Genomic DNA, 57,671 nt, shown 5'->3' with positions numbered 1-57,671 from the left:
GATGGTAAAATCACGTTATGATCTTGAACGAATAATAGATATGGACAAATGGCATAAACTGCAGGACTCACTCTCCCTCGTCACCAAAATGGCGATCATCACGGTCGATTACAAAGGGGTTCCCGTGACCAAGCACAGCTATTGTCAATCGTTCTGTCAGGGGGTACGACAAGATCCCTTCCTCGCGCAATATTGTCAGAAATGCGATGCACGCGGCGGCTTGGAAGCTGTTCGACTGAACAAACCTTATATTTATCGCTGCCATTTCGATATTCTGGACATTGCGATTCCGATTATTATCGATAACCAATATATTGGTGCAATCATGGCGGGTCAGATCAAGCTTCGTGACGAAGACGCCCCCCTGCTGGAGAGAATTGTATCCCGTCCATCAAATGCGGAGACGAACAACAAATTCCGACACCTGAAGGAAGACTATCTCGCTCTGCCCGTATTGTCTTACGAAGAAGTAACGACAATAGCGGACATGCTGTTACACTTGTGCACGTATATCGTCGAAGAGGCGATACATAAGAATGCAACGATCGATATGTACAAGAAAGCACTATCGCTCGAAGCGGATCCCTCTCTCGATGCGATGAACACGTCGGAACGCACGTATCGAAATATTCAGGCTATTCAGCATGAACTATCCAGCGCACTAATTGAGACTAAAGTCAGACAATCCGTTGCTCAAACCTTCCATGCCTCTAATCCTGCGCTTCAACCAGCATTTGATTACATCTATGCCCATAAGAATGAGAACTTCACGTTGCAATCAATGGCGCAGCAATGTCATATGAGCTCGAGTTATTTTAGCCGCATGTTCACCAAAGAGACAGGAGAGAATTTCTCGGTCTTTACTGCTAGACTCAAGATAGAATGGGCCAAGCAGCTCTTGGAGACATCCGACCTCGCCGTGAATCAAATTAGCGATGAGCTCGGCTTCTGCGATGCGGGTTATTTTATCAAAACCTTCAAGAAGTTCGAGAACTTAACGCCTGCCGTATACCGTACGGTATACACGAACAAGACAACGGAGTGACATACTTCTCGTCTGCAGCACATCCCATAAGCCCAAGCTTGGTCGGACCGTGGTTCACAAAAAGGGCAGCCTGAAAATCAGGCTACCCTTTTTGCTATGTCGCTAGTGTTAATACTGATTTGCCTCAATACGAAGATCCAACGCAGCACCTATTCTACTATACACATAGATTTTCTAATCTCCACGAATTCCAATCGCAATTTATTCTTCAAAATGCTGTACTAACTTCTTGTAATGGTTAACCGCACGAATCACAGCGCGTAATAGTCTGCTAGATGCTGCTCATCGTCTTCTCATGCTGCAGCAGCCAATCCTTGCGCGACAATCCACCACCATAACCGCCCAAATCGCCATTCGAATTAATGACACGGTGGCATGGAATCACGATTGCTAGCTGATTCGCCCCGTTCGCTTGAGCCACAGCACGGAAAGCCGTCGGTCTGCCAAGTGTTACCGCAATATCCGAATAGGAACGTGTCTCCCCGGGCGGAATCTTCACTAATTGATCCCACACACTTTTTTGAAACGGAGATCCGAGTAAATGAAGCGGCGTCTTGAACCCCTTCAGCTTACCGTCAAAGTACTGCGTCAACTCCTGTTCAATCGATTGAATCGGCTTCGTAGTGCCCGGAATAATCGCCGATTTCGTCCGTAGTCGAAGACGCTCCACCTCCCGCTCTAAACCCCGCCGATCTACAAATTCTAATAAATATAGCGCATGCTCATCCGCAATCGCGACCATTGGGCCGAGCTTCGTATCGATCCAAGTAGCTCTAAGCACTTTGCTGTCATCGAGCATCGTAGGCGCTGCACCCATAATGCGTGAGAACGCATCTCTAAACCCACTGCTGGATTCATAACCCGATGCTAATTGGGTATCAATGACCTTATGCCCTGCTTTAATGTTCTTAAATGCAAGTCCCATGCGGCGGGCGCGTGCATATTCGATAAAGGTCATGCCGAAGCGCTTCTTGAATTGTCGACGCGCGGTCGATTCATCCATGGACAGATCTCTAAAGTCTTGGGTCTTCCAACGTTTCTCCGGGTTCTGCTCCACCGCTTCTACGAGCTGACGAACAACATCGGAGACTTGATTCGGATGGGATAAGGGACGACAGCGTTGACAAGGCCGAAACGATGCCAGGAGCGCCTCCTTCGCAGTCTCATAAAACTCGCAATTCTCAAACTTCGGTTTCCGAGCGTGACAAGTCGGACGACAGAATACCCCAGTGGACTTGACACCTACATAAAATACACCTTCGTATTCTGAATTTTTCTCGATTAATGCTTGATAATATTCGCCATACCGTGCAGTAGGAATCATTGCAGCACTCCCTAATATGTGTTGTTGTCCTTATTATAGCCATAACCGGGCCGGGCCGTAACCGAAAATCAGGCATTCATTTTTTTGTCTTGTACGCCTATAACAAGTCGCCAAAAAATCCCCGCCAACCTTCAAAGGTCGACGGGGATTTAGCAATTGTCTTTTCAAATGATGATTTTGCTTATCTTGCTTCATTACTTACAATCTTCTTGCTTACGATCACCATGATAACCGCCAAGACTAGAAAATACACCGGCATCACGATGAGAGAACCATTATGCAAATAGCTCATTCCGGTCGTTATAAGACTGACGATCAGATAATAACCCAATCCAAAAATAGCACCTGCTGTTCCCAGTACGTCACTGTACTGCACCAATGCCAAACTCAAGCAATTCGGAATCGCCATACCAATCCCTAACAGGAGGATAAAGATGCAGGCGGTGATAAGCCACATATGGATAGCAGATGGGCTTATTCCGGACAGCACAAGTCCTGTTAGACAGACGGCTCCTACCGTCGTCACCATGGAACCGATCAGAATGATATGCGTCGCCGAGAAATTGGTTAACATGCTTCGGGACAGCATCGCACCGATGATCGAAGATAACGCTACGAATATACCTAGAAACCCAAACACACCCGGTTTAATATGGAAATATTCAATAAAAATAAACGGTGCTTCGGCGTAATAGCTGAACAGGATCCCATTCGTCGCACCGATGAGGAAACCAAATCCCCATATTCTACGATCCTTCACTAGACGACTAGCTACCGAAAGTATACTGATCTTAGTAACTGTGGTCGATACTCTTGTCTCAGACAGCGAAAAGAACGTATACATCAAGATACCAACACTCATCACCACAAGGGTCAGGAACACCGCCCTAAAACCAAGGGATTGATCGACCCATCCACCAATGAGCGGACCGATCGCCGGCGTGAATGCAAGCGCTGCAGAGATTTGTGCAAATACCGCATGACGCTTCGCTCCATCGATGCTCTCGCGCAGAATAGTCTGTGTCACAACAGAACCCGTACTTGCACCAAAAGCTTGAATAAAGCGGCTGATCAATAACCATTCAACGGAACCGGATAGATAACACCCCAAGCTCCCCACGCCATAGACAACAATGCCCCATAGCATGGCTGGACGTCGTCCGATGGCATCAGATAGCCTTCCCCAGCAAAAAACACCAAAAGCAAAACCTAGAAAATAAATGCTAAGCGTCAGCTGAATCATGTTGCTGCTAGCGTGGAGATGATTCGCGATATCCGGTAATGAAGGTGTATAGATCGTTTCGCTAATTTGCGGGAAACCCACAAGAATAATAAATAAGAACAAAGACCGTGTTGAGATTTTTCTTTCCACTGGCAAATACCCCCTATAATTTTCGAAAATCTCAAAAACGACTAAGGGTTGTTAGGGAATCGGGGGTTTGCATTTCGTCAATCTAGCAAATGAGAGCATCTTATTTTCACCTTTACAATTCTCATATAGGGGGGGATATCTATCAAGCATTATAGCAATAATTTCAAAAGCGCACAAAAAGGCCCGGACCATCAACTCTAAAACAAAAGGGGCTGTCCCTCGGCCATTTCATGGCTTTTGAGACTGCCCCTTACATTAATGATTATTGACTAATCGAACCTGTTGGATATAACGTCGTACCCCCTATTGAAACTTTGATATTGCTGGATAATGGAACGTTCGTTTCATCAATCACGGTTCTCCACCAATCCCACGCAAGACCTGTACATTCTTTGACGTGAATTTTGATGTTCTTGGCATTAGGAGGAAGTGGAATCTCTGTCGAGAAATGTGCTGTTTTATCTCGACCATTTCCTGCCCATGTTTTGTGCGTAATGACTTCTTGTCCATTTGCATCAAATGTAAATTCATCCCAAGATACGTCAAACTGAGCTACATATGCACCGCTGTGATCAAGTGTAATTTTACCTCTAGTATATTCTGTCGTTTTGGTCTCAATATATTCCGTATTGTTGTGAACAGCAGCAAGGGAATTGTCTTTCAAGAATACACTCGTATACGAAATGGGGTAAGCTGGATTCTTACTGCTAAATTGTGCATTGTCCTTAATTACATTTTGGATGACACTAAAGTCTTTCGTGACGATCTGGTTATGTGTTTGTGCATCGCCGCCTAATACAACAGCTGTAAATGAACTTTCATCATAAATATCTTTGTACTGTCCACTACCACTAACTTGAATGTTAGGATTATTGAGCAATGCTTTAAATGCCGTCTGTACATCACTGCTCTTCGAGGTTGTCTCCAATTTCACATAAATGGTTCTTCCATAAGCTACGTTGGATACCATCAGTGGCGGAGACTCATTACTTACCCCTTTACGGGCTAATTCAGCAAACGTCACACTATTATCAAAAAGGTCCGATGGATTGTTAGGAAGCGTTGCACTTACCGTATAAAAGATTTGCTTATAAGCAGCGACCATCACTTTTTTCTCGCCGCTTGCTACTGCGTTAAAGTCGATTCCGAGCGTATTGTTAAGGTATTGCGCGTTCACATTAAGTGCACTGGCAATTTGATTTTTGCTGTACACCATCGATTCTGCATACTGTAATCTTGCAGGCAGTGTATGTGTGTTCGAGTACTTGTCAACCCAAGTCGACACGAGCTGATCAACGGCACCAGAGACACTGCTGAAATTTGGATTTTGAACCGTAATTGTATTTTCACTCTTCAACCCAGGCAGATCAATGCTAATATCTAATGGTTTTCTCGCTGCCATAACCAGACTAGGCTGATTATTCGCAAAATCCTCATTGGCAAGCTGTATTGCACCTGGATATGTGCGATTCGTGATCGAATCAATAATGGAAATATCTACGGGTGAGGTTGCGAGTGATTTTTTATCCCGCTCAACCACGATAAATTTGCCATTGGACTGGGTACCTTCTTTGGGAACAAAACTACTGATTTGATCGCCATTTACGGCCAAAACTTCATTACGATTGTAATTTAGGCCTGCGATCCCAGTATCAATATCATTAGACATGTACGCTTCAGCGAATGAAATACTGGAGAAAGTGAATACGCTTACACTAACTAACAGACTACATAACCATTTCGCTCTATTAACACGTTTTTGAGTTTTCATACCTATTCCCCTCCTATATTTATATTGTATAGCAGTAGGATCCTACACTATATATCGGTTTTTTGGTAGAAAAGTTGATGCATTTGTAGCAAAAATATATCACGAGGGTTACATTTTGTTTCACTCACGCTTCATATTCATGTGAAAAAGCCAGATCCATTAAGGGACCTGGCTTCCATTTGTCGGTACAAGCGATGTCTACCAAATGCTTACGCGGTCCTCAGGGGCCACGTATTGCGCATCCTTAGCCGTTACGCCATACGTTTTGTAGAATTCTTCAAAGTTCGAAATCGTACGGTTAACACGAACCTTATTCGCGGAGTGCGTATCAATCGTTGTCAAATACGCAGCGATTTCCTTGGTCATCGTAGAACGCCAGATCGTTGCATATCCTTCGAAGTAGGCTTTATAATCCGGATTCGTAAGCTGAGAAGTCACTTGAAGGGATGTCGCCATGCCGCCAATATCCGCAATATTCTCACTTACCGTTAATTGACCGTTATTGTAAGCGCCAGGTACAACTTCAATGTGATCGTAGAATTTAATCACTTCTTCACACTTCGCTTGGAACTTCTTATAGTCTTCTTCCGTCCACCAATTCACCGCATTGCCATTCTCATCATAAGCAGCGCCTAAATTGTCGAAGGCATGACTGATTTCATGCGCAATGACCATTCCAATCGCACCCAAATTCGCTTCAGGTTTCGCTTTAATATCATAGAAAGGCGCTTGCAGAATACCTGCCGGGAACACGATTTCGTTATTCATTGGGTTATAGTAGGCATTTACATCATATACAGCCATAATCCATGCGCTCTTATCGACAGCTTTGCCGAGAGATGCTTTCATCATCGTGCTGTATGCTTTGGTAATGGCAACCGTGTTGGAGAACAGGGAACCACCATTGTCAGCCGTCTTAATCGAGACTGGATCTAACGCATTGCTCCATTGATCCGGGTAACCGATCTTAACGGTCATTTTCTTCAGCTTCTGAATCGCTTTGGTCTTCGTCGTCTCCGACATCCAATCTAGCGTTTGAATACGTTTCTCGTACGTCGCGATAAACTGTCCTACCATCTTCTCAACATCTTGCTTCGCTTCCTTCGTGAAATATCGCTTCACGAATTCTTGTCCAAGGTAGTCGCTCATCATAGCTTTTGTTGTACTTACTGCAATTTGCTCGTTGGTTTTCTCACCTACAACACCATATAGATCCGCGCTGAATTGATTGCTCGCTTGGATGAAATCATCCGACAGCATACCGCCTGTCTTCATGAGGAACATGGACTTCGCGTAAGATTTCAACGTGCTAAGATTCGCCTCTGTGAGTACCTCTGCCGACTTGTTCGCAAGTCCGACATCCGTCACAATAATTTTATCGGCTTGATCCATTTGAAGATCCTTCATCATTTGCGCCATATCAACGGTTTTGAATAGGGCCAGGAACTTCTCTTTTGTGTAAGGATTGTAGAATTTGTTCACATTGCCTTGATCTTGTATATCCATCGCTGCTGCGGCCAGATCTTTCTCGAATGCGAATACAGCTTCTGCTTGTGTTTTAGCAGATTGTTCCTTCTCACCGGACAAGACAAGTAACTTCGTTAAATAGTCTATGTATACCTTCTTCGTCTTCTCATCTCCGGAGACATAACTGTTCTTGTCGAGTCCCATGCCAAGGCCGGAGAAATAGAGCGCATTAACGGAGCTGTTCTTCGCATCAGCCATCACAGCAAATGACATAAGGGGGCCCATCTCGGTCGCTTTGTTGATCTCATTATTTGCCTCGAACAATTCCTTGATCGTCGTCGCTTTATCAAGGGCTGCTAGGTAAGGTGCGATCGGCTTGATGCCTTCTTGATTACGGCTCTTCATATCGAGGGCAGATTTGTAGAAATCCGCGATTTTCTGATCTTTGGTGCCAGCTGCATTCTGCTGCTTCACCAGTTCATCGATAATGCCTTTTACTTTCTCTTCATTCGTAGTCATGAGTTCGTTAAATACGCCATTTCCCATTTCGCCCGCAGGAATCTTCGAAGCATTCAACCATTTCTTATTAATAAATTCATAATAATCATCACGCGGATTCGTTCCATTCAACGCAAAGATCCGGTTCGCGAGGATACGCAGTTGTTCCTTCGTCACGCGGTCCGATACGCCGAGACGACCATCCGGATAACCGCTCAGGATCCCTGCTGAAGCCAGCTTAGCAATATCATTTTGTGCCCACTTCGGCACATCCGTAAAGGCTGCGGTCGTGTTCCCTACACGCAAATCATTGCCTTGCGGCGCAGGTAGATTCGAGAACGCGCGGCTAAGCATAATCAATGCCTCAATGCGGGATACCGATTGATCCAGGTTCAAGTTCCCTTTGGCGTCGCCCTTCAAAATATCCTCTTTCTTCACGCCCGGATTGTAGTCATCCGCTGCACCGAGCAGGTAATCCACGACCTCCCCACGTGTTGCATATGGTTCTGCTTCTTGCGCAAATGCCGATACCGGCACCATCAGCAGCATGCATGTGGACAGCAGGATCGCTAATCTCCTTTTCATTCCGTAAAACCTCCTATAATTTGGTATAACTTCAATGCTGTTACCTTCATGATGAATTGCAGGCCTGTCAACATCGTCAATCCTATTTATTCTCCAAGTATACCCAGCAATCCTCTTATAGATTTGGATATTTTGTGAAAAATAGGGCTTAATCGACTTTCATTCCATTCGTCAGGACTTCGAAATACCTGGTTTTGGAAGGCAGCAAAATGCACACGCTGAGTAGAATACCTAACAGAGTCATGATAATAACGCCTGTAATGACAACGAGCTGGATGGGGATCAAATCAGCCGCAACACCTACCGCAAAGGTCGTCATCATAATGAGGATCGCTTCGATAAATCCATTCACGCTGCCTACCCTGCCCATAATTTCGATAGGAATATTGTTCTGATAGAACGTAGAAAAACCGGAATTCACAAATGCAAGGCAGAACGCTAGGACGAAAAATCCAATGGCTGCTACAAGAAATGACGCCGAACTCGCGTAAATGAGATAACCCGCACATACGCCGAGCGTTCCGAATCCAATCATATACGAGGTCGCAATCTTCTTCACGACAAGCGTGTTGACGCTTGCCCCAACGATGATACCCGCTCCCGCGATACTCACCAGAACGCCGTAGTCACTTTCAGACAATTGAAGTACCACTTTGGCAAATGTCGCTTCAAGCGAATCAACAGCTGAAGCCATAACTACCATGACACTGCTGTAGAGCAAACATATAACGACAATATAGACATGACGACGGTAAAATTGAATGACGGTATGCCAGTCTTGTCTGATGATCGCCCAAGTGCCCCAGTTCTCTGAAGGTTCGGTGACGGTATCCTTCTCCAGATTCGGCATGAACATCGTAATCACGCCGGATAAGAATAACGCTGCAGCATTGATATCAATGGCAAACGTCGGCGTCCCGAGCAAAAATAACAATCCTGCAACCGCAGGACCAATCATAAACGCACCCGATCCGATAAGACTGTTCAAGGAATTAAACCGTTGTCTTTGTTCTGGAGGAATCAATTTGGTGATATACGTTGTGGACGTCGGCCCGAACAGCGATCCGGCCATGTTAATGACAAAGACAACCGAATAGATATACCAGAGCGAAGTGGACAATGGCAGCAAAAATATCAGTACAGCTCTGAATACATCCAGGAAAACCATCATTCGACGCTTATTCATTCGGTCAATTACACTGCCAGACCAAAAATTAGTGAACAACGTAGCCAAAGGCCTTAGTATATACAGTGCAGATACCGCAAGCGCGGATTGCGTAATGTCCAGGACGATTAAATTCAGTGCAATAAAATAAATCCAGGCACCTACATTTGAAATTCCGATTCCGAATAACAAGATGATCGGGTACTTCCAAGCTTCAATCCATGTCTTCCGTTTCATTCGAGCAACTCCTATCCTCGATAACAAAAAAACCATTATTACCCTTACCAAGAAAATCATGGTTCCATCTAAATTACTTGTCTATGCATGCTTTGTCAATATAAATAGACCGGAGCCCCTTGCATCGCAAGGAATCCCGGTCTTTCTTCATGATAGATGAATACTCGATTATATCATCCAACGCCCATAGGCGAACAACACACTTGTAATAAGCAAAAAGGCCTCGCCACGAATGGCAGGGCTCTTCTTGTTATCTTATCTTTTGAACATTACCGGGAAGTAATCATTGGCGAACGCTTGCCCGTTCACCGGACGAGGTCCTAGCAATCGGATATTATCGTGACGCTGAATGCCTGCACGGTAACCTGTTCCGCCCTTCATCACATGCGCAACGACGGACAGACGCGGATCATTCGTCGTGTTCGGACCTGAACCGTGGAACGTCAGTCCATGATGGAAGCTTGCTTGACCTGCTTTGAGAATACAAGGCTCTTCGACCCAGTCATGGCCTCCCGCATATTTCTGCTTCAATTGATCCATGTCTTGATTGAAGAAAGAGTTGCTATCCGGGATAAGTCCCCACTTATGGGAACCCAGGATCGTCATCATGCCGCCGTTCGTTAAATCCGTATCCTGAAGCGCGATCCACACTGTAATCATGTCAGGCGTGTCTGAGCACTGCCAATAGGCATAATCTTGGTGCCAGCCTACGTTACCGGACGCCGTAACCTTGTCCCCAATACCCGGCTTGTAAATAACTTGGTCGTGCCATAGACGAATTTCATTCGCTTCAAGCAAGTCAGCGCAAAGCTCTCCAATGAAAGGATCTGTAACGACCTTGTGTACCTCGTCATTAATCCACCAGCCGTTATCAAATTTCCGTAACGCATCAGGATTGTCGCTGAGATAGAGTGGATGCATAGGCTCCCCATCGCCGTCATACTGCCCAGCCCAAATCCGTTCATGCGCCTCGCGCAGACGTTTGATTTGCTCATCGTCGATCAGCTTCGGACTGATCCAGTACCCGTCCCGATTAAACGTTTCCTTATCCTCTGCCGTAATTGTATACTGACGTTCTGCTTGTAAAGTCAATGAATTCTCCTCCTCCAATGTGATTAACATCATATTAACCGCTCATGACATCATTTGACGTTCACAGGATTACAAAGTAGGATGAGAAACAAATGAACATACACAGAAACATCATCGAAGGAGAGGATACGCTTGCCTCGTTGGGCCTACAATATCGAAATCAATCCCCCTATCCCGTTGGTACCTGAATTCGTCATGTTCGGAAGTGATGAAATTCGTAAAGCGCTGCCGCTCTTCGAGCATGAGCACCCAGGATGTTACGAATTCGTCCTCATTGAGCGTGGAAAAGCCAGTTGGGAACTGGGGGACTGCATATATGAGACGCAAGCTGGTGACGTATTCCATACACGCCCGGGAGAGAAGCATCGTGGTGGCTTCGACGTGATCGAGCCTTGCAAATTCTGGTGGTTCATTGTAACCGCCCCCCATCATCAAGGCTGGCTTCGACTCCCACCGGAGGAGAGCCAGATTATTGAACAATCACTCGCGCGATTGCCAAGAGTCGTTCAGGTCGGATTGAACCCTGTTGATTCGTTGAAGAGGTTCAAGAAAGCGCTGATGGATAGCAGTCCAATGCGAAGCATCGCAGTACGCCACGCACTGGTTGACTTGATGCTGACCATAACACAGCCCATTACCGGCATGCGGACCGTCGCAGATGATCTATTGTGTCAATTCGATCGGATTATCGCTAAAATCAACCAAGAACCGGAATGGCGGCCTTCCGTCGAAGAGTTGGCCGCGTCCACAGGCGTCAGCGCTTCCCATTTCTACCGTACCTTTCAGGAATATACCGGTGAGCCGCCTATCACGTTCATCGAACGGCTTCGGGTGAAGGTCGCTTGCCGCCTACTTTCCGAAACCCAAGATTCCGTTACGGAGATTACCTATCGGTTAGGTTATCAATCCAGTCAACATTTTGCTACGGTATTCAAACGTTGGGTCGGCGTGACCCCCACCCAGTGGCGGAAGAACCGCAGCGGCAGCCGGCCGCCACAAACCACCTGATGACGCCCGGCCTGACACAAACTCGCATACTACGTGCCAAAGAATAGAACATGAAAAAGATCGCCCTGCACCTTGCAAAGCAAGGGGCGAGAGCGATCTTTAAATTCACTTTGTACAACTTTTCCTCTATGACAACATCGTAGCTATTAGCAGCGTACTTTCCGGTATTTCTCCGTGCGGGCATCTTCAATGACGCCGCGCCAGTTCAATCCGAAGCCGAAATCATACACATGGCCTTCCGAATCGACATAGCAATCCATATCATGCGGAACGTCCTCGTATTGTTCCTCCACTGTCTTCATGTTCGCCGGCATCTGAAACGGCAGCAAACCGGAAGGTTCGAAAGAGCCTGTTAGGACTTCCATTATTGCCTGAAGATTCACACCAAAGTTCGTGATGATCGCATCGGCCACCGCTTCGAATTCCGCAACGATGGTCGGATTCGACTGCAACATGGACACGATGACCGGCTTGCCTTTCATCTTCTCCTTCGTTTCGAGAATAGCGTACAAATCGTGTGCATTGTGTGTTGTAACCGTTTTGCCTTTATACGTGCGATTCAACACGTCGTTTTCCCTCGGGTCGCCGGCTATGCTGCGTTCGCGGGCAAGGTCGGCGGTATACGGACGGTATTGCAGGCTGATCGGCACATAGCCATTCCCGCCTTGGTCTGCATCTTCCTGGCTGTAGCCGATGCCCGAGTTTGGATTTTTGATGAATACGAGTCCGAAGTCGGCCTCTTCCGGCGTATCGGTCACATCAAAGTAATCGGCTACGACGCTTAGATCGACGGGATACTCTAATTTCTCCGGTGTAGGCATGCCAACCCAGTTTTCCCCGGCAGGTAAATACCGCTTTGGAATGTAGACTTTCTTGCGCTCCTTGATCGGAAGGACCTGTCCCTTGTTTTTCAGGAGAACCACCGATTTCAGCTGCGCTTCATAGCCTGCGTCTACGAACTCGGCGCAGCCAACGATCTTTTGGCTTTCCTCAGGCTGTAGGTAAGGGTTCTCGAAAAGGCCTGGACGGAAAATGTTCAGGAGCAGCCTCACCGCCGATTTCTCGAAACGAGCTCTCATAAACGCCTCTCCGTGGTCTTCTACGCCCATTTGATAAGCCTCCAGCACCGGACCCGCATCGTTGTTGCCGCCGAATTGGTCGACGCCTGCCATGATCAGCTTATAATGCCGTTCCGCGACGGAAAGATGTTCGACACCCCACGACTTGCCGCTAAAAACGCTGTCTTTTCGGTCGCTTTCATCGGCCGTAATTGACCAATCGGTGCACACAACCCCATCGTAACCATATTGTTCCCGGAGCAAATCGGAAATTAAATAGCGGTTGTAAGAGTTGCCAACGTTTTCACCATTTTTCTTGTCCTGAGTGTGCGATATTGTGTAATACGGCATCACTGCAGATGCACGTCCCGTCTTGCCTTCCAGCTGGAAAGCGCCTTCGACGAACGGTATCAAATGCTCCTCGAAGTTGTTGCCAGGATATATGGCATATTTGCCGCAGCCGAAATGCGCATCTCTTCCGCCTTCACCCGAGCCCCCGCCCGGCCAATGCTTCACCATCGCATTTACGCTATCATTCCCCCAACCGTCTGTCGGTTCGTGTTCTCCTTCGGACGTCTGGAAGCCGTCTACATAAGCCCGAGCCATATCGGTGGACAATTTCGGGTCCTCTCCGAACGTGCCATTAAAACGGTGCCAGCGCGGATCGGTGGCGATATCGATTTGCGGCGACAATGCAGTCGCCATGCCGAGGGCGCGGTATTCTTTCGATGCGATTTCTCCGAATTGACGGGTGATCGCCGGATCGAAAGTAGCCGCGAGTCCGAGCGTTTCAGGCCAGAATGACACACGGGACGTCGAACCCGCACCGGCATTGAACTCGGAACTTGCGTCGAAGCCGTGACGCGGGTCGGAGCTGTTGTTCACCGGAATACCGAAGCCGCTCCCCTCTGCGACGGCCTGCAGCCGGTTGTTCCAGCGTGCCGACGATTCAGCGTTTTCTACCATCATGATCAGGAAATGACGAAGATGGGTCTGTACCAGGAATGCAAGCTGCTCGTCCGTCAAGTCCCAGGGCTTGGCGCCGCTCTCTTCATAAGTTTTACCAGCGTACGATCCTCCGAACCACCCGCCACTTCTTGCTGGAATGTTCTGATGGGTACTATACAGCATCAATCCTGCGATTTCTTCGATGGAGAGTCTGGATGCCAAATCCTTGGCACGCTCCTCAGCTGGCAGCCGCCAGTCTTCGTACGGCTTCAAGACACCGTCTTTGCTTGAGTTTTTGAAATATAAGCCGTCCTTCTCGATGATCCGAACTCCAGATGCGGTCGAATACCCCAGCGTGGGTCCATTTTCATTGCGGATATATTGAATGGTCGGCTCGTAGTGTAAAGCAGTTTCGCGGTTTGACATGAATTAATCCTACCCTTCATTTTTCAAATGTTATATCTCTTTCGACTCTAGATCGGCATTTGCATGCTGCTTCCCTGGCCCGAATGGTTCTCCGATTTCAGGGAGCGGCTTGGTCGCCAAAATGCTGGCAAGGAGACAAGTTGCGAGTGCGATGTAGAAAAATGACCATCCGCCTATCGTAAGCAGAAGCGGAGCAATCGCGGGCACAATCGATTGCGGAAGCGCATTCGCGACATTCATCAGTCCGAAGTCTTTGGCTGCGTCTTCTTTCCGCGGCAATATGCGAGCTACTAACGCCATATCCACCGCCGTGAAGCATCCGGCGCCAAGGCCAATGATGACGGTAGCGATGATGAACGCCGAGAAATCCTGCACGAATGCGAATATTAAAGTACCTATCAGCATGATGAAAGCAGAGCCGAAAAGGAAGGGTTTTTGCTTCTTGGCCTTGTCGGACAGCATACCTCCTAGCATGCTTGTCAAAGCCATAGCGACTAGTGAAATCATTTGAAGCGTTGCAACCCCCGACGTCGCCTCGACTTCGGAATAGCCCATGCGGTTCACAAGCATCACCGCTAAATATGCACTGCTACTAAACCCCATCATCAGCAGAAACTTGGACACGATGGCCCAGGTGAATTCCGGATATTTTCTCGGACTTGGATAGATGGTACCGAGCTTCTTGACGAACGGAATATGGGCTGACTTCACCCTTACAACTTTGACTTTCCCGTCCTTGATTATGAACGCACTTATGATCGGTCCAATAATGCCGATGGTCGACAGCAGAACCCATTTCGTAATCGATGAGGCGTCTGTCATGACTGTCATCAGCGCCATTCCGACCACAACCGCAATCGGTGTGACCAGTCCAAGAATGCCTGAGATGGTCCCTTGTTTCTCTACCGGCACTTGGTCGGGAATAAGCGCAGTATATGCTGCCATACCAAAGTTAAAGAAAAACTGCGCGATGGCCCATGCAACAACGACCTGCCAAACTTCTGTCGTCATGCCGATCCACAACAGACACACGCAGCCTATGAGTGGTCCGGCGATAATCCAAGTGCGTCTACGCCCAAAGGCGATATTCGTTCGGTCGCTGATCGCTCCCCCGATCGGATTGCCGATCATCGCAAAAAGTGCACCGATTCCAGCCACGAAACTAAAGGTCAACGTGTAGTTATCTGGACTAATTTCGATCATTTTGAAGGTCAACAGCAGCATTGCCGGCGTTATGAGAGCGATCATCATGCACGCGTATCCAAACATAATGCCGAAAGTCAATCTTCTAAACGGTGTTACTACGGGTCCGGAGTTTATTGTACCGTCCATGCTATAGCCTCCCAGTTCATGAGTAAACGTTTTCATATTCTTTAATCAACTGATGAAGAGTTAAGGCCTCTAACCATTCGATCTGTTAGACATCCCTCCTTAAAAAGATTACCGAGATCATTACGAGGATGGCGACTGCGAGCAGACAAAGATCCGAGCATACGCTTTGCTTTCGCCTAAAAGCCATCGGCGCAATGAGCGACGAATATTCCATTCAGCCATTTCGCTGCCTTCTCAAATCATCGTTTATTGACTATAACGCATATTAGGCGGTTTTTGTGGTACAATCAAAGCAAAACTAGTATAAATTTAATGTGTTAAGGGATTGTAAAAAATGGGAGGAAAGAGGCGAGGAATATCATGGAACGAACGATCGGAGACGATGAATTGCGGATAATAGGTAAACTGCTTCACGACAACCTGCAGCTTCCTGTCCGCCTGCTGAAGACTGATCGCACAGTTGAAGCGGTATTCGATTCGGGGCATGGTGCACCGGCGCATCCACTCGATCCGGTCAGCAATACGGTACTTACAGGCATCTTCGCAGACGATTCGCCGTGCGATATCCCTTGCTACAGCACATGGAACGGTTTCGATCAATATGTATGGCTTCGCTTCGGCGATACGTCCGGGCGAGCGGGAGCGATCGTGATTGGACCGGCTGCAAGCTCGACGGTGACGGACGAGATGCTCGAAGGCTTCCTATACGACTACCGCCTATCGGGAGTCCTCCTCGATGCGTTGCGGGAATACTACCAGCAATTTCCTGTACGCTATCAAAAATCGATGCTGCACGCAGGAACGCTGCTGTACTATTTGATCTACCACCGACCGCTCGATCTAACAGAAGTTATCGACCGCAGTGTTCCGTTCCGCAAGCCTCACGCATTGAACGACGAGTTGGAACGGAGTCTGACGGATAGCCGGTTAAACATGAACTTCCATCATCATCTGAACGGGTCGAAGATGCTGCTGCAATACGTTAAGGAAGGACGCAAAGAGGAATTGGTCCGATATCGCGACCATTTCCCGAGGGAGAATATGGCCATCTTGTCCCGTAAGAGCCGGCTCCGCAATGAGAAAAATTTGGCCATCTGCGTCGTGACGCACGCCATGCAGGCCGCGATCGACGGTGGTTTGTACCATGAGGTGGCCTTCACCGCCAGCGACCTCTGGATTCAGCATATCGAGGAACTCAATGACGTGGAAGAGGTCGCCAAAGCCATCCAAGAGGTGTTGTTTGATTTTGCAGAACGGGTCAGCCGTCAGCGCTTTTCCCGCTGTTCCAAGCCGATCGCGGTCTGCCAGAACTATATTTTTAACCGAATCTATGAGCCGATCAAGCTGACCGAGCTTGCGGAAGCGGCCGGCGTCCATCCGGCGTACCTGTCGAAGCTGTTCAAGCAAGAAACGGGCATGACCGTACTCGAATATGTCCATCGGCAGAAAGTCGAAGAAGCCAAGAAGCTGTTGGCTTTCTCCGACGCGTCACCGCTTCGGACTGCCAGCCTGCTCAACTTCCACGATCAGAGCCATTTCTCGAAAGTATTCAAGAAATATGCCGGCGTGACGCCGAAGCAATACAAGGATCGTGCCGTCTAATCGAAAGAAACGATTGAATGTGAGTGAACTAGTACTCCTGACAGCAGCCGTACAGAACATGAAAAAAGATCGCCCTGCACCTTGCAAAGCAAGGGTGAGAGCGATCTTTAATATTTTATACATCTTGGATAAAGAAACCCTAATAATATTCAGGGTTTCTCAACGGATAAGGAGGGCGCCTACGGCGTCCTCCTCTATTCCTATATCCAACAAATTACTGCTTCACTACCGGATGATTCTCAAGCCCCATCGGCTTCGCAAACGCAACGCCCTTCATGACTCGGTCATTCCGCTTCGCTTGCTCAACACGTGATGGGGACACGGTTGCAGCGATCCGCTTGAGCACTTGGCCCTGCGCATCACTTAAGATCACCGACAGCTCATCATCCACCTGCTTAAGGATCAACTCGGTGTTCGGCTCAACATCAACCACGAGCAGTTCGAAGGAAGGAAGATCGATCTCAACCTTGAGGCCCACATGCTTGAACGCATAACGATACGTCGTCTCCAACCCTCGCGCAAATGTGGCTTCAATTCGTCCTTCCCCAACGTTGATATGATAGTTCAGCGACGTCATTTCCGCAGGAATCCGCGGTGCAAGCGTGAGGGTATTGTTGATCAAATCTGGACGAATCCCTAAGAAGTATTGGTACCACACGCGAAGATGCTCTGCGTTGGACCAGGCTTGCAGGTATGCCCCCGTTAATGTAGCCCAATCCGCGCCTTCATGTGGATAAGCATCCATGTTCTCGCATAATCCGCCCACAACACCTAAATTCAACGCTTGCCAGTTCATATTCTTGAACAGTAGGTAGGCGGTCTCTTCCTGTCCCGCTTCGATCATCCGCTGCATCGCGATTCCGTTCAGACATAACCAGACCGCGCCGTTATGGTAAGCTGCATCCTTATGATAATGAGGCGTAAGATGGAACGGATAGAAAAATGGATGATGGCGATCTAACGATGCCACACCCCATGGATAGACTAACTCTTCATCAGATGCCGAACCTCTTGCTCCAGCCGCTCGTGGAGAATGCCATCCTGCACGGCATCGAGAACCGGGAAGAAGGCGGCGGCAAGCTCGTCCTGTCCGGCTTTATGGAGGACGATTGTATCGTCTTCCATGTCGAGGATAATGGCGTCGGCATTCCGCCTGATCTACTCCCGCACCTGCTCGAGACGCAAGCCAAAGGCTATAGGCTTAAGAACGTGAACGACCGCACCAAGCTGATGTACGGGCAGAAATATGGGTTAACGATTCATAGTGTTGAGGGGGAAGGAACGCGAGTGACACTGCGGTTCTCGTCGCAAGCGGGCAGTGTGTAGCGGGGCGGGGGCACGGCTCTTGTGGCGACGATTGCGACTTGGGTAGCGCGAGGCGAGGTTTGAACGCTATCCCCGCTCCGCCTAACGAATCCTAGCATCCTTATTTCGCTCAAATCGCCCCATTGCGGCAGGTTAACGAATCCTATACACGCTATTCCCCGTTTTGACGGGATATTTCACCGAAAAAAGGGGTAATAGCGATATTAGGATTCGTTAGCATAAAAAGTTGGCTCATTTCACGCCAATAAGGCTCGTACGATTCGTTAGCCGCCAAGGCGATGCAACAACAAGAGCCTCCAATTCCACTTATTATCGTGGGATTGGAGGCTCTTGTCGTTTGGCTATGACCAGCTCAACGTCCTATCGATTCTCGTCCGGCTTCAGCCAGAACTCGAACTGCAGATGCTGGTTCGAAGGAATCCGGTATTCTTCATGGACCGGCGCTCCCCAGCTGTCATCGCCGCCCACGCCCATTTGCCTGCCGGCTACGGTGATGACGGTGTAATGCACCGGCGGCAGCTCATAACGATGCTGGGCATGCTCAAGTTCAAAAGCTGTATAAGGCGAGATGGCGCATTCTACCGGATGCTGTGGATCCGCTTGGATGGCGATTCCCGTACCTTCGGCATCCAGCACCCGTACGCGTCGAACGCCCATCCGATTGCCAGACTCTTGCGGGACGAGATAGGCGGAGACATTATCCTCTGCGCGATTCTCGAAACAGCCAAGTCGTGCTCCGTGGCAGCGATCCGCGTAGTTCTCTTCAGGCCCCATCGCATACCATTGCAGTTGGTTGTACTCGGCTGGCACTTTGAAGCTGAGTGCGAAGATCGGAAGATCGGGCAGTCCCTCGATTCCTCGATAAGCCGAACGAACACGAAGGCTTCCATCCCGATATACCGAATAAGCAACGGTTGACCTTAGCTCCGTGCTGATGCTCAGTGCATAAGTGAAGGTGACGGTTACCCCGTCCTCCTGTTCCGTGAACTGCACATCCATGCATTTCGGCGCGAGGCTGGCTGCATACCATGCCGCCGCATGGAAGCCCATCTCCGTCCCGCGGTCATTATCCGTTGCTGCCCGCCAGAATAGCGGCTTAGGCGGCGCTGCGATCATTTCGCGGCCTGCATAGTTCACGGAGACAAGGCTTCCCAGCTGCTTGGAGAAGATGATCGAGAAGTCTCTGCCGTGAACACCGATGTTGACATCCCCATGGACGATGTTCATCCCAGTCGAGATGGCATTTGCTCCAGCTGTAATCGTGCCATCCGCTGCAACCTCTTCAACCTGGAACACATATTGCCCGAACGCCGCTTCATGTCCTGCTTCTGCCCATAATGCGCTTTCTTTCAGCTTAAGGGATGCATCGATCCAGTATTCACCCGGTGTAAGCCTACTCGATTGATTAAATTCTAGCGGGAGTCTCTGTTCAGTCAATGGCGCAACGCTCGGATGCAGAACGAGACGCTCCAGCACGCTGCCTTCTTTATACAGTGTACACTCCAGCACATAAGAGTCTGTGCTAATAAACAGGTTCTCATTGGTTACCGTCACGCCATCCCGATCCGGCACCAGCTTTACGTTCTGGTACAGGTATTTGACCTCCTGCATCTTTGGCGACAGGGTCCGATCCGCATAGACGATCCCGTTGCCGCAGAAGTTATAATCCGTTGGTCGGTCGCCATAATCGCCACCGTAGGAGAGGTACTCGTTGCCGAAGCGATCAACTTGGATTAAAGATTGATCCATGAAGTCCCAAATGAATCCCCCCTGGTACATCGGATATTTGTTCTCAAGCTCGGTATACTTGTGCATGCCCCCAAGCGAATTCCCCATTGCATGCATGTATTCGCATGTGATGTAAGGTTTCGTCGGGTTATCGTTCAGATACGTCTCCACATCGGCTACCTTCGCGTACATCCGGCTCTCCATGTCACTCGTCTCATTAAACCGCCGATCATGGAACACCCCTTCGTAATGCACAAGTCTCCCCGGATCAGACACCCGGAAGTATTGAGACACCTGATAGATCACTTCCCCACCATACGACTCATTGCCGCAGGACCAAATCAAGATCGAAGGATGGTTCTTGTCCCGCTCGTACATGGATACCGCTCGATCCATCACGATGTCCTTCCATTCCGGACGATCACCCGGAACAACCCATGATGGTTCGACAGCCCCCAACTTCTGCCACGAACCATGGCTCTCCAGATTCATCTCATCGATGACATAGATACCGTATTGGTCACACAGCTCGTACCAGAGACTTTGATTCGGATAGTGGGATGTACGAACCGCATTCAGATTATTCTGCTTCAGGGTACGGATATCGAACAGCATGTCCTCCTTCGTGATCGCACGGCCGCGACGGCAGTTGAACTCGTGGCGGTTCACCCCTTTGAAGACGATCCGTTTCCCATTGAGATGCATGACCTTATCGATCATCTCAAATTTGCGGAAGCCTACCTGCTGCGGTACAACCTCGACAAGATCACCTTGGCTGTCATAGAGAGAAATCAGCATGAGGTACAGCTGCGGATGCTCGGCGCTCCATAACATCGGCTGCGGCACATGGATCGTGACAGCAGCCCCGTTAGCTGCGTCTGCCCGTTCCCTCCCAACGACTTTCTTGTTCGGGTCCAACAATTCAACCTCAATATGTCCCTCCGTATCGCCTTGCAAGTGAAACTGCGCATGAAGCTGACCCGATTCGTACAGCGCATCCAAGTCTGTCTTCACCGCTAAATCGTGAATATGTATTGAAGGCACCGTGTACAAATAGACATCCCGGAAAATGCCGGAGAACCGCCAGAAATCCTGATCTTCCAACCAGCTGCCCGTGCTGCGCTGATAGACCTCAACAGCCAGCTTATTGACACCATCTTGCACGAATGAGGATAGATCAAACGCCGCAGGCGTAAAGCTATCCTCGCTGTAACCGACAAATTGTCCATTCAGCCAGACGTAGAACGCCGACTCGACACCTTGAAAGGAAATATACACCGGTTGCCCAGCAAAATGCGGTGGCAGCTCAAACTCCTTCACATAGCTGCCAACCGGGTTTCGCTGCTGTGGCAACTGCGGAGGTCGAAGCGCCTCTATGCCATCCCATGGATACTGAGTATTCACGTACTGCGGATGGTCATAGCCTTGAAGCTGGATATGCCCCGGCACCTCAATAAAGGACCAGCCACTGCAGTTATGCTCCATCTGATAGAAATCTCCAGGGCGGCTATCCGGATGAACCGAATAAGCGAACCGCCAGCGCCCGTTCAGATCATGTCGCATGGACATTCCTGAATCTCGGAGCGCTTCCTCCTTCGTGTGATAATAGCGGTGATCCGAATGGGCTGGCAGCCGATTCACTGCAAATACTTGAACATCGCTTAGCCAATCTAACGTAGGTGTAGTGCTCTTCATGAATATCTCTCCCGTTCTCTCGAAATAGTAAGCGCCTTCATTTCGATACACGAACATCGCAGACACGAAATCAGACATGTATGCAGATCGCTTTTCACGATTCTCGTCCATTGCAATCGAAGCAATCGCCCGGATATAACTGGTGTTCTCCCCGAATCGCGCGAAATGACCTGACGTCGCTTAAATATCCCCTATTATAAACACCAAGAAACGGCTTGTATATAATGGAAATCAAATCCCTAGAAAAATAGCCACCTGCAAGGGTGGCTATTCTCTATCTATCCTTAATTTATTGCGTTGTATCCTGCTTCGCAAATTACTCGTGTCCATCATCTACGGTCTAAGATATCGAGCTGCAATGCCTTCCACACCAATTGGGCGAACTGGCTGTTCGACCATGCGAACCAATCACGGGTAAAGATCGATGGATCGTCTTTATGGAACCCTTCATGCATGAAGCCTGTGTCTGCATCGGTTGATTCCAGAATCTCGATCATCTGCAATATTTCATCCGGGTTCACGGCGGTTAATCCTTGCATCGAATAAGCAAGATGCCAGACGTAATCCGGTGGCGTATGCGGACTGCCGATGCCGCTCAGCTTGTCACCCTGATAATAGTAAGGGTTGTCCTCGCTTAAGATAAAAGCGCGTGTATTCAAATACGCAGGATCATCTGCAGCGCAATAGCCGATGTAAGGCGCTGACATCAAATTCGGCGTACCCGCGTCATCCATCAGGATGTGATTGCCGTATCCGTCTGTCTCAAAGACATACATGCGTCCATACTTCGGATGATTGACCATGCCGTAGAGCTCAATCGCATGCTGGATCTCTTCCTCCATCTGCGCCATTCGTGCGACGAGATGCTCATCGCGATAGACATAACGTGCAATTTCCTGCATGTGGCGAAGTGTGACGACCGCGAACATATTCGATGGAATGTTGAAATGGAAATCGCAGGCATCGTCGCTTGGACGGAAGCCCGACCAGATCAGCCCGACGTTGTTGACTGGCATGCCAAGACCTTGCTTACGCAGCGTATCGATCATGATGCCGTTATGCCGCTGGAACCGATAAGCGGACAGCTCGGCATGCTGCTGCTCAATGCGCCATACGTCGAGCATCGAGATCAGAGCACCCTTGAATGTCTCATCGAATATTCTGGTGCGGCCCGTCTCCTTCCAATAATGATAGGCAAGTCGGAACGAGAAGCACATGGAATCCAGCTCGAACTTCCGCTCCCATACCCATGGCGAGCTTGTTGTCTCATCCGTTGCATTCCAGTGCCAGTCATTCGCTGTCTCATTAAATGCATTCGCATAGGGATCAATCTGAATATAGAACATGTGGCGTCTGATCACGCCTTCGAGAATACGCTGCAGCTCTACATCGCCCTTCGCGAAAGGAACATAATGGATGACCTGCTCAACGGAATCGCGAAGCCACATCGCAGGGATGTCCCCTGTCAGCACGAAAGTCGTCCCGTCATCCAGCAGTTTGGTCGTCGTCTCAAGCGTGTTCGGGAAACAGTTCCGAAACAGCTTGCTTAACTTCGGACGATGCGTAAGACGCTGCTCGGCCTCTGCAAGGGCGCCTTGTATCGCCTGCGGCAGCGGAAATTTCGGCACATCAATGGTCGGTAATCGATGATCTTTCAAGTTGTCTCTCTCCCTCTCCTACCTGGTCATTTGTTAACAACGTACAGGCTTGTCTCGTGCAAATCTTCTACGTTGCCGCCTACCATAATCCGGAATTCTCCTTGTTCGACGATCCACTCCAAGTTCGGACCGACGAACTGTAATTCTTTAGCGCTGATCGTAAATTGCACGGTCTTCGTTTCACCCGGCTCCAAGTGGATTTTGCGGAAGCCTTTTAACTCCTTCGCAGGTCTTGTTACCGAACTTACCACGTCGCTCACGTACATTTGAACAACTTCTTGGCCAGTCATGCTGCCCGTATTCGTCACGTCAACCGAGACGATACATGGTTCATTCCATGCGATATGCGACTGATCAAGCTGTAGATTATCGTATTGGAAGCTCGTGTAGCTTAATCCGAAGCCGAATGGGTATTGTGGATTTAAATCTGTCTCCACATAACGTTTCCCTTTGGTTCGCTTCGTGTTATAGGAAATCGGCAGTTGTCCCACATGCTTAGGAATAGACAAGGTTAGTCTGCCTGAAGGGTTATAATCGCCGAATAGGACATCTGCAATGGCGTTCCCGCCTTCTTGGCCCGGATACCAGGCTTCGAGAATCGCATCGGCGTGCTCGTCGACCCACGGCTCTATAATCGGCCGTCCGTTCAGGTAGACGACAACGAGCGGCTTGCCTAAGGCACGAAGCTCCTTGAGCAGATCCAGCTGAACACCTGACAAACCTAGTTCCGCGCGGTCAAATCCTTCGCCGCAATCCATGTCGCTTAAGACCGACTGATCAGTGATGATCGCGGCACCCGTCTTCAAATCGATGGTTCCTTCCCCGAAGTCCCTTGCGCTGGAACCGCCCACGACAGCGATAATCGTGTCAGCTTCCGCTGCACATTGCATTGCGGTCTGGAATCCTTCCTTCGATGGATCCTTAATGCGGCATCCAGGCGCATATTTCACTTCTACTCGCCCGGCGCATTTCTGCGAAACGCCATCTAACACGGTAACGATTTGCTGCCGCTGCTGCGGCGATGTATAATCTCCCAATTGGTTATAGATGTTGTTCGCATTCGGACCGACGACCGCGATCTTCCCAAGCGATGGAGACAGTGGGAGCGTGTTCGCGTTATTCTTCAACAAAACGATGCCTTCACGGGCTGTTGTTCGAGCGAGCTCGATATGCTCAGCCTTGCCGATGGTATTGGCTGCATGGGTCGGATCGACATAAGGGCGTTCGAATAATCCGAGCTCGAACTTCATTCGAAGTACTCTCCGCACAGCCTCATCGATTTCCGATACGCTTAGCTTGTGGCTCTCTACGGCACTCTGCAAATATTTGCCGAAGTTGTCCCCTGACATCTCCATATCTACACCGGCACGAATAGCAAGACATGCCGCATCTTCTTCGCTCTCCGCGACCTGGTGACCGTGATACAGCATGTTGATCGCGCCGCAATCCGTGATAACGAAGCCATCGAATCCCCATTGTTCACGAAGAACATTGGTTAGTAGCTCCTGGTTAGAGGTACACGGAACACCATCAACTTCATTGTAGGCCGTCATGATGGACCGAGCGCCTGCTTCAACCGCGCGCTGGAATGGCAGCAGATCCTTCTCCTTCAACTCTCGTGGACCCAAATGTGCAGGGGCTGCATTGCGCCCCCCTTCCGAAGCGCCATAACCGACGAAATGCTTCAGCGTTGCAATAATGGATTGATCCGAATTCAAGTCATCCCCTTGCAATCCATGAACAGCGGCAACAGCCATTTCACTAATTAGAAAAGGATCCTCGCCGAAGGTCTCCTCCGTGCGTCCCCATCTAGGGTCTCGTACAACATCAAGCACCGGCGAATAGGTTGCCGTGCCGCCTTGCGCACGCGTCTCAACTGCAACGACGCGACACATTCGCTCGAATAATTCCACATTCCAGGTGCTGCCCATCCCGATCGGAACCGGAAAGACGGTCGATCCAATTGCCATATGTCCATGCGAACATTCTTCACCGAACAGAATCGGAATGCCGAGCCGTGTATTCTCGATCGCATATTTTTGAATTTGATTCGTCACTTCTGCGCCCTCGCGAGGAGACAAGCCTGTCTCTAATGTGACGCCCGTCCACGGGTCGGCCCGCAATACACCGTATAACGAGCCGACACCGCCTTTCGCAATGGCTTCCTTGAAGGATTCCGTCAATTGAATTTTATCGCCTGCACGCTCATAGGTTTGCCAGCCAAACGGCTGCACGAGCTGACCTATTTTTTCTTCGAGGGTCATTCGTTCGATCAAATCCGCTGCACGCTCGTCGATGGAACAAGAAGCATCTAAATATTTCATCGTTCACCTCTCCTTACGATCATCTCTCCATTACCAAGTCCGCCAAGCTAGAATACCGGCGTTCATGCTGCGGCATGCATTCATGGCTGCTTCCGGCGTACTAAGCTGTTCGCCCCAAGCGACGAGATAACGGAATTCATAGAATCCGCCCAATGTTGCCGTAAAGTTCGTCTCCCAATAGTTGTTCATCGCCCAGGAATATAAATGTCCCGGATCTTGCGCCAATTTGGCATCTCCATTCAACAGGCGGAATTGATGATCAAGCGAGCCGAGCTGAATCAGCGGCGTATCCGGCATCGCGATCGCAACGCCAGCTTGTTCCGTCACATAAGCCGCACCTTCGCCTAAGCAATAGTAATCTGCTAAGCTGCCCGGCAATTGATCCTTCCGCGGACGCGTCAACGCGTCCATCTTATCAATCCATAATTCTTCTGTCTCGCTGGTAATTAGACTTCCGAATGGAAGCGATATATATAGATTCTCCGGATCCCATACACTATCCTTGTGCATTCGAACAGCTACATCCACGCGAGGATGATTCGCATATGCCGTGACGAATAGGGAATAATGCGAGCAGCCTGCAACCTCGAATGTAAGCTGTACTGTGCCGTATACATCACCTTGCGTCACGATTTCCACGTTCGTCAAGACACCTACCGAAATTTCCGCATCCGGCCCTTTGCGGTTGCGGCCCATCTTCCGGCGAACTTCGTACATATCGCTCACCTTCGGCGCACGGGTAATATCATACACCGGCGTAAAGGCGTTATGGTTGCGATCGCTGCGCAGCATATCTTTGGATGTCCGTTTATCGATCCAAGACGTAATCCCTGCACCCTTCGTCCACGCGATGCGGACAAATGGCGTATCGATATACGTTGACGTGACCTGGAATGGTCTCGGGTCGCTCGAGATATCCAGATCCATCATGCGGTCCGAACCGACGACATCGTTCTGGTAGGCGGTTCCTGGCTTGCCCGGTGCAAGAGCTTGAATATGGATCGTCTTCTCCTCGCCAGGCTGAAGTGTAACCGGAATGCTGACGATAACGCCGCGCGGTGCCACGCGAAGCTGAGATGTGTATACCTCGCCCGTGTTCACGTCCCGAACTTCGAACCCATTCTTGATCACATCGTGATGCCAGCCCTCCATAATGAAATGCGCGAAATCCTCTTGAACGTACTCGAACGGATTGTGCATCTTGAACTTCATCGGCCGATCCGGTGCGAGCAGCGCGTCCCCCTTATGCTCGAGGATGTCATACAATGCGCGATGCGCCGCCGTGCTGGCATTAGCTGCAAAAGCCTCCTTGCGCAGTCCCAATTCCTGAACGAACGGATTCCACGGCTCCGTTACGGAAGAGTGGTAGCCCCAAGTATGCTCTGCGAATAACGTCAATTGGTATTCCATGTCCTTCATCGCATCCGCGGATACAATCTCACCGTTCGGATCCAGGCGTCTCACCTTCTGGTAGACACGCTGTGCCTCGCGATAGACCTGCACATGCTTCGGTGTCGAGCCTACGCCGTCCGTCCACCAATCCGGCCAATCGCCACGATGTACTGGAATATCCTCAGGATGGTTCTCGGCATGCTCCCGTACTTCCGCGAAGAAATCGTCCAAAGTTGCAAGTTCAATGGTTATCCGATCGCCGTGTTTCTCGTTCCACTGCCGAATGAAGTCCATCACCACCGCATTCGGCGAGCTGTTATCCGTTGGCAGTCCCGAGAACATCACCGGCGCGAAGCGGAACGCATATCCATCCTGTTCCAAACGCTCGACGTAGCGCTGAATCCGAATCTCTGCCATCTCGAATGTCATGCCTTTGCTTAAGTCGAGTTCGTCTTTGATGGTATACTTGCCGCCAAGCCCTGGAACCAAGCCTAAGTCATTGCCGAACACGTAATGCTCACCATTCCATGTTAGCAGGCGTTCGCCATTCGGCATTTCCCACCAGAACGGCTGCTGTTTTTTCCAGAGCGGGAACATCGAATGATGCGTATGAATGCAGGTGATCATGTTCTGAATGCCAGCATCCAGCAGCACTTGACCATATCCCCAACTAAATCCAGTGATGTCGGCCGTCATCGCCGAAGTGACAGGAACTTGGATCGACTCGCCGTACTCGCGAATGCGCCCGATCATGGATTCGAGCAGTTCTTTCCCGATCAATTCGCTCATGTTCAGGTAGGTGCCGGATAACCCGATATCTCCGCGGCGCACGGCTTCCTCAAATTCCTTCTTCTCCTGTTCGGATGCCTTCTTCAGGAAGGATTCGATCGGCCAGAAGGTCTCACAGACCCATTTGAAGCCCTTCCACTCGGGGCGTCTTCCCGACTCTATTTCCCGGAAAATATGAAGCGCCTGACGAATAAAATCGACGTGATACTGCTGGATTTTCTCCTGCCGTTCTGTGTACCCGACATCGGTATGCGAATGATGAATCGCGTAGATTTTCCATGGTTTGTTTGCTGTCATTATCATAAGTTATAGGCCTCCTAAGCTTGCCGTTTTTAACGGCTGATTACACTTTTCATTATAGAAAGAAGGGGGATCTTATTCTTTGGAGGAGACGGACCTTTTTTTGTCTAATTCGGACACAATGTTCAGGATTCCTAGAATTCCTTCCCCTCAATGACGTTATTCTTTTACGCCGCCAAGGACCATGCCTTTGACGAAATATTTCTGCAGGAATGGATAGAAAGCTAGAATCGGCAATGCGCCGACAAAAATTTGCGCCGATTTAACCGTACGATCGGACACGGTAGCCAAATTCGCAAGCTGCTCCGCGGACATATTGGTCAGGCTCGCTTGTACAATGACCGTCTGCAAATAACTGGATAACGGATAATTGTCCTGCGAATTCATCAGGATGAGTCCGTCGAACCAAGCATTCCAATGGCCTACGACGGTAAACAGACCGATCGTTGCAATCGACGGCATGGATAGTGGCACATAGATGCGCCATAGCGTCTTCCAATGACCTGCCCCGTCCACAAACGATGCTTCCTCCAATTCTTTAGGCAAGCCCCGATAGAAGTTGAGTAATAGAATTACATTAAATACAGGAACGGCGCCTGGAATGATGAGAGCCCAGATGGAATCCAGCAATCCCGTAGAACGAATCGTCATATACCAAGGAATTAAGCCGCCGCTGAATAGAATCGTAAATACGAAATACCACGCATATCCCGTTCTAAATTTAAGTTCCCGCCCGCTCTTGGACAGCGGATAAGCGATTAAGATCGACAGGAACATACTGAGCGCAGTACCTAGAACGACCCGCTTCACCGTCACCCACAAGGAGAGGAGGAACTCACTCTTAGACAACACGAATTCATATGATTTGAAAGTAAATTCCTTCGGCCACAGCTTGACGATCCCTGCGCTTGCTGCGACATTCGAACTTAAGGATACGGCCAATATATGAATCAGCGGAATCAGACACGCCACTGCAAGCACAATGAGGAACGTATAGTTAAACACACGGAACAATTTACTGCCAAGAGATTTTCCTTCTACCATGTTGATACACCTCTTATGCTAAAAAATTCGATAGTCTGCAATCTTGTATGCGAGCCAATAGGATATAGAGACAAGCGCAAATGAAATGAGCGATTTGAACAGGCCAAGCGCGGTTGCGACGCCATATTGCGCATCGATCAATCCGATTCGATAGATCAACGTATCCAGAATATCCCCACTCTCATAGACAAGCGGACTATACAAGTTAAAGATTTGGTCGAACCCGGCGTTAAGCACATTCCCCAAACTTAATGTTGCCATTAGGATAATGACGGGCAGGATCCCTGGAAGCGTGATGCTCCATGTCTGCTTCCACCGGTTCGCTCCATCAATGACTGCAGCCTCGTACAAGCTTGGATTGATTGTCGTCAGTGCAGCTAGATAGACAATGGTGCTAAAACCAAATTCCTTCCAAATGTCGGACAGGATTATCGTGAATGGGAACCAATCATTATCCCCGAGGAAGAAGATCGGCTTTATCGAGAAGAAGCCAAGGAATTGGTTCACAAGCCCGTTCGAAGGCGATAAAATATCGATCATTACGCCGCCAAGGATGACCCATGACAAGAAGTGCGGCAAATATATTAAAGTCTGAACCCACCGTTTCACGATGCTTTTGCCAATCTCATTCAAGAGAATGGCAATCGTAATCGGAACGATTAATCCGAATATTATTTTCAACACGGCGATAAAGACGGTATTCCACAAGACTTGATAAAAGTCTGGCATATTGAATAAATAATGAAAGTTTTTCAATCCCACCCATTTGGAACCGAATAACCCTTTCGACGGAATATACTTCTCAAAGGCCATGATGGATCCGACCATCGGAATATAGCTGTAGATAAACACCAGAATGATGCCAGGGACTAACATCAAATGCAGTGGAAGTTGCTTTTTAACGTTCTTATTTAGCAAGATGTTCACTTCCTTTTATTCGAATCACGCACTGTAAAAATACGGAAGGGGTAAGTTGATCGACTCTTCCTACCCCTCTCCTGCGATATGATTATTTTTGCGAAGCGTTCCACTCGTTCACTTCTTGAGTGATTTGTTCGCCGCCAAGTTTCTTCCAGTCTTCCACAAATTTATCGAATTGATCGATCGAAGCCGCGCCATAGACGATTTTCGTGAAAATTTCGTTCTCCATCTTGTCTAAGGTTGCTTTCTTCTCACCCATGGTATCGGTAGGTGCGCCGCCGTAGCCTTCAGATACGACTTTGCCTGCATCCCACAACTTCTGAAGGACCATCATCGCGCCTTCAGGACCGCTCTGCAAGTTCTCACCGAAGAAGTTCAAATCTCCGCCTTGTCTGAACGAGAGAATCTTATCGTAAGTAGATTTTTCTTCCGGATTCAGAGCCGATGGATCGTTATTGCTCAAAGCTTTTGCAACATTTTGCGCTCGTTTCAAATCTTTATCCGGCGAATACATGTCGATTAGCGCAAATTTAGCCGTCGTAATTCCTTTGTCATCCACGCCGTATTTCAGGTAATCGGCTGTTGGCCCATATAGCTTCTCATTGAACCAGTTCGCCATTTTCACAACGACCTCAGGATGCTCGTAGCCTTTCTTCACGACGAAGTAGAAGTTCGCGCCGAACGGCATTTGTACCGTTGCTTCGCCGCCGTTCACGGATGGAATCGGATACACGCCCCATTCCGCTTTGCTGTTCTTTTTCTTGTTGTCCTGCAGAGGCCATTGGGAAGCCCAGCTTGGTCCAAAGAGCATACCAACGCGATCGCTCACGAGGGACTCCGCTACCTTGGATCCGTCTTTTACGCCGAATTCTTGATCGAGCTCGCCGGATTTGTACATTTCCGCCAGCTTCGCAAGCGCTGCCTTCATTTCAGGCTGAATGCTGCCGTACACGAGATTTCCCGCATCATCCTTCTTCCAGATTCTTGGGTACGCGCCGTACGCGTTGAACAAGCCGTTCATGGCTGGATAACCGTTAATGATTTCTTTGCTCAGCGCCACGCCGAACGTATCCTGCTTGCCGTTACCGTCAGGATCCTGCGTCGTAAACGCTTTCGATATCTTCAGAACATCATCCCATGTCTTCGGTTCCGTGAGATTCACTGCCTTGAGCCAATCCGTACGTAACCATAGAACAGGCGTCTGTGCGCCAATCATCGGCTCCGTCTTCGGCATCGCATATAATTTGCCGTCGAAAGTCGCCGATTGAAGCGCCATCGGATCTTTCTCGAATATGCCCTTCACCGCTGGTGTCGCATATTGCGCGTATACATCTGTCAAATCTTCGAGCATATCCGCTTCAACCAACTGCTTCAATTGAGATGAGTTGACCATCATGACGTCAGGGATTTCACCGGATGCAATCGATACATTGAGCTTCTGGAAGTACTGCGCGTCCGTTCCTTTTACGATCCAATCATATTTCAGGTTAATCCCCATCTCCTTGTATAGAGATTCCCAAGCATTGTTCGATTCCGATTGACCTTCCGGATAGACGACATCCTGCGTAATGAATTTCGCAGCACTTAGATCGATTGGCGGATCAAACTTCCCTAACGGATCAATCGTTACATCCTGCTTGGTCTCGTTCGGAGTGGACTCTGTTGCCGCGTCCTTCTTCGTATCTTGACCACAAGCAGATAATAAAACAGAGATAAGTAATAGACTTGCAAGCATGAAACTAATAGATTTAACCCTTTTCATATCTTGTCCCCCGTTTTGTGTTAAGTATCGTAGCTACACTGTTATTATAAAATCCGCATGGGACAGCCAACTAGTTTCCGTTCATTACATTTGTGTCTTTTATTTACTCCTTTTGATCTCTTTTGAGTTCCCGATACTCTTGAGGTGTGAGATTTGTCGCTTTTTTGAAGAAACGATGAAAATATTGCGATGACAAAAAGCCCAGCTCCGTCGCGATTTCGTGCACCTTGAGACAATCCTGCTCAAGCATCGTTTTCGATTTTTCCAGTCTCACGTCATTGATATATGTCAATAGCCCTTGCCCCGTCAGCTTCTTATACAGCCTCGACAGATACGAAGGATTGTGCCCGACAACTTCACCAATTTTCGTTAGCGAGACGTCACCGGATATATGGGTCGTGATATAATTCTGAATCTTGCGGATCAACTCATACTCCTGCACATTCATACCAACCTGCTTCTGCTCGAAAATTCTTCTTGCCGTTAGAATGAATTCTTCACAGATCTGGTGCCATGTTTCAAAGCGTTCCATCTGCGTAAATTTGCCCAAATCCTTCGCATCGCTATCCGAATCAATCAGGCTGTGAGGCAGCAGAACCGACACCAGCAAGAAATACAATTCCAGCTGAACGCCGCTTGGAAAAGGTCCCGCCATTGAAGCAACGGACAACAATTCATCGAGCGTATCGAAAAAGGGCTCTTCGTGTCCGTTCTCCATGCAAGCTTTCAAATACTCGATTTTGTGTAAGTGAACCGAGGAGAGTCTCGCCCCCTCGGATCGATCTTCGTCTTTAGCGTTTCTGTTCGGCTCGAGCAGAATAAGCTCTTTGCCAATTCCAAGTCCGCTATGGAACAGAAGGTTGAGCAGATCGAATTTCTGAGGCAGCGACGTCCATTCGACGGCGTCCGTCGCGAGCGCAAGTGAAATAGGACGCTTCAGCAGATTCAAGCATGTCTGTTGTATTTCTTCCAGCATCCCTCTTACGAATAGAATTGTTCTCGTCCATCCTTCCGTTGTCAGCTCAGCTTCAGCAGGTTGAAGGAACCAGGCCATTTTATTCTTCTCATACTTCATCGACAGAGATCTCGCCATCGGCATTAGCAATTCGTTCGCGATATTATCGAGCGCAAAATAGATTAAAGCGCGATCCGTCGCACTATGAATCTCGCCCCAGTCGTCAATGCGCACGATCAGGAGGAGACAAGGCGTATCAGCGGACAGCTTGATGTGCAGCTCTTCGAATTTGTCGTGGATCGATGCGATCGTTGCAGGGTCCCCCTGTAAGATTTCACTCATGTATTGCTGCTGAAGATAAGGAAGCGCCAGCATCTTCTGCTGCTTGGCTTGAACGAAAAGCGAATCCATGAACCGCTCTTCCTCTAAGGAAGTGGCCGCGCGAAGGATGGATTCCTTAATTTTGGCATTCCCCTCCGTCTTCAGAATATAATCGACGCTGCCTTGGCGAATGGCTTGCTGAACATACGCAAAATCGCTATAACCCGTCAAGAAGATGACCTTGCATTTCGGCCATTGCTTCATAATTTCTTGGTGCAGCTCCAGTCCGCTCATCCCGGGCATGCGAATGTCGGATAGCACAATATCGACCTTCGTGCGTCCTAACCAATCCAGCGCTTCTTGCGAGGTGGCCGCCGCAAAGATCTCTAATTCTATCTCTGTCACGCGATTGCATAATTCAACCAGTCCATTCAGAATCAACGGTTCGTCATCCACGATTAATATGCGATACATCCTTACTCAACCTCTTTCGATAATGGAATTTGCATGAATACGCCTAGTCCGCCCATATCATTGCGATAGACGGTGAGTCCGGAACCTGCGCCGAACTTAATCTGCAGCCGTCGATGCACGTTAATGATTCCGGTCGTCTCGATGCCGAACGAATTGTCCATGGCAAGTTTATCCGTTAGCTGCCCCAGCTCTTCATCCGTTAATAGGCTGCCGTTGTCTTCGAAGCGAAGCTGCAGCATCTGACCCTCTACTTGGTTCGATATGCGCAGGATGGCTCCCGATGGCTTCGATTCCAACCCATGCGTGTAGGCATTCTCGATGATCGGCTGCAAAATTAAGCGCGGTACAAATAGGAAATCCGTTGGAACTTGGATCGGCTCGAACGCAACTTGGATTCGGTCGCCGAATCGCATCGATTGGATATTGATATAAGCTTCCGCATGCTTGATTTCTTGACTTAACGGTAATTCCGATTTGGCATCCCGAGTAATGAATTGAAAATAATGACCCAAATAACTGACGAACTCCTTCGCTTTGTCGATATCCTCGAATTCGATTAATTGATGCAGAATAAAAAAACTATTGTATAAAAAATGAGGATTGATCTGGGACTGCAGCTGCTTCAGCTCGGATTGTTGGCTGCGAATTTGCTGTTCATAGACTTCTTGAATTAATGATTGCAGCTGCTTGACCATCTTATTGAATTGATCGGATAAATCTCTGAATTCATCGTTGCTTCCCTGCGAGGTGCGAATGGTCAAATCCCCTTGCTCCACCCGCCGGAAGGCGGTGACCATCTTGCGCAGCGGATTGCGAATCGTTTTGAGTATCCAATACGAGAAGAGAACAATCACGATGACGGATACGATAAATAAAATCCAGAACAGCGCATTAAACTTGTCAAAATCGCTCATGATAAACGCTTCAGGTGTATAGATCGCAAGCGTCATCTCATAGTCTTGAGACTTCTGCAGAGATACCAAATACCGCTGTCCATCATATTTCAAAATGTCGTTGCGACTGCTGTTCTCGATCTCACGCGACACTAACAACTGCAGCTCTTGGGTAAGCGACTGAATTTGATTATTCAAGATAACTTTGTTGCTGTCATGCAAATAGAGCAATGCGCCGCCCTGATCTACGACATTGGCCAAATCCTTGCGAATCATACTTTGATCGAGCTCAATTTCGATCATGAACACAGGAGGACGATCCGATAAGGGCGACTCAGGAAAATAAGAATTCAATAAAATTTTGCCGTTCCACCATATTAACGGCGACAATTGATGGCGCATCTGAGACCGAATTTGGAGGAGTTGATCCATGGGGACCCCTTCCGTATAATTACCAGGCTTGATTCGTTTGTCGATGGAAGGGATATAGAAGGTAACATCCGCAATATAAGAGCTGGAATCCTTGAACAAGTTTAACTTTCGCTCCAAGCGCAAGATGGATTCCCGAAGCTCATTCTCCGACAAGGCTGGCGCCACCGTTCCCAGCGTCATGACATCCTCATCGACGATCAGGGACTGCTTATACTTATCTATTTTCCGAATCTCATTGGTCAAAGAAGTCAAATAGAAATTGACATTCGTCTGCATCGACTGCAATATATGCTCCCTCAGACTATTGGCAACCTGATGGTTCAGAAAGATGCCTAACATATACACGGGTAAGATCGCGATGAGAAACCCGATCAACAGCTTGGGATAAATGGTGAACCGTTTCCTCTGCACCTGCATGATGATTGCCTCCTTTTGTTACATGAAAAATACAATAAATATTATACCTAAGTGTACCCAAAAGTCTCTGTCCAATTTTCCGCCATGACCAAAGAAAGCAGGCACTCTCCAACCAGAGTACCCGCTTTTTATGGCTTACGTATGATTTTTTTTTGACGATTTACATATACTAGTCACTTAGTTCTGATAGTTCATGAGCATAGGGAATGGATTGAAACGCGCCTTTGCGCTGAACCACGATCGACGAGAATCTACTCGCGAACCGAACCGCTTCGACGACATGCTCGATCTGCTTCGGATCGTTCCCTTGCAGTTTAGTGCAGAAGGAACCGATAAAGCTGTCACCTGCGGCCGTCGTATCAATCGCCTGAACTTTCTCGGCAGGAATAGATACGTTGCCGTCCGGATGACAGATCATGCTGCCCCGTTCACCGAGTGTGACAATGACGCATCCCACGCCTTGCTGCATTAATGTCGCTGCACCTTGCACCATCGCTTCGTCGCGACTTGTATCGCAGCCAGTAATCACATGCATCTCGCTTTCATTCGGGATGAGAAAATCCGTCACTTGAAGCAGTTCCGCCGGAATCTCCTTCGCTGGCGCAGGGTTAAGCACCGTCACTTTCCCTTCCGCCTTTGCAATGGCAAACGCGTGCTGTATCACTTCCATCGGCACTTCGAATTGCGCCACAATAACATCGGATGACGTGATGACCTCTCTGGATTGCTCCACGTCCTGCGTGGTTAAACCCATATTCGAGCCGGCGCTGACGACAATCATGTTGCTGCCGCGGTTACTGAACAAAATCAGGGCTTCGCCTGTCGGCAAATTCGGATCCACAAGAACATGCTCGGTATGAATGCCTTCTTGCTGCAAGGTGGATACGAGTTGTCGGCCATTCTCATCCGACCCGATTTTCCCGATAAATTGTACAGCGGCTCCTAATCGTGCTGCAGATACCGCTTGATTGAACCCTTTTCCCCCGGGGCCAACCAGTTTACCAGAAGCAAATACAGTCTCTCCTTCTGTCGGGAGAGCTTCCAGCAGCAAGCTGGAATCCATATTCATACTGCCAAGTATGCATATCTTTTGCATCTCTCTATCACCCTCTTCGCTATGATGCTTATCGAGCCTTTGCTAGGCACTCAATCGCCCATGCCCGGAATGCCTCCACATCAATATCAAGACAAACCGTTGCATTCGGTTCTCTCTGATAACGATTCATCAAGTCTACGATCGTCGTACCTGCCGTGTAAGCACCAGCGGTTTCAACGTCAACGAAGCATTTCTGCGTTTTGAACAACTCCGGCTTCACAATATAAGCGATGGCGCATAGATCATGCATTTTGAGTCCTGTTTTCAAGCTGCCGCCGCGGTAATGCTGGAACATCGAATACAGCATCTTACCCGTCTCATTCAGATCTCGAATCTCCACGACATTATCCGGTGTTAAGGTTGCTCGGTTGGTCACATCCAATCCGACCATCGTAATATCCAGACCCGATGCGAAGACCATCTTCGCTGCTTCCGGATCTGCCAAAATGTTATATTCTGCCGTCGGACTATGGTTCCCTGCGGATGCGGATCCCCCCATTAATACGATTCTCTCAATCCGGGATTTGCATTCTGGATACAAGGCCAGGAACAAGGCGATGTTCGTCAAAGGCCCAATCGGCACGAGCGTAACCTTCTCTTCGCTGGTCAGAATCGTCTCTCGAATCGCATTCACCGCATGCTCTGGATGAATGTTCTTCTTCGGCGCCGGAAATTCATAACCGTCCATACCAGACTCTCCATGAATTTCGCTTGCATCCTCGTAAGGAATGCACAATGGCTGTCCTGCCCCTTTCGCTACCGGTGTATCTGGACCGAAGAATTCAACGAGCTTCAGCGCATTGTTCGTTGTCTTATCCACGGAGACATTCCCCGCGACCGTTGTCAGAAGCTTAACATCGAGTGCCTCATGGTATACGGCCACGCCAATGGCTACCGCATCATCAATTCCAGGGTCCGTGTCAATAATAATAGGGATTCTCTTCACGTTCATGCTGCTCAGCATCCTCTCCATTTGATGTCATAGAACCTATTCAACATATCTTTCCCAAAAGATCTGTAAAAATATCAATTAATGTGTAACCGGTTACCTATTTCGATTTCATGTTAATTCAATAGGAAAGCAATGTCAACATGTGATCTTTGTTGTATAATAGCTGCATTGACAATAATTTTATGTAACCAGTACCATAGATGCACTTATCATGCGTAATCGATTACATATTACAAAAGGAGTTGAGGAATAATCGCAACGATTCGAGATGTCTCTAAACTCGCTGGAGTTTCCGTGGCGACGGTTTCTCGCGTCCTGAATCAGAAAGGTTACGTCCACGAAGATACCGTTCAGAAAGTCCATAAAGCGATTGAAATGTTAAAATATGTCCCCAATGACGTCGCGCGCAGCTTATCCAAAAAATCAACCAAAACCATCGCGCTGTTCGTCCCGGATATCACGAACCCCTTCTTCAATGAACTAGCGCTTGCCGTGGAGAAGGTCACGCAAATGTATGGATATACGACGATTCTGTGTAATACCAACGAATCATCCAAGATCGAACGCCAATACATCCAGACACTGAAGCAAAAATATATCGACGGGTTTCTTATGGCCTCCAATACGCTGTCTGAGGACGAAATCGAACAATTGCAGGTCCCTATGGTCGCGGTGGACCGGGTTAGTTCGCCTTCTGTTCCTACCGTCTCTTCGAAAAATCGGGAAGGGGCTCACTTAGCTGTGCAGGCCCTATTGCAGCAGGGATGTACCAAAATTGCGCATATACGTGGCCCTAAAGGGATCTGGATTGCGGAGGAACGCTGCCAAGGCTATCTGGATCTGGTGGAAGATCTGCCATGGTTCACGCCGAAGCTGGTCGTGAATGGGAACTTCCAGCTGAAGGCAGCCATCGAAGCTGTGAATAAACTGTTCGATGCGCATCCAGACATTGACGGAATATTCGCGGGCAATGACATGATGGCAATTGGCGCGCTGCGTGCGCTGCAGGAGCGCGGTATCCGCGTGCCGGACCAAGTGCAGATCATCGGCTATGACGGCATTCCGTTGGCCGAAATGGTCTATCCGGAGCTGTCGACTGTATCGCAGCCGATCTATGAGATGGGAATGCTCGCCGCTCGTATTCTGATCAAGAAAATCGAGCAGCAGCCTTTGGACGAGGTGAATCACAAGTTAGAGGTTGAGCTGATTCAGCGGGGAACCACGCGTCAGCAAAAGCAGCCTTGGCTCGATTAACAAATATTGTTCAAGCGGAAAAACGCAGAACACAAACAGGCGCCGAATCGCTTCGGCGCCTTAATCGTTAAGGAGTTCTATTGTTCATTAACTCGAAGATTTATTCGATGATCTTACTTGCCAGCGCTGCCGAAGTGAAGCTGGCTTCTTGCTTATCAGGGTCTACTCAGATTTTCTTGATTGATCATGAGTTACCGTTACGGTTGCAGTTGCAACCGCTTTGTTTCCTGCTTTGTCAGTTACTGTGTAAGTTATGGTATAGATCCGTCCTGAGCCTTGGCCTAATCTTTCGGCACGTAATTGGAATGAAGTATCCTCAGTGCCTATTCGAGCCTGAACATCACCTTCTCCGCTATCCGGTTCGTTGCTTGTAATAGAGGTTAACATGACGGATACAACACCTGATTCAGCGTCAATCGAATCCAACGTGGCATGGACAGTCGCCATTTTATGATTCGCCGGCCAAAGTGACGTTTGATCAAGTTGAATGGTTAGCGTTGGTGCGGTCTTGTCGATATTACTTACCTCATAGCTGGTTATGTTGGATACATTGCCTGCGGCATCCTTTCCTCTTGCATATACGATGTTATTGTCGGAAAGGACAATAGGATTTGTATAAGGTGTCCATTCGCCGTTATCGCCCACTTTATACTCTTTCATTGCTACGTCATCCGGATAGTTGATCGTAACAACAACATCGGTGTTGGTTGGTCCTGTAACATCTGCAGCAAATGTCGCATCTGCTGGAGGTGTCTGATCGATATCCTCTATGTCTGCGTATTCCAAATAATCCACTTCAACGTAGTTGTTACTTGCTAACGGATTACGGTCATTTCGAACAATAATCTTGATTGTATGAACCCCACTTGGTAATCCTGTCTTCGAATAAATCAATGACTGTACGCTTCGTGTCTCTTGGTATAAATCGACCGTGCTATCCAGTATACCGTCAATATAAACATCCGCTTTTCCATGATCACTACCTTTCACGCCATACCAAACGATGTTTGTTCCGTTAAACGTATATTCCGTTGTGCTGCCCGCCGTAGTTGTAAAATGATCTGTATCATTGTAATACCCCGATGAGAATCCGCTTGTCGACCATTTACCGGTATACAAAAGGTACGAATCATCCACTTTGGTTGGAGTCGCAGAGGCCTTGTACACTTCAACCTCTATATAGTGATTCGATCCATTGGCTGTGCTTCCGTTAGACCATAGTCTGACATATCTGGCACTGACGTTAGGGAACGTAATATCTTTTCCCGTGCTGGTTTCCACATATTCGGCATCCGTACCCGCACCTTGACCCGAACTGTTGTCAGCATCGTTATTAAATACAGTGGTTACGCCGCTCGAAAAATCTTCCGTATTCGATAGCTGTACAATCACGTCATGATATCTTCGCCCATCCTCAAAATAATGCCACAGCTTGATCTTGTTAACGTTATAAGATTGTCCCAGATCAAACTTTATCCACTGCAATCCGTTGTTAGGGTAACTATCGGCAAAGTTATTACTGCTGATCTTCTCACCGTCCGTAATCAGTGACAAATTTTTGAAATTGGCGGATGTCGAAGGAAGGAGTCCAAAGGCAACATTGTTTGAATCTGGCGGCAACGGATCGATCCCATCCCTTATACTCGCCTTAATAGCTTTCATTTGATTGAACTGAGCAGGGCTTAGCGAGCCATTTCTATAAATGGCAGCATCCATTGTAACGACACCTTGGCTTTGATTCACAGATTTGATATATTTCGTAATTGCCCAATCAGTATATTTAACTTCTGGTTTGGACCAGGTGCTCCCTAAATAAGAAAGAATATGCCACTGTAACCCGTCCAGCCATCTGCCGGATGGAACTGCACTGAATGATCCTAGTTCTCCTGCAGTATAATCCTCATAATCACCTGCCTGAGGATTTTTCTGAATTGAAATGCCTGGATTAAAGGTAACAATCGCATTGGGATTTCCATGCTTCGCAGCTTGGGTATATTTCTCGGCAAAGGTTGAATCAAAACCGTTCCAGCTATAAAATCCATCAAACCACCATCCGGATATTTTAGAACCGTATCGATCCGACCATGTCTGAATGACCTGCGCCCATTTATCACCGAACTCATGGTTAACATTCCAGTCATATCCGTTCTTTATATACAGACCCATATGATTTGCTGCAAATGAATCACCCGCCGGCGCGTTCGAAGGCAGGTAAAGCATAAGCTTTATCCCTTTTGGGCTTAACGCATTGTAGAGATCCAGCGGGAGATCACGGGCTGAAGTTTTTGCCCCCACGGAGTACCCCGCTAATGTTTCATATGTCGAATTCGGAGAATTATAATAACCGCTATTTTGACCCAAGGTTAGTATGACATATCCAGCGCCCGCCTCCGCCATTTGATCTGCAAAAGTATTGACATCAAACGAATCGACAGTGCTATTCCACTCCACGATATTAGAGCCTTTAATGTCGTTATAGCCTGCGAGATAATGAAATAAGTATCCGTACTTAGCATTCATAAACCAATCTGTATTAGAATTGTAAGGGATAGCGCTCGAAGTGCCATATGAAATCATCGTTGAAAATAGTAACACCATTACGATAAGAATGTTTCTTATGGTACTAAACATAAAAATCATATCCTTTCGATTAGATATTCAGCTAGTTATCAGCAAGCCCATCGATGTAAAGGCCGGTTTCAGCATTCCATACGGTATAAAGAAAGGGAGTTCAAGTTGCTTGAATCTCGCCAGAACTCCCATAACAGATACAGTTATTCGATTATTCGATTAGCCAGCGCTGCCAGATCACTAATATCGATCTTGCCGTCGCGGTTGAAGTCGGCCGCTTTGACTTTATTCCAATCTGGACTTTGCGCCGTTATGCCATAATGTGCTGCCAGAATTGCCAAATCCCCGATGCTGACTTTGCCGTCACCATTCAGGTCTCCAGACGTGCCGGTCTGCTGTACAAGCACCTGGATTGGCAGCGAAGCTGCGCCCGTATCCATCTCTTTCCCTTCCGCATCTCCGAGCACGGCATGTGCAATCGCGATCGTTCCGGCTGCATCCTGCTCTACCTGCTTTGCTTTGAAGCTGATTTCTGCCACTTGCGCTTCACCAGTAATCGCATGTTCCGCCCCGACGTTTGCTGCAATAATGCGCAGTTGATTGCCTGTCACCTTGTAATCGACGATTTTTACGCCGTCGGTCAATGCCTTCACCAAGGCTACCTCCATCAAATTCGGGTCAAATGTCAGCTCCAAGTCCTCGGCGTACACCTGCTCGGTAACCCCTTTGAACCCGGCACGAACGGTGAACGTCTCACCCGCATTCACCTTGTCTGGTCCTGCTAATACCGATTGCTTCTGTACCGCTGGCGGCGTCGGATCTTTAAAGACATTGATCTCGGCAGCCGACGCCCAACCGTTGAAGGCCTCCGTTGCTTCCAACTTGATATACTTGGCAGGTACGGCAGCAAATGTCGCCGTCTTCAAGGCATTATTGCTCGCCCACGTTCCGCTTAAAATCTTAGTGAAGTTTGTTCCATCGGTACTAACATAGATGTTATATGCGGTAATGATCCCGTTCTTATCCACTTGTCTTGGCAAGTAAGTCAGCTTGTTAATGTTGAAAGTACCGCCTAGATTCAAGGTAATCGATTGCGGCAGCTTATCGGATTTATCCCACTTCGTGTGCCACATGGTTGAAGGATCGCCATCGATCGCTTTGGAAGCGGAAGAATTCTCTTCCACCGTTTCCTCGCTTGTCGCTGTTGCCGTCATCTGCGACTGCGGGATCAAGTTCGGGTCTGGCAGCTCCAATGGTCTGACTTTTCGCAGACCGATATCATCACCATACACAACGCCTGAGCCGGTTGAATTTTTCAACATATACATCGTTACGCTCGTCGCGTTCGCGCCTGTCGTAAATTGAATCATCACATGCTTCCAGCCGTTGCTTGTATTGGTGACGACCGTATGCCGATCCGCTCCGCCATAATCTTTAACGCCCAGCCACGCTTCTTCGCCAGATGCCACCTTTGCCCATCCCGAATACTCATAGGTCGTATTTGGCTGCAAGCCAGTGATCGCCTGTTCGATGCCGTTCTGTCCCGTTCCAAATAGCGCAGAACCATCCGCTGTTCTCGTCGTAGCAAATTGGTCGTTCAGATTAAGCATCGGTGCAAAGTGATATGTAACATTCTTGTTGCCTGTAAGAACCCATCCGTCAAGGTCCGCTTCGAAGCCATAGTTCAAGGCTCGATTGCTGTATTCAGGCAACGCATGCGCAAATACGGGGTCCGGCGGGTTCGTAAAATTATGACCGGCTGATCCGTATTGCGTCTGATTATAACCTGTAGCAATATTATCAGCTACAAACGCGCTGATTCCTGCCGAAGCACCGTTTTGGAAGGAGACTCCGCCTTCAACGATATTGCTGCTAACTTCGTTGTTGTACTTGTAATCGCCTGTGTTCACTATAATCTTTGGTTTCGTTTGGTTTAGGTAGATGAAATTGTTGTCAGCACGCCCACCAATATAAAGGCCGGTCTCCGCATTCCACACGGTATTATGATGGATTAAGAAACCATGTGTATTCGAATCCACATATACGCCTAGTTCGCAGCTTGTGCACGACTGACTGTCCATGTCATGGATCCAATTGTTTCTTAATTCTGTATTTGCTCCATCGACACGGGCAAAATAGATGCCCCCAAGATCATAGCTTAATTTCCCCGTACGTGAGATATCGTTGTATTCAATAATAGATTCCGTAAATTTCTCCCCGCCGATAATGCTCCTACCGGTGTTATAGAGCGTATTGTAGGACACCAAGTGCTTTTTGCCACCGGCTAGAGCAACACTCGCATTATAAGTTCCCATATAATCCGTATCATGAATGAGGTTATTAATAACGTTATTGTTCGTCCCTCTGATCACGACGCCGTTCCCTGAGCTATATTTAATTTCGCTGTCTCGGATCGTGTTATAGCTTCCCGACAAGTCGATCCCTGTATCATCATAGGAATACGCCTTTTGTAGACCAATGGTATGCGACAGATATTCCGCCTTGATGCCTTTGATCATGATGTGATCTGCATCCTTCGTCGTCATACTTGCGCCTATTAACTGAACGCCCTCAATCGTGATATAGGAACGTCCCGTCAGATCAAAAGCGTATTTTCTCTTCTTGGCCTCCACGTTTAGTGTATTGGGATCCACGCCGCCTGGTGCATAGAGATATAATGTTGACGCAGCACTGTCGTAATACCATTCCTTCTGCCGATCAAGCTGTCCTTTGATGCCGGCGATCATATATTTCACGCCACCACCTGGATTCGTGTACACGTCGGACCATGGAAGCTTATCAAATTTGATGGTCGAACCGCTAGAGCTTGTTATTTTCGCCGATTGCGTTGACCACCAGCCCTTAACGATCACCGTTGCTCCGACCCAATAATTATCAGGCTTATTTAGCGCCGTATCGGTAATAGACGTTGCCGTACCACTCTGCATGGAGGCCCATCCCACATTGAACACATCCGCATCATTCGTCCAGTTGGGATACTGCGCCAAACGCATCATTTCTCCGTTGACAAATACTTGGTTCTCATCCCCTAGGTTCCAATTCATGGATGCCTTGTAGACGCTGCCCGTATCCTTCGTCCAACCCGTTACCGTATCGCTGCCGCTTATCGTGACCTCCTCACCCGAGTAGGCCTTATACGTGATCGGCAACGTCGCAGTACCGTTATTCATCGGAATGATGGATTCATGATAGGTACCGCTTCGGATGAAACAGGTATCACCTGCTACCATGACACTCGATGCCTTTTGAATCGATCGGAATGGACTTTCCTGGGTCCCGGAATTGGAATCGCTGCCCGTTGTTGATACATAATACGTGTTCCCCGCAGCTTGAGCCGTAGGCGATTTCACAAGAAGAAAGCCAACACATAAACTGACAGCCAACATGATGGATAGCGCTTTTCTGAACATAAATACCTCCCGCGATAAATTCATGTTTCATGCTTGTATACCTTGCTTCTGCAGTAATGCTCTCGAATGTAAAATACGAATCAGACCAGACGGCTGCTGATGTCCACCCTCCTCCCTTCTCTATCTACCATATCTCCCTCCCAAAATTGAATTCAACTCCAAAAATTGCATCATTCAACGTTTTCTATTCAGTTGCCACTTGTAACTTACATCTGTGACCGAATAGCTATAAACCTGCGGATAGAAGGTTCTCCAAAATTTGAAATATCTCTAATAATTGTTCACATTTTGAAATTTTGTTGAGATTCTGTGACGAGTATAATACGATAGACTTCACTAAGACTTAAAGGATGGTCATTATGAAATTCATAATTTCCAAGAATAAATTAAGCATCTACAAAAAATTGCTAATTTCTTTCATCGGTAGCATCATCACCTTAATTCTTGTTCTCTCTTCCCTACTCTTCTACAATTACACTTCATCAACGACGAACATGGTGAAAGATATGAACGTGAATATTTTGTCCAAAATTAGCTACAGCACCGTGCACATGGATAATTTAGCCAAAAACTTCATCCAATCCTTATCGCTGAACAACCAGATCATTTCTTTCGCCAACAATAATCATGAAGATATTCTTACGATCAGCAGCGCGATCCGAACGCTCGGTGCGCTAACCATTCCGAATACATACATTCATTCCGCTTATGTCTACAACCGCACAATCGATACATTCATCGCTACGCCTAACGACACGTTTTACAATAGCTCGGAATTCTTCGACCAAGATCTTATTACGCTCTTAAATCGTGCAGCCGAAGGTCAAAAAGTGCAAAATCTCTACCCCATCCCAAGACAAATTGCAAATGCGGATGGCAGTCACACCAGCTATACGAATGTTTATACCTATATTTTGTTCGATGCCATTGGTGAAGATAACTTTACGAATGCCATCATTCTTAATGTAGATGCCGACTGGTTAAGGCTTACGATTTCGGCACTCGATAAGAAGATGAGCAGCAAAGACAGCAATATTATGATTCTGGATGACAACGGCAATGTGGTAAGCGATCCGTCGCCGAACAAGTTTATGGACAACATGTTAGATCAGAGCTTCATACACAAGATCCTTGATTCCACAGAATCTTCAGGCAGCCTAATTGATCAAGTTCAGAATAATAAGGTGCTGGTTTCCTATGTATCTTCGGATACTTTAAAATGGAAATTTCTTAGCATAACGCCGTATGATACCGTTTTTTCGAGCGTGAATCGAAACACGTTTATTACCATCATTTTCTGCCTGATCGTCATGCTGCTCGGGGTCATTTTTGCCATTCTGGCCTCAAGGAAGCTGTATCAGCCGATCGGAAGGTTGACGTATCGGATCAAGCAGAAATGGAATCCGCAGGACAATCCCGACAAAATATCGGATGAGTTCAGTTTCCTTAGCAACGCTTTTGAAGGAATGATGGATCACGCGAAATTACTCGAGACGCTGAAGCGAGAAAGCACGCCGCTCTTAAAAACGAATTATTTAAAAAACGTGATTACCGGGCACATTACCCCATCGCTTGAAGCCTTTAACGCCAAAGAACCCGAGTTTCACATCGATGTGAACTTTGATCATAAGCTGTTTTTGTTCCTATTAAAAATCGATCATTTTCAAGCGTTTACGTCCAAATTCAATGAAAAAGACCGTGCATTGTATATGTACGGGATCGCGAATATCGCGAGGGAAGCCACTTCCAAGCATTATCACGTCGAAGTCATTGAGACAGGAGCCGATCAAATCACCGTCTTGGCTGACCTGACATCGACGCCGGAAGGGCATGATGTATATGAACAATTTCAGCGTATCGCTGCCGATATACAGCGACATACCGAGCATTTCTTCAAGATTAACTTATCTATTACCTTGGGCTATGTAATCGAATCTGCGGATCAGATCAAACATATCTATGACGATACCGTGATGCTATCCATGTACCGCATGACATTGGGGCATGGCAGCATCATCACGCCGGATGTTCTGCAAGAGATCCACCAAAGTGCGCTAGTCCTGCCAGCCGCCAAGAGCAAACAGCTCATCGACGCGCTCAAATTAGGAAACGGAGACGCCGCGAAAGAAGCCTATCGCGACATCATTAGAGCTGCAGAGCACGCTTCCTACGATCATATGATTTCAACGATTATTTACTTAAGCTTCACCATCTATCAATCACTACACCACATTGTCGACGGCGCTCAATCGAAGCTCAACTCTATTTCGCTCGGGTTCCTCAATCATGTCACGGCGCTAGAGACGCTGGCGGAGATCGAGACGACATTCTTCGAATTGTTCGATGAAATTATCGTGCTGAAGAATGGGGCGAAGGACAAGAAAAAGAACGAAATCGTCAATACCGCGATTCAGATCATTCACGAGTCTTACCGGGATAAGAACCTGTCGCTGACGAGCTGCGCAGAATCACTAAACCTTTCATCCGTCTATCTTGGCAAACTGTTTCGTAGCACGACCGGCAAATCGGTAGCTGAATATATTGTGAACGTACGCATGGAACAAATGAAATATTACTTGGAAGAGACGAACTTGCAGATCAATGAAATCCTCGATAATTGCGGGATCGAGAAATCGAACTACTTCTATACAACCTTCAAAAAATACTTCGGCGTGTCTCTAACGGAATACAGGTTGAAAATCGTAAAAACAAACCAGAATCACCACTCGATGTAACAAAACAAAGGCGTTCACTCTTAGAAGTGAACGCCTTACTCGTGTAGCTTACTTGTTCGCGGCTCTCCATTCGTCCAGCTGTTTTTGTTTCTCCGCGATGATCTTATCTGCGCCAGCGTCTTTGAGTCTATTCAGAAACACCGGCAAATTCTTTACTGGATCAATGGATCCGGTCGCGATTGCATAATATAATTCGTCGATTGCCGCATCGACATTCGCTTTCTCTGACTTTACTGGCGTAAAGTCGAAGACAAAGCCCATTGCATTGGACGCTGGTGCATTTTTATTCAAATCGATCCATAGCTTGTTCCCTTTGTCATCGACTTCGGCACCTTGCGCATCCGCCTCGGTATAATACGTCTGACTCATGTTGCCGAATTCCCAAGGCGAAGATATTTTGAACCCGCTGTCCGAAATCGTTTCGATACGGTTGTCAGCGACTTTTTTGTAATGTTTGCCTTCAACGCCCCAGTTGATCAGGTTATAGATTTGTTTGTCCGTGTTCAGCAAATTGATGAACATCATGGCTCTCTCTTTATTCGGCGAAGATGCCGAGATGGCCGTGATCGAAGCGGCTGCTTTATCCGTTGTCAAGAGCGGTTTGATGAACATATGATCATAGGATTGCACATCTTTGTTAGAGTTCGAAAATCTGCCTGGCGCGCTCATACCAGCTTGCTCGAATGCCGTTGTATCAATGTCGATCTGACCGATTTGTGCCGCAACCTTGCCTGCTTTCAGATCGGCCTGGTCATCTTTTAACGTTGGAGCCTCTTTTCTGACATAACCTTTCATGTACCAATCTCTCATCATGGTTACGTATTCTTTGAATTCCGGCGTTTCGTACTGGTTAACGACCTTCATCTCGGTATCGTTCAAATAGATCGAGCCTGGCGTCTTCGAATCGCCAAGCGCTTCCAGATTGAACATCGGCGTCGCCGTCAGGAATGGATCAATCGCCTTGCTATATCCCCATGGGATAAGTGTCGGCTCGCCTTTCTTGATCGTTTCCAGCATCGGCGTCAGGTCGGACAGCTTCGTGACGGACTTCCAATCGAATTTATACTTGTCGGCAACCGATTTCTGAATCAGATAGCCGTACCCAGCCGTTGACTGCTGGAAGTTAGGCACACCGTAAGTGGCCCCCTTGACCTTCACGGCCTTCCAGAACGTTTCCGGAACGCTGCTCTTCGTGTCAGGCGCATATTTCTCGATTAATTCATCGAGTGGAGCAAACGCGCCTTTCGCAACGCCTTGATAAAAGTTGTTGGTCCATGTTGAAGTGAAAGCAATGTCGTATGGTTCGCCGGAAGATATAATGACGTTCATTTTCTCGTCATAGCTTCCCCAGTCGATCAGCTTCAGCTTGATCGTCGCGTTAATTTTGGGCTGAACCAGTTTGTTGAGTTCATCTTCCACGGACTGCAAATCCTTTTGAGGCGTGTTCGGGAAATAATACGTGAGCTCAACGGGCTCCAAGGCCGACTCCTTTGGCTGATCCGTCGTCTTATCTTCGTTCTTCGTCGGTGTTGGCTCTGGTGTGGTGGTCGCATCTTTCCCGCAGCCTGCGAGCACGATCGTGAATGCAAAACATAACAATACCAATTTACTTGCCCATGTCTTCGTTTTGTTTACCATTGTTTGACCTCCATTTGTTATATATCGCAATACGGGCAGTAGCCCGGTAAAGCCTCAAATTATGCTTTCACTGCCCCTAAAGTCAATCCTTTCACGAAATACTTCTGCAAGAAAGGATAGGTTAGCGCGATCGGCGCGACAGCCAGAACACAGGTGGCCATCCTTGCCGTCTCATCAGGGAGCGAAGTGGCAAGTTTCTGCGTAAGCGCATTGGCCTGCAAATAAGCGATGTTGTTCATGATCGATTGCAGAAGGAACTGAAGCGGATACAGCTTGCCGTCTTCGATCAGCAGCGAAGCCGTAAACCAATCGTTCCAGTAAAATACGGCAACGAACAGTCCGATGGTAGCGAGCACCGGCGTCGATAACGGAACGACCAGCCGGAGAAATGTATTAAACTCGCCGGAACCGTCAATCCTTGCAGACTCGACAATCGAATCCGGTATCGTTCTGAAAAAGTTCCTCATAATCAATACATTGACCGAGGATACAAGGTAAGGAACGATAAGAACAAGAAGCGTATCCTTTAAATGGAGATATTTCGAAAATAACATGTACCACGGCACTAATCCGCCATTAAATAACAAGCAGAACACGACGATGAAAGAAATGATATTTTTGTACTTCACTTCATTTCTGGACAACCCGTAAGCCAGCATGGACGATATCACCAAATGCAGCAGGGTTCCAAGCAGCGTTACGATGATGGTAACGCCATAGGCTTGAATGATCGGCGAGTTCCCCGAGAAGATGAACGCATACGCGTCCAGACTGAATTTTTCGGGAATCAAGTGATACCCAGACTGAAAAATACTTTGCTCATCAGATAGTGATATGGTTAGCACGACGAACAACGGAAGCAAGCAAAGGATCGAATACACTAAAAAACCTGTATGAATTACAGCACGAGATATGAAGCCCTGATTCATCTCATCATCCTCCTAGAACAAAGCACTATCGCGATCGTATTTTCGAATGAGCCAATTGGAAACGAGGACCAGTATGAACCCTACGACGGATTGATAAAGGCCTATAGCAGAAGACATGCCGAAATCGTTCATTTGCTTGAGCGCCCGGAAGACATAGGTGTCGATGACATTGGTCGCGCTGAACAGAACGCCTGACTCCCTCGGCAGATTATAGAACATGCCCCAATCGCCGAATGCGGCATAGAAAATTTTGCCTGCTTGCAGGAGCACTAAGGTGATCGTAATCGGCATCAGCATCGGAACGGTGATCTTAAGGGCCTGCTGAAACTTATTCGCCCCATCCATCTTGGCCGCTTCATAATACTCCGGGGAAATGCTTGTAATCCCGGCCGCAAATATGACCGCATAGTAACCGACATTCTTCCAAATATAAGCGGCAGGCATTATAAACCGCCAGTAAAATGGTTCTGAATACCACTGCACGGGCTCGACCCCTAAGGCCTGAAGCAGCTGATTGATGATGCCTTTATCGATGCTTAAGAACGAATACAGCAAATATTCGGCGACGACCCAGGACAACAAATAGGGAAGCAGGATAACGCTCTTGTAAAATCCGGCAAAAAACCGATTGCTGATCTCATTAATCAAGATGGCCATCGCCATCGCTAGTCCAAGACCGGTTATCATGAAGATTACGTTATAGACGATCGTATTGAGTGTAATTTGCCACACCGCATCCGACCGGAACAGAAATTCGAAATTCGAAAATCCGACCCATTTGCTGCCCCAGATGCCTTTGAACGGGTTAAATTCCTGAAATGCGATCACGACGCCAATCATCGGCAAATAATAGACGATCAATATAAATAGCAGCCCGGGAAGCATCATCAAATAGATTGTCTTGTTCTTCACCAGTTCCTTGATGAAGGGTGGAATACGAATCTTCTTTTTGGTTTTCTGTTTCGATTGTAGAATCAAATCTTGCATCGGCCTTCTCCTCGTTTCTTCAGCATGTTAAATTTTGGTACCCCCATCATAAGTCGGATCTAACACACCCGAAACAACAAAAAATGAAAAAACAACAATCATTGAGAAAATTACCTCTTCAAATATTGATAAATCTCTAAAAATTGATGTTTTTTGTAAAGAGAAATAGAAAAACCAGCCTAAATTAGGCTGGTTAGAGTGTTGAGAGAGTGGGTAAATAGGACTATAGATTTTCGTTATTCCAAGATTGCTCTGGCGATAATGGCTAGGTCTTCAATACCAACGATACCGTCTTTATTGACATCCGCTCTCGGATTCCATCCTGGCTGACCTTCGCTTGCTGTCAAATAGTTGAACAGCACTTCTTACTCGAACACAAAATACGGCGGCAGCGGCAGCGGCCGCTCACAACTGCTCTTCATCTCGTAGTGCGTTCCTTGTGCCGATGCATCATGGAAGCCGTGCATCGCCTCAAGGATATGATAGGCCAGCTCGCCATTGGCGCGATGCAGGTCTAACTGGCCTGTCTGTATCGCGTGCGCCATCGCTGCTACGCCTAACCCGCGGCTGTTCCCCGTATATTCGTGGGTTGGCGGAATCTGCTCCCAATCCGTTCCCGCTCTGCGGATCTGGATTGGCCCGCCGAACGAATTCGGATCAGGCACCCGCAGCGAGCCTTGGCTTCCGTAGATTTCGATATGCGGCAGGTTCGTGCCGCCCTGAATGTCAAAGCTCGTAACAAGCGTCGCTATGGCGCCGCTGTGGAAATCCAGCACGCCAGCGATATGCGTTGGCGTCTCGACCTGGATTTTCTGGCCGTATTTTTTCGCGCTTGTAATCGTACGTTCCGGATGACTAATCCCAGCTGAGCCAGTCACTCTGCGAATCGGCCCGAGCAATGCGACGAGCGCCGTCAAATAATACGGCCCCATATCGAACATCGGCCCCCCGCCCTGCTGATAGTAAAACTCCGGATCGGGATGCCAATTTTCATGGCCGCGGCTCATCATGAACGCCGTTGCCGCAACCGGCGTGCCGATCCAGCCATCATGGATCAGCTTCAAGCAGGTCTGGATGCCTCCCCCAAGGAACGTATCCGGCGCACTGCCGACCAGCAGCCCTTTGCTGCGTGCGACGTCCAGCATGCGTTGTCCTTCTTCACGCGTAACTGCAAGCGGCTTCTCCACATACACATGCTTGCCCGCCTCAAGCGCCTGCAGGCAGACTGCGGCATGCGCAGCCGGAATCGTTAGGTTAATGACGAGATCGATGTCCTCATCCTGTAACAGCTGTTCGACTGTACAGGCTTTGGCGATGTTATACTGCTCCGCTCTGGCCTGCGCGCGGCTCAGATCGAGATCCGAGCAAGCAACAAGTTCCATGTGTTTGAATTTCGGGATATTTTCCATATAAATCGAACTAATATTGCCACAGCCAATGATGCCAACTTTAATTGTTTTCATCTCGCTCCTCCTCATATTCTGCCGCTACCTTGCGGCCCACAATAAGCCACGACGCATTAACTCGAGCGTTTGCGGCATTCGGACAATATTTGCTTGATGACCAAGTGAATTGTAATAGACTTTCCCCGCACCGTATGTTTTCGTCCAGACGACCGGCATTTCCACGTCCCCGAAGTCCGTTACGGCATGCACTTGGATGGCCGGGTCGACGTGCATGTAATACTTCTCGGATACGACGGTGAAATCCTCGATGCCTTGCGTAAGCGGGGAGCTCTGATCCTTCATGCGCACCGTGTATGTTACCCCGTCATTGCCTGGATGCGCGACCCACTGGCCGCCGACCATATACTGATACTCGACCTCGTTGCGGAAGGAGTCCCCCATCCCGCCATGACAGCCGGCGATCCCAGTGCCGCCTTCCTTTACCGCGGCCAGCAGCGGATCGAGCTGCTCCTTCTCAATCGCACCCATCGTCCAGACCGGTACGATCAGATCGACGCTTGCTAACCGCTCCGCGTCTCTAAAAGCATCCAATGTGTTCGAGATTTCAACCTGGAAACCTTCTTCACGAAGCAAGCCACCGAATATCCCTGCAACTTCCTCCGGCTGGTGGCCGTCCCAACCGCCCCATAAGATTAACGCTTGTTTGTTCATAACAATCGATTGCTCCTCTCTCATCTGTACGTTTTGATCGATACCGTATTGCAATCCGCACTATACTTCGTTAATACTCACCCATCGCCGCTGCGCGATCGACTGCTCGACCGCTTCAAGCACCTGCTGACATTTGACGCCATCCACGAAGTTCGGGATCGGCTGGCGATCTTCCTCGAGCGCGCGCATCAGCTCCACAACCTCGTGGATAAACGTATGTTCATAACCGATCGTATGACCGGCAGGCCACCATGCATCCATATAGGCATGAGACGGATCGGTCGCAAGCACGCGGCGGAAGCCCTGCACATCCTCATCGTCGCTCGTAAAATAGACCTGCAATTCATTCATCCGTTCAAAGTCGAACTTCACGCTGCCCTTGCTGCCGTTGATCTCAAAAGAATTCGTGCAGCGGTGTCCCGGCGCGAAGCGTGTCGCTTCGAAGCTGCCAAGCGCCCCGCAGGCGAATCTCGCCATGAACAGCGTCGCATCATCGACGGTGACAGGACCGCGCGGAGCGTCTGCGCTGCCTTTAGCGCTGAGACCGGTCATCGAAGTCGGCAGCGGACGTTCCTTCACGAACGTCTCGCTCATGCCGATCACTTCCTGCATGTCGCCGATCAGGAAGTGCGCGAGATCGATGAGATGCGCGCCGAGGTCCCCGTGCGATCCGGAGCCCGCGATCTCCTTCTGCAAGCGCCAGACGAGCGGAAAGTTCGGATCGACGATCCAATCCTGCAGGAACCAGGCACGGAAGTGATAGATCTCGCCGAGACGGCCTTCGTCAACGAGCTTCTTCGCCAGCTGCACCGCGGGCGCAAACCGATAGTTAAAGCCGACCATGTGCTTCACTCCAGCCGCCTCAGCTGCTTCAAGCATTTCCCTCGTATCAGCAAGGTTGAGCGCGAGCGGCTTCTCGCAGAACAAATGCTTGCCGGCCGCAGCCGCAGCCAGCGCAATTTCCTTATGCGCATCGCTCGGGGCATTGATATCGACGATGTCGATCTCCGGATGCGAGACCAGCTCACGCCAGTCGGTGACGTATCCTTCCCAGCCGAACTGCGAGGCTGCGGCGCTGACACCGCTTTCATCTCGGCCGCAAATGAGCTTCATTTGCGGTGCAGCAACCTGCGGGAAGAACATCGGCAAATCCCGGTAAGCATGACTGTGCGCCTTTCCCATAAATTTATAGCCGACCATCCCTACACGATAAGATTTCATCATCATGACCTCCTTGGTGGGCCCTGCCCTGCCATTCGATTATTTTTGATGTATGATTTTGGTAACATTATATTTCACTAGACTCACTTTGTCTATCGAATAAACAAAGTTAATATGATAATATTTTTTTGTCATAAATTCAGACACAAAACAAAACAGACTATCCGATCGGAAGCCTGTTTTGTTCTATCGATGATATTGGTTCAACCCTGATCCTCATATGTAAACCTTTGAAAAATCGCATGGCCTTCCTGCTCCCCATAGACACCCTTTGCATAAATGCCGATTCTAGGAGCCGTAAAACACAAGAATCTCGTGTGATTTTCGGGATAAAGAAATGCTACTGAAAGTGCAATTCCCAAATCCTCGTACCTGATGCCGTCTATAGAATAGAAAAAGGATGCCTGCTCTGTTTCGGCGATCAACACGATCTTAAGCCAGATAGGTTGACCCGGTTCTATCGGCAGCTTTATTCTTGCAAGCGATTTTCGATGAATAGCGACATATTGCTCAAGTTCCAGGTATAGCCCTTCTTGTTCTTGGTTTTCGTGAAGACGGCTTACATCAAAGGCTTGACCCGCTGTTTGACCAATGCCATTACGAATTGCGAAGAAGAGAAATGCATCCGAGTCCCGGTAAAGCGTCATCCCCGCTTCCTCACCTCTGCTTCTCGGCGAAAGCGATAGCTTGGTTTCAGCAGAAAACCCGAAATGACGCCAGCGTCGTGTTAATATAAGCGTTAATCCAAGTGCGAAGGGAATATACGGTTTACAATTTATCTTCAGTCCAGCCTCTGTCAATTCATATCCGTCATCTACCGGATGCCGCACCCATTCCCAGTCGGGTGATAACGCTTTTCCCGTCGAAAAATCATCAATCGCTGAATAAGTTGTTGTTGCGTTCTCTTCCACAGACGGCACCACGACTTGATCCATCGGCGCGCCGTCTTCGCCGACGATAAACCAATCTTCGTCTGTCCATCGCACGGGCTGGACGAATGTTTCTCGCCCAAGCGGGCACGAACCATTCGGCGTTAGAGGACGACCGCCAAGATGGAACATCCACCACGCGCCGTTCGGATCTTGAACCAGCTTTCCGTGGCCTGCTTTTTGAATCCGGCGTTCGGGATCACGCTGCGTCAAAACCGGATTATGCGGACACGGTTCGTAAGGCCCCCATACGGAGCGGCTTCGCGCTACCGTAACCATATGCTCGAAGAAAGTGCCTCCTTCCGCCAGCATCAAATAGTACCAACCATTGCGCTTCAAGATGTGCGGCGCTTCAGGGGCGGATCCGCCGGTTCCCGGCCATACCTGCTTTGCTTCACCAAGCAATCCGGTGCCGTCCGACGCCAGCTCGTGGATCCATCCGCCTCCGAATGCCAAATAACGTTTGCCATTGTCGTCGTTGAAAATAGAAGGATCGATAAAGTGATGATTGAGCATGATCGCTTCGCTATAAGGTCCTTCCGGACGATCTGCCACGAACAACAGATTCGTACAGCGCGGCTGACCATGATAATACGGAACGACAACCCAAAACTTATTGTCATAGTACGAGATATCTGGAGCAAATACACCGAAGGAGTCCGGCATGCCCGTCAAATCTAGCTGACTCTTGCGGGTGATCACATGACCGATCGGACGCCAGTGAACCAAATCGCAGGAATGCAGAACTTGAACCCCGGGAAAATACTGAAACGTCGAGGTAACCATATAATAATCCGTTCCAACGCGGACGATCGAAGGATCTGGGTGGTCTCCCGGTAATATGGGATTATCAACTGCTTGCCGTTCACTCATGCCCTCGAACCCTCCTTAGGCAACTGATAGATCTCGCTCGCATCCTGCCATGTTTTCGAGAAGCATTCGCCTGTCAGCCGATGCCATTCCTCTTCCAGCTGGTGGTCGATGACCCGATCCGGAAGCGCCAAAGATGAATCCGACTCGACAATCATAAACAGGGTCAGTCCCTCGCGAAAAATCCGTAAGGATACAATGCCCGCTTCCCGCATATGCTGTTCGTTCCCAGCAGGAATATCGCGGTGAAGCTGTTCATACCGCTCGACTTGATCCGGATGAAGATGAGCCACTTTGATTTCTGATACCCTGTTTGCTGCCATATCCCCACTCCTCTAGAATTGTTCGCTCACCATGCGGTTTGTCAGAGCGCCGAGCTTTTCAATCTCGATCGTCACGACATCTCCCGGCTTCAAATAGACTTGCTTCTCCTTCGGATAACCAAACACGACACCGGCCGGCGTTCCGGTCAGGATGATATCGCCCGGAAGCAGCGTCATATGCTGAGAAATATAACTAACGATTTCATCGCAATGGAATATCATATCCGACGTATTCGAATGCTGCCGAACTTCACCGTTCACGATACAGCGAATGTCCAGATTGTTCGGATCGCCGACTTCGTCCGCCGTAACCAGATAAGGCCCTAAAGGGCTAAATCCGTCACAAGATTTGCCGAGCAGCCATTGATGCGTTCGCATTTGTAGGTCACGCGCAGACAGATCATTCACGTTGCAATAACCGAACACATGATCAAGCGCATGCTCCTTATCTACGTATTTGGCTTTTTTGCCGATGACGATCACAAGCTCTGCCTCATAGTCGACCTGCGACGATACCTTCTCCGGCAGGGGAACCTCGCATCCATGTCCCGTTAGTGTATTTGCAAATTTATTAAAAAGGATCGGGTATTCTGGGATCGGCGCGTTCGTCTCTTCCGCATGTTTGCGGTAGTTGAGACCTACGCAAATGATCTTGCTCGGATGCGTTACGCAAGGTGCGAATTGGATCGTGGATTCATCTAGCAAATAAGCTTTGCCCTCGGTACCGCCCGCCAACACTTGGTCTGCAAAGCGCTGCAGTGCAGCAACAGCTTCCATTCCGCCTTCGATGATTTCATGTATGGTTACTGGCAGCATGCCTTCGGGCATGGATGTTTTGCTTTCCAGCGCTCCAGCGACATCCAGAATGCCTTGTTCCGTTTTCATCGCCAGCTTTAATTTTCCGTTCTCTTCAAAAGTCAACAGTTTCATTCGTTCCTGCACTCCCATCTGTCCATTTGTTATGCGTTCTTGCCGAATACGACGCCGCCGTCGATGTACAGTGGTGAACCCATCATGAACTTGGATTCATCCGAAGCGAGGAACAAGGCCGCACTGGCAACATCTTCTGGCTTACCAAGTTCTCCACTAAGCTGGCGCTGCTTCAATGATTCGATCGCAGCTGTCGGGTCATCATACGACGTTTTCAAATAGTTCTCCATGAACGGTGTATAAATTGTCCCCGGAAGCAGTGCATTAACCCGGATGTTAAAGGCCGCATAATCGACCTGCATGGATTTGGTTAAGGCGAGTACCGCT

The 57,671-nt window shown here is 48.4% G+C and carries 39 protein-coding genes (1 of these 39 running past the window's edge); 6 read left to right on the top strand and 33 right to left on the bottom strand.

The window, feature by feature from the left end; all coding sequences use genetic code 11:
- Positions 1-1,045 carry the 3' portion of a PocR ligand-binding domain-containing protein gene (locus ACFQZR_RS02175; protein ID WP_379342457.1) on the top strand. The gene continues 2 nt to the left of window position 1, outside the view, so 1,045 of the gene's 1,047 nt are visible here — the last part of the coding sequence; its start codon straddles the left edge of the window (only 1 of its three bases is visible, at position 1); the stop codon is at positions 1,043-1,045.
- Positions 1,046-1,316: 271 nt separating this feature from the next.
- Here ACFQZR_RS02175 and ACFQZR_RS02170 read toward each other — a convergent pair whose 3' ends face one another.
- The 6 genes from ACFQZR_RS02170 to ACFQZR_RS02145 form a co-directional block, all read right to left on the bottom strand.
- Positions 1,317-2,369 carry a bifunctional transcriptional activator/DNA repair enzyme AdaA gene (locus tag ACFQZR_RS02170; protein ID WP_379342455.1) on the bottom strand — a complete coding sequence of 351 codons (1,053 nt, stop codon included), beginning with the start codon at positions 2,367-2,369 and terminating at the stop codon, positions 1,317-1,319.
- Between the two features lie 181 nt (positions 2,370-2,550).
- Positions 2,551-3,741: a multidrug effflux MFS transporter gene (locus ACFQZR_RS02165; RefSeq protein ID WP_379342453.1), complete on the bottom strand. Its 1,191-nt coding sequence runs from the start codon at positions 3,739-3,741 to the stop codon at positions 2,551-2,553.
- Positions 3,742-4,003: 262 nt separating this feature from the next.
- On the bottom strand, positions 4,004-5,512 hold the full coding sequence (locus tag ACFQZR_RS02160; RefSeq protein WP_379342451.1) for a thiol-activated cytolysin family protein: 1,509 nt from the start codon (positions 5,510-5,512) through the stop codon (positions 4,004-4,006).
- A gap of 198 nt (positions 5,513-5,710) precedes the next feature.
- Positions 5,711-8,062, bottom strand: coding sequence for a M13-type metalloendopeptidase (locus tag ACFQZR_RS02155; RefSeq protein WP_379342449.1), 2,352 nt, complete (start codon positions 8,060-8,062; stop codon positions 5,711-5,713).
- Between the two features lie 148 nt (positions 8,063-8,210).
- Positions 8,211-9,464 (bottom strand): MFS transporter, encoded by a 1,254-nt coding sequence (locus tag ACFQZR_RS02150; RefSeq protein ID WP_379342447.1) that lies wholly within the window; start codon positions 9,462-9,464, stop codon positions 8,211-8,213.
- Positions 9,465-9,719: 255 nt separating this feature from the next.
- Entirely contained in the window at positions 9,720-10,556 is an 837-nt protein-coding gene (locus ACFQZR_RS02145) for a phytanoyl-CoA dioxygenase family protein (RefSeq protein WP_379342445.1), read from the bottom strand.
- Between the two features lie 132 nt (positions 10,557-10,688).
- Between ACFQZR_RS02145 and ACFQZR_RS02140 the strand changes: the two genes are divergently transcribed.
- Positions 10,689-11,564: a helix-turn-helix domain-containing protein gene (locus tag ACFQZR_RS02140; protein ID WP_379342443.1), complete on the top strand. Its 876-nt coding sequence runs from the start codon at positions 10,689-10,691 to the stop codon at positions 11,562-11,564.
- A gap of 146 nt (positions 11,565-11,710) precedes the next feature.
- Here the strand turns inward: ACFQZR_RS02140 and ACFQZR_RS02135 are convergent, their stop codons facing one another.
- Together ACFQZR_RS02135 and ACFQZR_RS02130 are read right to left on the bottom strand one after the other, a co-directional pair.
- On the bottom strand, positions 11,711-13,996 hold the full coding sequence (locus ACFQZR_RS02135; RefSeq protein WP_379342441.1) for a glycoside hydrolase family 3 protein: 2,286 nt from the start codon (positions 13,994-13,996) through the stop codon (positions 11,711-11,713).
- A 30-nt stretch (positions 13,997-14,026) separates the two neighbouring features.
- A complete protein-coding gene (locus ACFQZR_RS02130; RefSeq protein WP_379342439.1) occupies positions 14,027-15,328 on the bottom strand; it encodes an MFS transporter in 1,302 nt (433 codons plus the stop codon).
- Between the two features lie 360 nt (positions 15,329-15,688).
- On the opposite strand from ACFQZR_RS02130, the gene ACFQZR_RS02125 reads away from it, so the two are divergent.
- Positions 15,689-16,930, top strand: a complete 1,242-nt coding sequence (locus ACFQZR_RS02125; protein ID WP_379342437.1) for a helix-turn-helix domain-containing protein — start codon at positions 15,689-15,691, stop codon at positions 16,928-16,930.
- 214 nt (positions 16,931-17,144) lie between these two features.
- On the opposite strand, the gene ACFQZR_RS02120 is transcribed toward ACFQZR_RS02125, so the two are convergent.
- Entirely contained in the window at positions 17,145-17,900 is a 756-nt protein-coding gene (locus ACFQZR_RS02120) for an amylo-alpha-1,6-glucosidase (RefSeq protein ID WP_379342435.1), read from the bottom strand.
- A 5-nt stretch (positions 17,901-17,905) separates the two neighbouring features.
- Here ACFQZR_RS02120 and ACFQZR_RS02115 point away from each other — a divergent pair, with 5 nt between their 5' ends.
- Positions 17,906-18,256 (top strand): sensor histidine kinase, encoded by a 351-nt coding sequence (locus tag ACFQZR_RS02115; RefSeq protein WP_379342433.1) that lies wholly within the window; start codon positions 17,906-17,908, stop codon positions 18,254-18,256.
- A gap of 360 nt (positions 18,257-18,616) precedes the next feature.
- Here the strand turns inward: ACFQZR_RS02115 and lacZ are convergent, their stop codons facing one another.
- The 11 genes from lacZ to rihC all read right to left on the bottom strand — a co-directional run bounded on the left by lacZ (position 18,617) and on the right by rihC (position 37,409).
- Entirely contained in the window at positions 18,617-21,679 is a 3,063-nt protein-coding gene (gene lacZ / locus ACFQZR_RS02110) for a beta-galactosidase, LacZ type (protein WP_379343755.1), read from the bottom strand.
- Between the two features lie 329 nt (positions 21,680-22,008).
- A complete protein-coding gene (locus ACFQZR_RS02105; protein ID WP_379342431.1) occupies positions 22,009-23,337 on the bottom strand; it encodes a glycoside hydrolase family 125 protein in 1,329 nt (442 codons plus the stop codon).
- 26 nt (positions 23,338-23,363) lie between these two features.
- Positions 23,364-25,661 carry a glycoside hydrolase family 3 N-terminal domain-containing protein gene (locus tag ACFQZR_RS02100; protein WP_379342429.1) on the bottom strand — a complete coding sequence of 766 codons (2,298 nt, stop codon included), beginning with the start codon at positions 25,659-25,661 and terminating at the stop codon, positions 23,364-23,366.
- 30 nt (positions 25,662-25,691) lie between these two features.
- Positions 25,692-28,145 carry a glycoside hydrolase family 38 N-terminal domain-containing protein gene (locus tag ACFQZR_RS02095; protein ID WP_379342427.1) on the bottom strand — a complete coding sequence of 818 codons (2,454 nt, stop codon included), beginning with the start codon at positions 28,143-28,145 and terminating at the stop codon, positions 25,692-25,694.
- 156 nt (positions 28,146-28,301) lie between these two features.
- Positions 28,302-29,186, bottom strand: coding sequence for a carbohydrate ABC transporter permease (locus tag ACFQZR_RS02090; RefSeq protein ID WP_379342425.1), 885 nt, complete (start codon positions 29,184-29,186; stop codon positions 28,302-28,304).
- An 18-nt stretch (positions 29,187-29,204) separates the two neighbouring features.
- Positions 29,205-30,062, bottom strand: a complete 858-nt coding sequence (locus ACFQZR_RS02085; RefSeq protein WP_379343752.1) for an ABC transporter permease — start codon at positions 30,060-30,062, stop codon at positions 29,205-29,207.
- Between the two features lie 133 nt (positions 30,063-30,195).
- Complete coding sequence (locus tag ACFQZR_RS02080) at positions 30,196-31,869, bottom strand: extracellular solute-binding protein (protein ID WP_379342423.1); 1,674 nt, start codon at positions 31,867-31,869, stop codon at positions 30,196-30,198.
- Between the two features lie 103 nt (positions 31,870-31,972).
- Positions 31,973-33,619: a response regulator transcription factor gene (locus ACFQZR_RS02075; protein ID WP_379342421.1), complete on the bottom strand. Its 1,647-nt coding sequence runs from the start codon at positions 33,617-33,619 to the stop codon at positions 31,973-31,975.
- Between the two features lie 2 nt (positions 33,620-33,621).
- Complete coding sequence (locus tag ACFQZR_RS02070) at positions 33,622-35,361, bottom strand: sensor histidine kinase (protein WP_379342419.1); 1,740 nt, start codon at positions 35,359-35,361, stop codon at positions 33,622-33,624.
- 169 nt (positions 35,362-35,530) lie between these two features.
- Positions 35,531-36,457, bottom strand: a complete 927-nt coding sequence (gene rbsK / locus ACFQZR_RS02065) for a ribokinase (protein ID WP_379342417.1) — start codon at positions 36,455-36,457, stop codon at positions 35,531-35,533.
- A gap of 28 nt (positions 36,458-36,485) precedes the next feature.
- Complete coding sequence (gene rihC, locus ACFQZR_RS02060) at positions 36,486-37,409, bottom strand: ribonucleoside hydrolase RihC (RefSeq protein ID WP_379342415.1); 924 nt, start codon at positions 37,407-37,409, stop codon at positions 36,486-36,488.
- A gap of 252 nt (positions 37,410-37,661) precedes the next feature.
- Between rihC and ACFQZR_RS02055 the strand changes: the two genes are divergently transcribed.
- Positions 37,662-38,663, top strand: a complete 1,002-nt coding sequence (locus ACFQZR_RS02055; protein WP_379343750.1) for a LacI family DNA-binding transcriptional regulator — start codon at positions 37,662-37,664, stop codon at positions 38,661-38,663.
- Between the two features lie 162 nt (positions 38,664-38,825).
- On the opposite strand, the gene ACFQZR_RS02050 is transcribed toward ACFQZR_RS02055, so the two are convergent.
- Both ACFQZR_RS02050 and ACFQZR_RS02045 read right to left on the bottom strand, forming a co-directional pair.
- Positions 38,826-41,183 (bottom strand): galactose-binding domain-containing protein, encoded by a 2,358-nt coding sequence (locus tag ACFQZR_RS02050; protein WP_379342413.1) that lies wholly within the window; start codon positions 41,181-41,183, stop codon positions 38,826-38,828.
- A 254-nt stretch (positions 41,184-41,437) separates the two neighbouring features.
- The gene (locus ACFQZR_RS02045; RefSeq protein ID WP_379342411.1) at positions 41,438-44,665 is read right to left on the bottom strand and encodes a discoidin domain-containing protein; all 3,228 of its coding nucleotides are present in this window, start codon (positions 44,663-44,665) and stop codon (positions 41,438-41,440) included.
- Between the two features lie 359 nt (positions 44,666-45,024).
- Here ACFQZR_RS02045 and ACFQZR_RS02040 point away from each other — a divergent pair, with 359 nt between their 5' ends.
- A complete protein-coding gene (locus tag ACFQZR_RS02040) occupies positions 45,025-47,400 on the top strand; it encodes a helix-turn-helix domain-containing protein (protein WP_379342409.1) in 2,376 nt (791 codons plus the stop codon).
- A gap of 48 nt (positions 47,401-47,448) precedes the next feature.
- On the opposite strand, the gene ACFQZR_RS02035 is transcribed toward ACFQZR_RS02040, so the two are convergent.
- From ACFQZR_RS02035 to ACFQZR_RS01985, 11 genes are all read right to left on the bottom strand, one after another.
- Positions 47,449-49,038 carry an ABC transporter substrate-binding protein gene (locus ACFQZR_RS02035; protein WP_379342407.1) on the bottom strand — a complete coding sequence of 530 codons (1,590 nt, stop codon included), beginning with the start codon at positions 49,036-49,038 and terminating at the stop codon, positions 47,449-47,451.
- Between the two features lie 59 nt (positions 49,039-49,097).
- Entirely contained in the window at positions 49,098-49,967 is an 870-nt protein-coding gene (locus tag ACFQZR_RS02030) for a carbohydrate ABC transporter permease (protein ID WP_379342405.1), read from the bottom strand.
- A 12-nt stretch (positions 49,968-49,979) separates the two neighbouring features.
- Complete coding sequence (locus tag ACFQZR_RS02025; RefSeq protein ID WP_379342403.1) at positions 49,980-50,954, bottom strand: ABC transporter permease; 975 nt, start codon at positions 50,952-50,954, stop codon at positions 49,980-49,982.
- Positions 50,955-51,190: 236 nt separating this feature from the next.
- Positions 51,191-51,316, bottom strand: coding sequence for a hypothetical protein (locus ACFQZR_RS02020; protein WP_379342401.1), 126 nt, complete (start codon positions 51,314-51,316; stop codon positions 51,191-51,193).
- 3 nt (positions 51,317-51,319) lie between these two features.
- On the bottom strand, positions 51,320-52,417 hold the full coding sequence (locus ACFQZR_RS02015) for a Gfo/Idh/MocA family protein (protein WP_379342399.1): 1,098 nt from the start codon (positions 52,415-52,417) through the stop codon (positions 51,320-51,322).
- A gap of 24 nt (positions 52,418-52,441) precedes the next feature.
- Positions 52,442-53,095, bottom strand: a complete 654-nt coding sequence (locus tag ACFQZR_RS02010; protein ID WP_379342396.1) for a ThuA domain-containing protein — start codon at positions 53,093-53,095, stop codon at positions 52,442-52,444.
- 36 nt (positions 53,096-53,131) lie between these two features.
- Positions 53,132-54,292, bottom strand: a complete 1,161-nt coding sequence (locus ACFQZR_RS02005) for a Gfo/Idh/MocA family protein (RefSeq protein WP_379343748.1) — start codon at positions 54,290-54,292, stop codon at positions 53,132-53,134.
- Positions 54,293-54,495: 203 nt separating this feature from the next.
- Complete coding sequence (locus ACFQZR_RS02000; RefSeq protein WP_379342394.1) at positions 54,496-56,094, bottom strand: glycoside hydrolase family 43 protein; 1,599 nt, start codon at positions 56,092-56,094, stop codon at positions 54,496-54,498.
- A complete protein-coding gene (locus tag ACFQZR_RS01995) occupies positions 56,091-56,414 on the bottom strand; it encodes an L-rhamnose mutarotase (RefSeq protein WP_379342392.1) in 324 nt (107 codons plus the stop codon). Before ACFQZR_RS01995 ends, ACFQZR_RS02000 begins: the two co-directional genes overlap by 4 nt.
- 12 nt (positions 56,415-56,426) lie before the next feature.
- The gene (locus tag ACFQZR_RS01990) at positions 56,427-57,344 is read right to left on the bottom strand and encodes a fumarylacetoacetate hydrolase family protein (protein ID WP_379342390.1); all 918 of its coding nucleotides are present in this window, start codon (positions 57,342-57,344) and stop codon (positions 56,427-56,429) included.
- Between the two features lie 29 nt (positions 57,345-57,373).
- Positions 57,374-57,671, bottom strand: a 298-nt coding sequence (locus tag ACFQZR_RS01985) for an SDR family oxidoreductase (RefSeq protein WP_379342388.1), incomplete at its 5' end; no start/stop codon positions are given.

This window comes from Paenibacillus sp. GCM10027629, assembly GCF_042676425.1.
GTDB lineage: Bacteria > Bacillota > Bacilli > Paenibacillales > Paenibacillaceae > Paenibacillus_K > Paenibacillus_K terrigena.
The sequence above is the reverse complement of the archived record's forward strand: the minus strand, read 5'-3'. Positions and strand labels throughout refer to the sequence as shown.

What these genes read in the sequence shown, in the direction of transcription:
- ACFQZR_RS01995 (WP_379342392.1), bottom strand. Translation starts at nt 56,414, where the DNA reads ATGGCAGCAAACAGGGTATCAGAAATCAAAGTGGCTCATCTTCATCCG.
- ACFQZR_RS02030 (WP_379342405.1), bottom strand. Translation starts at nt 49,967, where the DNA reads ATGAATCAGGGCTTCATATCTCGTGCTGTAATTCATACAGGTTTTTTA.
- ACFQZR_RS02040 (WP_379342409.1), top strand. Translation starts at nt 45,025, where the DNA reads ATGAAATTCATAATTTCCAAGAATAAATTAAGCATCTACAAAAAATTG.
- ACFQZR_RS02155 (WP_379342449.1), bottom strand. Translation starts at nt 8,062, where the DNA reads ATGAAAAGGAGATTAGCGATCCTGCTGTCCACATGCATGCTGCTGATG.
- rbsK (WP_379342417.1), bottom strand. Translation starts at nt 36,457, where the DNA reads ATGCAAAAGATATGCATACTTGGCAGTATGAATATGGATTCCAGCTTG.
- ACFQZR_RS02005 (WP_379343748.1), bottom strand. Translation starts at nt 54,292, where the DNA reads ATGAAATCTTATCGTGTAGGGATGGTCGGCTATAAATTTATGGGAAAG.
- ACFQZR_RS02075 (WP_379342421.1), bottom strand. Translation starts at nt 33,619, where the DNA reads ATGTATCGCATATTAATCGTGGATGACGAACCGTTGATTCTGAATGGA.
- ACFQZR_RS01990 (WP_379342390.1), bottom strand. Translation starts at nt 57,344, where the DNA reads ATGAAACTGTTGACTTTTGAAGAGAACGGAAAATTAAAGCTGGCGATG.
- ACFQZR_RS02035 (WP_379342407.1), bottom strand. Translation starts at nt 49,038, where the DNA reads ATGGTAAACAAAACGAAGACATGGGCAAGTAAATTGGTATTGTTATGT.
- lacZ (WP_379343755.1), bottom strand. Translation starts at nt 21,679, where the DNA reads ATGAAGAGCACTACACCTACGTTAGATTGGCTAAGCGATGTTCAAGTA.
- ACFQZR_RS02115 (WP_379342433.1), top strand. Translation starts at nt 17,906, where the DNA reads ATGGATAGACTAACTCTTCATCAGATGCCGAACCTCTTGCTCCAGCCG.
- ACFQZR_RS02050 (WP_379342413.1), bottom strand. Translation starts at nt 41,183, where the DNA reads ATGAATGCTAAGTACGGATACTTATTTCATTATCTCGCAGGCTATAAC.
- ACFQZR_RS02135 (WP_379342441.1), bottom strand. Translation starts at nt 13,996, where the DNA reads ATGTCAAACCGCGAAACTGCTTTACACTACGAGCCGACCATTCAATAT.
- ACFQZR_RS02010 (WP_379342396.1), bottom strand. Translation starts at nt 53,095, where the DNA reads ATGAGAGAGGAGCAATCGATTGTTATGAACAAACAAGCGTTAATCTTA.
- ACFQZR_RS02025 (WP_379342403.1), bottom strand. Translation starts at nt 50,954, where the DNA reads ATGCAAGATTTGATTCTACAATCGAAACAGAAAACCAAAAAGAAGATT.
- ACFQZR_RS02150 (WP_379342447.1), bottom strand. Translation starts at nt 9,464, where the DNA reads ATGAAACGGAAGACATGGATTGAAGCTTGGAAGTACCCGATCATCTTG.
- ACFQZR_RS02100 (WP_379342429.1), bottom strand. Translation starts at nt 25,661, where the DNA reads ATGAAATATTTAGATGCTTCTTGTTCCATCGACGAGCGTGCAGCGGAT.
- ACFQZR_RS02045 (WP_379342411.1), bottom strand. Translation starts at nt 44,665, where the DNA reads ATGTTCAGAAAAGCGCTATCCATCATGTTGGCTGTCAGTTTATGTGTT.
- ACFQZR_RS02095 (WP_379342427.1), bottom strand. Translation starts at nt 28,145, where the DNA reads ATGATAATGACAGCAAACAAACCATGGAAAATCTACGCGATTCATCAT.
- ACFQZR_RS02015 (WP_379342399.1), bottom strand. Translation starts at nt 52,417, where the DNA reads ATGAAAACAATTAAAGTTGGCATCATTGGCTGTGGCAATATTAGTTCG.
- ACFQZR_RS02090 (WP_379342425.1), bottom strand. Translation starts at nt 29,186, where the DNA reads ATGGTAGAAGGAAAATCTCTTGGCAGTAAATTGTTCCGTGTGTTTAAC.
- ACFQZR_RS02085 (WP_379343752.1), bottom strand. Translation starts at nt 30,062, where the DNA reads ATGTTAGTCCCTGGCATCATTCTGGTGTTTATCTACAGCTATATTCCG.
- ACFQZR_RS02130 (WP_379342439.1), bottom strand. Translation starts at nt 15,328, where the DNA reads ATGGACGGTACAATAAACTCCGGACCCGTAGTAACACCGTTTAGAAGA.
- ACFQZR_RS02160 (WP_379342451.1), bottom strand. Translation starts at nt 5,512, where the DNA reads ATGAAAACTCAAAAACGTGTTAATAGAGCGAAATGGTTATGTAGTCTG.
- ACFQZR_RS02080 (WP_379342423.1), bottom strand. Translation starts at nt 31,869, where the DNA reads ATGAAAAGGGTTAAATCTATTAGTTTCATGCTTGCAAGTCTATTACTT.
- ACFQZR_RS02170 (WP_379342455.1), bottom strand. Translation starts at nt 2,369, where the DNA reads ATGATTCCTACTGCACGGTATGGCGAATATTATCAAGCATTAATCGAG.
- ACFQZR_RS02125 (WP_379342437.1), top strand. Translation starts at nt 15,689, where the DNA reads ATGGAACGAACGATCGGAGACGATGAATTGCGGATAATAGGTAAACTG.
- ACFQZR_RS02070 (WP_379342419.1), bottom strand. Translation starts at nt 35,361, where the DNA reads ATGCAGGTGCAGAGGAAACGGTTCACCATTTATCCCAAGCTGTTGATC.
- ACFQZR_RS02000 (WP_379342394.1), bottom strand. Translation starts at nt 56,094, where the DNA reads ATGAGTGAACGGCAAGCAGTTGATAATCCCATATTACCGGGAGACCAC.
- rihC (WP_379342415.1), bottom strand. Translation starts at nt 37,409, where the DNA reads ATGAACGTGAAGAGAATCCCTATTATTATTGACACGGACCCTGGAATT.